Raw genomic sequence first — 55,019 nt, forward strand, 5'->3', positions numbered from 1 at the left:
CATGCGTATACAGCGCGCGGCGGTGCCACTTCTGGTGCTGCTGGTTATCATGAACATCGGCGGCATGATCTCGATGACGCAGATGTCGGACCTCGCCGGCACGCCGCTCTATCTCGCCGTCTCGCTGTTCCTGGCCTTAACCGCGGTTTTCTTCGCTTCGGTAACGGCCGTCCGGCCCAGTCTCTACCGGGTGATCTTCGTCGCCTATGTGGTGTCGGCGGTGCTGACGTCGCTGGTCGGCATAGCCGGCTATTTCCATGCCTTTCCGGGAGCCGAGATCTTCACCAAATACGACCGCGCCGCCGGCGCCTTCCAGGACCCGAACGTGTTCGGGCCTTTCCTGGTGCTGCCCGGCATCTACCTGCTCTACCTGCTGCTTACCGGCTCGGTCGCGCGCATGCCGCTATTGGCGGTGCCGTTGCTGATAATCACCGCCGGCATCTTCTTTTCCTTTTCGCGCGGCGCCTGGGGTATGTTCGCCGTTTCGGCGATCCTGCTGACCGGTGCCTTGTTCCTGCAGAGCGCCAGCGGCAAGTTCAAGCTGCGCGTCGTCGTCATGACCATCGCCGCCGTCGGACTGCTGGTCATCGCAATGATCGTCATCCTGCAGCTGCCAGGCGTCGCCGAGATGTTCTCGAACCGCGCACAGCTCGAACAAAGCTACGACACCGCCCGGCTCGGCCGCTTCGCCCGCTATACGATCGGCTTTCAGATGGCACTGGAGCATCCGTTCGGCATCGGCCCGCTCGTCTTCGGCAAGATGTTCGGCGAGGACACGCACGACATCTGGCTGAAGATGCTGATGGATTACGGCTGGCTCGGCTTCGTGTCGTTCCTGACGCTGACGTGCTGGACGATCGCCGCCGGCTTCCGCATTCTGCTGCGCGACCGGCCGTGGCAGCCTTATCTTCTATGCGCCTACGTCGCCTTCATCGGCAATATCGGGCTCGGCACCTTCATCGACATCGACCACTGGCGCCATGTCTACCTGCTGCTTGGCTTGATCTGGGGTGCCATCGCGCTCGAATACCGCCACCAGTGGCAGCTGCGGGCGGCGCAGCGACCGGCAATCCCCGTCGCGGTTGCTTCAGGCAGGACAGCAACCGAATTCGGTTGACCGGACCCGGTCTATCACGATACATCGCGACCGGTCCGGAGTGTAGCGCAGCCCGGTAGCGCACTTGACTGGGGGTCAAGGGGTCGTCGGTTCGAATCCGGCCACTCCGACCATTAAAATCCAAAGGCTTAGCCAGTTTTCCCCCAAACTGGCTGTACAGACAATAGCCGCACTGCAGCCAGCGCAACATACGCAGGCGCGTGATCTCATCGAGGAATCGATCACGCATCACTCGTGCGCGAGGCACGGAGGCTGGCGTCTAGCCAGAAGCCCACCGAGAAACCGCGCGGTAATGGCTAGGTAAGCTTTGCTGCGTACGCCAACCTTTATCGTGAGCCCGTATTCCAGCTTCAATAAGAAAAGGTCCCGCCGCACATGCCAGAACGGCGGGACTCGATCAGGCGCCTTGCATCAGGCAGGGGTGACTCGGGGGTTGGGCATGCCCGGTGCGCGCGGATCGTAGTGAACCCTAGGCGCATCAGCTGCAATGCGTCCACCAACCGTCGGTTGGAAAGAACTAATTCAATCCCGACGGCTGGCCTGGCCTGAACAGGCGCGCGCTCAAGGCTCAGTTTCTTCCCGGGGAGGAGCTTTTTGGTCAGGACAATCAGGATAGGGCAATTCTTCACACGGAGAGGGCCTGTCGCCAACGCTGCCATAATGTTCCGCGAGTTTTGCGAAACCGTAGGCGAAGACGAAAAGAAGCGCGAGGACAACCGCTATTCGGACGGCCATACCGTATTGTAGCAGGATCCTCCCATTGGAGCGCGCGGCGTTTTGGTACGTTTGAATGTTGAGTTCGAAAAAGGTTGGCTCTAGTTGAATTGCCGTCGTCCGCAGTTGTAAGGGCGAGCGGACGCTTCGAAGATGCCACGCGCTTTCGCCCTTTCCGGGAGAGATGCAATGTCGCTTCAAGGGGTTGCCTGTCGTGCCGATCTGACCATGTTGACCAAGGCACTTGATGCCCGATGCCGTGAACTAGGCCTCGCTGATGGAGATCCAGGCAGAGAACTGCTCGGCCGCAGGGTGATGGATTTATTTGAAAGTGGTCAGCTCAGCGCCGAAGATTTGAGACTGGCTCTGAGCGGCGAGATCTTTAACGCCAAAAATCCTCCGGCCGGAGCCAGTGGGCTTTGATACGGCAAGCGGCTATCCGCGCAACCATTTGAATTACTGGCCCAGCGTCGGCTTCCGTGTGCGCAAGAGCGCGTGTGAACAAATGTGATTTTGCGGTCGGTGCCAGACGGGCTAACTTTACCCATCGAACGAAAGAGGAGAATGATCATGAAGACATTCCTCGCAATAGCCGCGGCACTGACCATGTCCATATCAGCTGCCTCTGCGGATTGCCCCGCGCATTCCAAGGTCCAGGCATCGGTCGACACGCAGACGAAGACAGCAAGCGTCGAGAAGGCCGATATGTCGACTGTCACGGACGCTCAGACGATCAAGAAAGAAGAGCCACAGAAGACCGAGTAGCGGTAACGCTCAGCGGATCCCACGACCCGGATAAATGGCTACTGGCACACATCCACCCACTCGGCGTCGACGAGTTCGGCCAGGCGTTGCGGGCTGAGCCGCACGGCGGCATTCGTCGCGCCTGCCGCCGGGACGACCTCGTCAAAGGCGCGCAGCGAGATGTCGCAGTAGACCGGGAGCGGCGCCGGTAGGCCGAACGGGCACACCCCACCGACGGGATGATCGGTCGCGGCGAGCACCTGCTCGGCGTCCAGCATTCGCGCCTTGCCACCAAACCGGTCCTTGAATTTGCGATTGTCCAGCCTGGAGATCCCGCTGGCCACGATCAGCATCGTCTGGTCGCCGGCGCGCAAGCAGATCGTCTTGGCAATCTGCGCCGGCGCTACGCCATGCGCTTCGGCGGCCAGAGGCACCGTCGCCGAGCTTGCCTCCGTGACGATGACATCAATTTCGGGCGCGTGTGCGGCGAAAAAGGCGCGAACGGATTCGAGGCTCATCTCCGGCAATTTCCGTCTGGCGTCGCCGTGGCGGCCGGCAAGTCCACTACGTGGCCGAAAAAACGAAGCCCGCCAGGGCGACCCATGGCGAGCTCGTGGAATAAAAGCATGACACGTCGCTACGACACGGATCGCCTTTTGGCAGGCAACACGGCTTCGTCAAACAGAGCGCTTTCCGGAAGTTGAAGCGCGGAGGCAATACGCCGACGTTTCGAGGGATCGGCATCCTTGCCGCTTTCAATGTCGGCAATCTCATAGGCTGCCAGCCCGCACGCCAGGGACAGCTCTTCGATGCTGTATCCACGGGCTTCCCGGGCGGTTCGGACGGCACTGCGTTCAGGCGTAACCGCGCTCGCCGCCAGTTCGGAGTAAGGTTCGCGTTTTGCTATTTGGGGCATTGGCAACTCCGTGGGATGAAAGAGTTAGATCAAATCATGTTGTTGCCTGAGACGATCGGGAGAATGCCCGCTCGCCGGTGATTTGCCAAGCATCAAAGATAGCGTCACGGCATCGTGAACCGACGCCGGAATGGATGGCGGATGCCGGCGCGCCGACATCTGGCCGGATCGTCAGCAGACACAGTTCGGAAACAAAATTCTACAGGCCGGAAAAACTGCCGAAAAACTCCAAGCCGATAGTCCCAACCGCAGCGCTCGAGTCACCGACCTGAATCAGTGACGCTCAAATTCCGCCTGCGCAAAAAGGAAACGATGTCATGAAGAAGACTCTTCTCTCCGCCCTTGGACTTGCAATCGCACTTGCCCTCTCGATGCCGATCATCGGCGCAAGCAGCGCGAATGCAACGACGATGCACACCACCGTCAAGAAGCATCACCGCCATCACTACCATCACCGCGTCCACCACTACCGCCACCATCACAAGAAGGTCGTCGCGAAGAAGTACTGAAAACACCCTCGGGCGAACAACCCGCAATCAGGCGTTCTGGTGCTTGATCAAGGGCGGCGCGCTTGCCGGGCTTTCCGTGTCGGCGAAAAATGGCGGCGGTCCGCTGACCACCGCCATTTGCTTATCTCAACGTGCCGATCTTGAACGCGCTCGCGGTGCTTGTTGCTGCCGGCCGCCGAGGAACAGACTGGCGACGAGCCCGACCAGAACCAGCCCGACAGCGGCCGCCGTCGCCGGGTGATCTCGGGCGGTCTTCTCGATCGCCCGGCCTTGCCTTCTGATTGCCGGCAAGGCGTCGCCGAGGCGCTCAGTGATATCCGAATAATAATCCGACGCGGTATCGCGCCCGTCTTCGTAAAAGGCGCCGCCCCGCTTTAACACGGCTTTCTTCAAGGTGGCCAGTTCCCTGGTCAGGGCCGCGACCTGTTTGTCCAGATCGGTGTCGGAGATGCTCGAAAGCGATGCCATGACGTGCTTCCTTCATCTGTAGAAGGAAGCCTAACGCATGACCCTGAAGACCGTTCCGGTCAGCCCGGCGGGCTCTAGCGAACCTGATCGAGCAGGCGCTTGCATTCCAGGAGGTCGAACAGCGCCTCCTGCAGCAATGCGCGATTGTCACGGGAAAGTTTTGACGTGTCCGGCGGAACCGGACCTTCCTCGTCGGTCTTGCCTATACCGAAAAAACGACGGCTGGGTTTCACCCTCGGCTGGCCAACCAGCATTTCGTCGTCCGGGCCGCGCGGCTGCGCCGCTTGCGTCAGCGGTACCGTGTCGGCCTGTCGGCGCTGCGAGATCGCCTCGACCGCCGCCATGTCGCCACTGCCGACGGCGATCAGAAACTGGTTGCCGTTCTCGCGCAACAGCTTCTGCACGCCCTTGATCGTATAGCCCTGGTCGTAGAGCATATGACGAATACCCTTGATCAGTTCTACGTCCTGCGGACGGTAGTAGCGGCGGCCGCCGCCGCGCTTCATCGGCTTGATCTGGTTGAAACGCGTCTCCCAGAAGCGCAGCACGTGCTGCGGCAAATCCAGATCCTCCGCGACCTCGCTGATGGTGCGGAAAGCATCAGGGCTCTTGTCCATGGGCGAATCCTCACGCTAGAGCATGATCGCGAAAGGCGGGAACCGGGTTCGGGCGACATCACGCTTAACAAGGAGAGCAGCTTTCCGTCCCGCCGGAACGGATCACACCCAAATACCGATCCGGCCTACCGAATCGCATCTTATTTCAGCGGTTTATGAAACAATATTCAAGCCCGGCGCAAAAGCAGGGTTCGCTTTTCAACCGAAGCCTGGAGCAGGATTCTCGGCAAAGGGGGATTGGGCGGCTACTTGCTGCCCTTGGCTTTGCTGTTTTGATGGGAGCGCAGGATACGGTTCTTCAGCACGTTCGACGACTTGAAGGTCATCACCCGGCGCGGCAGGATCGGCACTTCCTCACCGGTCTTGGGATTGCGCCCGATGCGCTCGTTTTTGGAGCGCACGTGGAAGGTCGCGAAGGACGACAGCTTCACCGTCTCGCCGCGAACGATCGCCTCGCAGATCTCATTCAGCACCGCCTCGACAAGCTCGGCCGATTCAGTACGCGACAGCCCAACCTTGCGGTAAACGGCTTCGGCGAGGTCGGCGCGCGTAAGTGTCTTTCCCCCCATACGAACCGTCCCATCAGCTCAAAAACATAAATCGATACAAGCAACGGCAGAACCTAAGTAATTGATCCGTCAAGGTCAAGGGACCCGAACCCGATAGTTCGGCACTTACCAGCGGAGCAGGACGGCACCCCAGGTGAAGCCGCCGCCCATCGCCTCGAGCAGTACCAGGTCACCCTTTTTGATGCGACCGTCGGCGACGGCTGCGGACAGTGCCAGCGGCACGGAAGCCGCCGAGGTATTACCGTGCAAATCGACGGTCACCACCACCTTCCGCTCCTCTATCCCGAGCTTTTTGGCCGAAGCGTCAATAATTCGTTTATTGGCTTGATGGGGCACGAACCAGTCGAGATCGGCGGCGCCGATGCCGGCCTGTGCGAACGTCGCCTCGATGACGTCGGTGATCATGCCGACCGCATGCTTGAACACTTCGCGGCCTTCCATCCTGAGGTGCCCGACCGTTCCGGTGGTCGACGGCCCACCGTCGACGAAAAGCTTGTCCTTGTGGATGCCGTCGGAGCGCAGGCTGGCCGCCAGAACGCCTCGGTCGGCGATGCCGCCTGCCCCCGTGCCTGCTTCCAGCACCATCGCGCCGGCGCCGTCGCCGAACAAAACGCAGGTCGAGCGGTCGTTCCAGTCGAGAATACGCGAAAATGTTTCCGAGCCGATCACCAGTACCCGTCTGGCCAAGCCGCCGCGGATATAGAGGTCGGCGGTCGTCACTGCATAGACGAAGCCGGAGCAGACCGCCTGCAGGTCGAAGGCAAAACCGTGGTGCATGCCGAGCCGGTTCTGGATCTCGACCGCGGTCGCGGGAAAGGTGTTGTTGGGCGTCGAGGTCGCCAGCACGATCAGGTCGATGTCGTCAGCCGTCAGGCCGGCGCTGTCGAGGGCTGCGCGCGCTGCCGCCTCGCCCAGCGAGGCCGTCGTCTCGTCGTCGGCCGCAATGTGGCGCTGGCGAATGCCGGTGCGCTGGACGATCCACTCGTCCGACGTCTCGACCATGCCTTCGAAATCGGCATTCTTCATAATGCGGCGGGGCAGCGCGGCGCCCGTGCCGCGCACGACTGATCTGATCAATGCTCTTTCCTATTCCTTTGCGTCGATGACGACGTCGGATTTCCGGATTGTCTGGGCATTCGGATTGCGGGCATGGAACAGGTCGAGATCGGCTTCGATGCGGTCAAGCAGATTATTGCGCACCATGTCGTAGCCAAGCTCGATCGCCGCCGCAAAGCCATCCGAATCAGCCCCGCCATGGCTTTTCACCACGATGCCGTTCAATCCGAGGAAGACGCCGCCATTGGAGCGGCCGACATCCATCTTCTCGCGCAGGCGATCGAAGGCGGTCTTGGCGAAGATATAGCCGATCCTGGCCATCAGCGTCCGGTTCATCGCCGCGCGTAGATAGCCGGCGATCTGCCTGACGGTGCCTTCCGCCGTCTTCAGCGCGATGTTGCCGGCAAATCCTTCGGTAACGACGACGTCGACACTGCCCTTGCCGATGTCGTCACCCTCGACAAAGCCATGGTAGTTCATCGAGGCCATGTTGGCCTCGCGCAACATACGACCCGCCTCCTTGACCTCTTCCTGGCCCTTGATCTCTTCGACGCCGACATTGAGCAGTCCGACGCTCGGCCGTTCGATGCCGAAAACCGAGCGCGCCATGCCGGTGCCCAGAATGGCAAAATCAACCAGTTGATGCGCATCCGCGCCAATGGTGGCGCCGACGTCCAGCACCACGCTCTCACCGCGCAATGTCGGCCAGAGCGCCGCGATTGCCGGGCGATCGATGGTCGCCATGGTGCGAAGGCAGAATCTGGACATTGCCATCAGCGCGCCGGTATTGCCGGCCGAGATACAGGCGTCGGCAGTGCCTGCCTTGACCGCCTCGACGGCCTTCCACATCGATGACTTCCAGCGGCCATGGCGCAGCGCCTGGCTCGGCTTGTCGTCCATCCGCACTGCGATCTCGCAGTGCACGAACTCGCTCACTTCCGCCAGCTTGGGGAATTTGGCGAGTTCGGGCCGTACCACTTCTTCGCGCCCATAAATGACGAAGCGTATATCCGGACGGCGGGTGGCGACAGTCATGAGCGCCGGGATGACCACGCTTGGCCCGTGATCGCCGCCCATGGCATCGATGGAAATCCTGATCACGCGGTGTTCATCTCACGGTTGCTTGGCCAGCGGGCTTGCCAAGGTGCGGGGCTCGCGAAGGTTCGGCGAAAATAACGGTTTTGGGCTGCCGCACAACCAACTTTTCTCAAATTGGGTCAGCTATCAGGATTTTCCCAACAGTGATCTGAGCTTTTGCTGGAATTCATTCTCCACAGGCTCGGCATCGCCGGCGGCCTCCAGCGATACACCCGGCTTGCGCGGATATGGATCGATCGCCAAGCCAAAGAACTGCTCGGCAAGCGCCCCGACGTCGATCGCATCGCCGGAAAAGGTTTCCGGGCTGTCCGGGCCTTCGGCGTCGAGCAGGATCTCACCGCCGCCGTCGAAACCTTGCCGCCCGAGCTTGGATTGCTCCGGCAGGAACAGCGCTTCGACCGGCTCATCGATATGCGCCTCGACCGGGTCGAGAGTGACGATGCAGGCCTGCGTTATATCGGCCTCGACATGGCCGCTGACTTTCACCCCGTTGCGCTTCCAGGGCTCGACCAGGAGTTCGGCGCGATAGTTCTCGACCGAAAGCAGCTCGTGCTCGACGGCCAGCAGGGCGCGCTGCCCAGCGTCGGCATCGATGACCACCGGCAGCCCCTTTTGCGGCAGCCGGGCGACATTTGCCAGGAATGACACTGGGCTGTGGGTATCAGGGTGTTTCATCTTCGCCTCCACTTCGCCGCCTTCATCGGCCTGCCGTCGCTCAAGCGTTGGCCACGGGAAATGCCACCGTTCCGGAAACGATCGATTCGGTCGGCTGTTCCGCGAGTTGCCTTGATGCATCGGCGGCATAGAGTGCCAATTGCGACGCTTGCGGCCAGGCGCCGGCATCCGGCCTGACATTGCGGGCAAGGGCGGCGGCGAGTTCATCATGGTCATTTCGTTGCAGCGCATCATCATAGGCGGCGGTACGGCCATAGAACATCTTCGCCAGTTTCCGCATTCGCTTCGGCACGCCGACGTCGCCAATGCCCAATTCACGCAACGAATGTTCGACATCCATGAAGAACTCGTCGATCAGCACCTGCGCAACCTCTGCCGCAGCACCGCCCTCGCCGCGCAACCGGTGCTGGAACAGGAACATGTGCAACGACAGCATCTCGAAGCGGCCGAGCGGCGTGTCCGGCACGTCCCAGGCGGAATAAAACACCGTTTGCCGCGCCGCCGCCACGATTTGTGCGTAAAGCGCCTCGGTGATGGCGCGGTTGGCATGTCGTTCGTGGCCAAAGAGGCGCTGGAACATTTGAGGGTGGTCTCCCGGGACCGTTTGTTGAAGTGGCCTTGTTGCATCGGCAAGCAAGCTGGTTTACCGGTTTTGCGGCCCAGCGCAAGTTGCGGCCAGCTTATGGAGTTGTAGTTGCGCGCGCTGAAATTCAAGTCGACTTTCCTGCCCAGGCCCGGCGGTGCGGTTTCGCTGCTGGTGATCGCTGCGGCGCTTTCCGCCTGCAATTCGTCCAAGATGATCGGCGATCTCAATCCGAGCGAGACGCTGACGCAAGGCTACGTCATCGACCAGCAGGCGATCGACCTGGTGCCGGTCGGCTCAAGCCGCGAACAGGTGCTGCTGGCGCTCGGCACTCCCTCGACGAAGGCGACCTTCGATAACGAGGCCTTTTATTACATTTCTCAGACGCGCAAGCGCTATGTCGCCTTCGACAAGCCGCGGCTGGTCGACCAACATGTGCTGGCGGTCTATTTTGGCGATGACGGGCGCGTCACCCAGATCGCCAATTACGGCTTGAAGGAGGGCAAGGTGTTCGACTTCATCTCGCGCACCACGCCGACCGGCGGCAAGGACCAGAACTTCCTCAGCCAGATCATCAGTGGCGCCAGCAAACTGGCGCCTGGTGTTCCCGGCGCCAGCGGCGGCAGCACGCTCGGCGGCACCTGATCCACCCGAGGGTGTCGGCTTCCTTCCGTTCCTTTCGCTTCCCTGTAAGCGGCATATCTCAGGCAATGAAAAACCCGCGGGAGCGATCCCGCGGGTTTTTGTCTTAAGGCCATAGCGACCGAGCTTAGCCGTGCGCGAGAACGGCCAGCAACAGCAGCGCGACGATGTTGGTGATCTTGATCGCCGGGTTGACCGCTGGGCCGGCAGTATCCTTGTAGGGATCGCCGACCGTGTCGCCGGTCACCGAAGCCTTGTGCGCTTCGGAGCCCTTGAGGTGCTTGAGGCCGTCCTTGTCGACGAAACCATCTTCGAACGATTTCTTGGCGTTGTCCCAGGCGCCGCCGCCGGAAGTCATCGAGATGGCAACGAACAGGCCGTTGACGATGACGCCGAGCAGCGAGGCGCCGAGCGCGGCAAAGGCGGATGCCTTCGAACCGGAGATCAGGAGGACGCCGAAATAGACCACCAGCGGCGCCAGCACCGGCAGCAATGACGGAACGATCATCTCCCGGATCGCTGCCTTGGTCAGAAGGTCGACGGCGCGCGCATAGTTCGGCTTCGAGGTGCCGGCCATGATGCCCGGATCCTCGCGGAACTGCTTGCGCACCTCCTGGACGATAGCACCCGCGGCGCGGCCGACGGCGGTCATGGCGATGCCGCCGAACAGATACGGGATCAGGCCACCGAAGATCAGGCCGGCGACGACGTAAGGATTGGAGAGGTCGAAGGAGACGTCGCCCATGCCCTGGAAGTACGGGTATTTGTCGCCATTGGCGGCAAAGAACTTCAGGTCGTTAGAGTAGGCCGCGAACAGCACCAGCGCGCCGAGGCCGGCCGAACCGATGGCGTAGCCCTTGGTTACCGCCTTGGTGGTGTTGCCGACAGCGTCGAGCGCGTCTGTGGACTGGCGCACTTCCTTGGGCAGGCCGGCCATTTCGGCAATGCCGCCGGCATTGTCGGTGACCGGGCCGAAGGCATCGAGCGCGACGATCATGCCGGCGAGGCCAAGCATCGTCGTCACCGCGATCGCTGTGCCGTAGAGGCCGGCGAGCTGGTATGTCGAGATGATGCCGCCGACGATGACGATCGCCGGCAACGCCGTCGCTTCCAGCGAGACCGCGAGGCCCTGGATGACGTTGGTGCCGTGACCGGTGACCGAGGCCTGGGCGATGGAGTTCACCGGACGCTTGTTGGTGCCGGTATAATATTCGGTGATCACCACGATGAGCCCGGTCACCACAAGGCCGACCAGGCCGCAGATGAACAGGTTGGTGCCGGTGATGGCCATGCCGGCGACGGTGCCGATCTCACCCCAGCCGACGCATGCCGAAGTGGCGACGGCAAGGCCGACGACTGACAGCAGGCCGGTGACGATCAGGCCCTTGTAGAGCGCGCCCATGATCGAGCCGCTGGAACCGAGCTTGACGAAGAAGGTGCCGACGATCGAGGTGAGAATGCAGGCCCCGCAGATGGCCAGCGGATAGAGCATGGCCGCGCCGAGCACGGCGGTGCCACCGAAGAAGATGGCGGCAAGGACCATGGTGGCGACCACGGTCACCGCATAGGTCTCGAACAGGTCGGCGGCCATGCCGGCGCAATCGCCGACATTGTCGCCGACATTGTCGGCAATGGTGGCCGGATTGCGTGGATCGTCCTCGGGAATGCCGGCTTCAACCTTGCCGACGAGATCGCCGCCGACGTCGGCGCCCTTGGTGAAGATGCCGCCGCCGAGACGGGCGAAGATCGAGATCAGCGAGGCGCCGAAGCCGAGCGAAACAAGCGAGTCGATGACGACGCGATCGTCGGGCTGCAGACCCATGAACTGGGTCAGGATCAGGTAGTAGATCGAGACGCCGAGCAGGGCCAGGCCAGCAACCAGCATGCCAGTGATGGCGCCCGACTTGAAGGCGATCTCGAGGCCGGCAGCGAGGCTGTTGGAAGCCGCCTGCGCGGTGCGCACATTGGCGCGCACCGAGACGTGCATGCCGATGAAGCCAGCGGCGCCCGATAGAACGGCGCCGATCAGGAAGCCGATGGCGGCGGTGATCGAAAGCAGCCACCAGGCGAGCAGCAGGACCACGACGCCGACGATGGCGATAGTGGTGTACTGGCGCGCCAGATAGGCCTGCGCGCCTTCGCGGATGGCCGCGGAAATTTCCTGCATGCGTGCATTGCCCTGATCGGCCGCGAGGACCGAACGTGTCGCCCAGATGGCGTAAAGGACTGAAAGCAGACCGCAGGCGATGACAGCTGAAAGTATGGTCATTGCCGAATTTTCCTCGATTGGTGGCCCAAAAGAACCCCTCCCCGGGCCGTTGAGACAGGGGACGAATTTTCCGCAACCGGAATCCGTCCCTTCGCAGCGGCTTATGCGAAACAGGGCTCGGAACGTCAAGATATTGTTCCGTTCCTGTCCGGCTTTCGCCCAAAAGATCCCGGGTTTCGTCCAAAAGGCTGGACGGCAGTGTGCGCCTGTCGACAGTGCCATCCGGTTAGATCGGTTGAAATCGACGAACGGCGGTCAGGCTTTACGCGGGTCGCCGTCCGGCTGGACGACGAAGACCAGCACCACCAGCATGGTCATGTAGAATTTGAACGCCGCCTCCTGAACATTCCAAATCGAAGACTGCCACATGGCGAACCACTCGCCGCCAACGACCGTCAAGCCGAAATACCAAACGAGGAAGCCCATTGTGGCGGCAATGATGGCGAACTTCTTGGCATCGTTGAAAGCCTGTCCGCTGGCGTTGCGCGCCTGCCAGAGTTGCCAGGCGGTAAAGCAGGCAGGTCAGCGCCTCGCCAATGATGATCAGCCAGTAGCCAGCCGTCCACAGCGACGGGTTGGTGATCGAGCGGTACATCAGTGCATTGCCGGGAAAGGTCGTGTCCATGCTCAGCACATGCTGGACAAAGGCGAAGTTTGAGCCGTAATCGGTGATGTTGCCGAAGGCGACGAGGCAGGCGAAAGCCGCCAGACACAAACACATGACGATCTTGGAGAAACGCGCGGTCATGGCAAGAACTCCTGCTGAAAGATCGGGGCATCACACTCATCAATCGCCGAGTCCCGAAGATCGCGCAACGGGTGGGCCAGTGATCATCGTGCTCACAGCCATTGCGAGACATTATGCCGGCAAGCAAGACATTGCCGAGACTGTCGAAGCCCTCGATCTCGACAGTGATTGCGCGGTGGGCGACTTGGTCTCTGTGGTTAGAGCCGACACACAGCACGATTTCGCCATCATCCGCCGCCGCTGGATCACCGGCGAGACGGGCACAACGCTGGAACTGACGCTCGATCATCCGACGCGGTCGACCGGCCACTGAAAAAAGAGCGAACTTCGCCCCGAGACGCTACTCGGGCTCGCGTCCCATGCGCCGGGCGGTATAGCGCTCGACCGCCGACAGCCCGTCATAGATCAGCACGGCAAGGGCGGCGACGATCAGGCCACCCTGCAGGATGAAGGCGAGGTTGTTCGACAGCAGGCCTGCGATGATCACCTCGCCCAGTGTCCTCGCCGCTACCGTCGAGCCGATGGTCGCGGTGGCAAGGCTGATCACCACCGACAGCCGGATACCACCGAGAATGATCGGCGCGCTGAGCGGCAGCTCGACCTTGACCAGTCTTTGCCAGCCGGTCATGCCGGCGCCACGCGCCGCCTCGACTACGTTGGCCGGCAGCGTCGTCAGGCCGGTCAGCGCATTCTCAAAGATCGGCAGCAGTCCGTAGAGAAACAGCGCAATCAGCGTCGGCTTTTCGCCGAAGCCGACGGCCGGCACGGCAAGCGCCAGCACCGCCACCGGCGGAAACGTTTGGCCGATATTGACCAGGCTGCGCGACAGCGGCAGGAATTCGGCGCCGGCTGGCCTGGTGACCAGAATGGCGAGCGCGACCGCAACGATCGTCGCGGCAACCGTCGCGATCAGCACGGTCCGCAGATGCAGCAGCGTCAACGTCAAAAGGCTGCCCTGATTGTAGATTACCGGCGCGTTGTTCTCTGTCAGCGGCTTCAGCAGCGGTTCGAACCAGCCGGGATTGGTGACGAAGGCAATAAGCACTACCACCAAGGCCAGCCTGAGCAGCGACGGAAGCCAGGCTTTCATGCCGGCCTCGCCGCACGCTTAACCAGCCCGTCCACAGTGACGCGGCCAAGCGATTTGCCGTCAGAATCTTTCACCGGAAGTGCCGGGCGGCCCGACCACAGGAGTTCGGCCAACGCGTCGCGTTGGCTGGCGTCACCGGGGATCGCCTCGCCTTCGGCCGTGCCTTTTTCCACCGCGTCGCGCACCCGGCCAAGCGACAACAGCCGGAACGGTTTTTCACTGGCGCCAACCAGGGTCTCGACAAACGCGCTGGCCGGTTTCGCCAGTATCTCGGCCGGCGCGGCATATTGCACTACTTTGCCGCCATCCATCACCGCGATCTTGTCGCCCATGTGAACGGCCTCTTCCATGTCATGGGTGACGAGGATGATGGTGGTGCCGAAGCGTTTCTGGATCGCCAGCAGATCCTCCTGCGCCTTGTTGCGGATGATCGGGTCGAGCGCGCCGAACGGCTCATCCATCAACAGCACGTTGGGTTCCGCGGCAAGCGCCCGGGCGACGCCGACGCGCTGCTGCTGGCCGCCGGAAAGCTCATGCGGATAGCGTGGCCCGTAGGCTTGCGGGTCGAGCTGGTATAGCGTCATCAGCTCGTCGACGCGGGCCTTGATGCGGTTGGCGCCCCAGCCGAGCAATACCGGCACAGTGGCGATGTTCTGCGCCACCGTGCGATGCGGAAACAGGCCGTGGCCCTGGATGGCATAGCCGATGCTGCGACGCAGCTCATAATCCGGGACCGAGCGGTTATCGACGCCGTCGAGCTTGATCACGCCCGATGTCGGCTCGACCAGCCGGTTGATCATGCGAAGCAGCGTCGTCTTGCCGGAGCCGGAGGTGCCGACGATGACGGCGATGCTGCGCGGCTCGATTACTATCGACACGTCGTCGACGACTGTCGTCTCGCCGTAGCGCTTGGTAATGCCTTCGATCTCGATCATGCCGTTTCAACCCTGCGCTTGCTGGCGCTCATTTCGATCACTGCATCGAGGATGATGGCAGCGGCGAAGGCCAGCACCACCGTGGGAACAGCACCGAGCAGCACCAGGTCCATCGCCGTCTGGCCGACCCCCTGGAATACGAACACGCCAAAGCCGCCGCCGCCGATCAACGCGGCAATCGTGGCGAGGCCGATATTCTGCACCAGCACGATGCGGATGCCGGTGAGGATCACCGGGAAAGCCAGCGGAAACTCGACGCCGAACAGCCGCTGGCGATCGGTCATGCCCATGCCCCGCGCTGCGTCGTTGGCGGCACGCGGCACACCGGCGAGGCCGACCACGGTGTTGGCCACCACCGGCAGCAGCGAATAGAGGAACAAAGCGACGAAAGCCGGCGCCGTGCCGATGCCGCGAATGCCGAGCGCGGCAGCACCCGGCACATGCGAAGCGACCCAGCCGAGCGGTGCGATCAAGAGGCCGAACAGCGCGATCGAAGGAATGGTCTGGATGATATTCAGCACGTTGAGCACGCCGGCCCGCAATTTCTCGACGCGATGGCAGAGGATGCCGAGCGGCAGGCCGATGATCACCGCTGCCGCCAGCGAACCCAGCGCCAGCGTCACATGCTTGGAGCCTTCCGCCCAAAAACTATCGGAGCGATTGAAATATTCCTTGAGGATCGACAGGCTGTTCCAGCTTCCCGAGACGAGCAGCAGGCCGATCGCCGCGGCGGCGACAACAAGCACGCCGATCCGTGCCTGCGGCGACAGGTTCAGCCGCGTAAGCACGTCGGCGAGCAGAAGCGTGAAGGCGAAGATAAGCAGCCAAAAGCCCGAAGCCGGCGAGATACGGGCGAAGGTGTTGCCGGCAGGTGTCAGGAAACTGCCGGCGACGCCGATCAGCAGCGCCAGCGCTGCAAGCGCAACCACACTGGCGGCGAGGCGCAGAACAAGCGGCGTTTTCAGCAGCGCAATGAGCGCCGCTGCGACAACAATCGCCATCAACAGCGGACCGACCGTCGCAGGCACAGATTCGAGGATCGAGCGCGCCTCGCCGGGTACAATGCGATTGGCGCGGAAGGTGGCGAATGGTGCCGCAAAAGCCGCATAGGCTGATATCGCCGCGATGACCACGCCGAGCTTGTCGAACCGGATGCGCACGCCCTCCCCCATCGGCCGATCCGGCGCACCTCGAAAGCGGCGCGCCGGAATCGCCTTACTTGAGGAAGCCGTTCTTTTTCAAAAAGTCCTCGGCGACGCCCTTGACCGGTTCGCCGCCGACCTGCACTCGGCCGTTCAACTCCTGCAGCGTGACAAGGTCGAGCTTGGCGAACACCGGCTTCAGCAGTGTCTCGATCTCGGGATGCTCCTTCAGCACCGCCTCGCGGATGATCGGCGCCGGCTGGTAGACCGGCTGCACACCCTTGTCGTCTTCAAGCACGACGAGGCCGGAGGGCGCGATGCCGCCGTCGGTGCCGTAGACCATGGCGGCGTTGGCGCCGTTGGTCTGGTTGGCCGCAGCGGCAATGGTCGCCGCCGTGTCGCCGCCCGACAGCGTGATCAACTGGTCCGGCTTTAGCGTGAAGCCATAGGTCTTCTGGAAAGCGGGCAGCGCGGCCGCCGAATTGACGAACTCGGCGGAGGCCGCCAGCACCACCTTGCCGGCGCCCGAGACATATTTGCCGAAGTCGGAAAGGGTGACGAGCTTATTGGTATCGGCGACCTCCTTGCGCAGGGCGATCGCCCAGGTGTTGTTGGCCGGTGACGGTGACAGCCAGACGATCTTGTTGGAGTCGTAGTCGAGCTTCTTGGCAGTCTCATAGGCCTTGGCGGCGTCTTTCCACACCGGATCGTCGGCCTTCTCGAAGAAGAAGGCGGCGTTGCCGGTGTATTCCGGATAGATGTCGATCTCGCCGGCTGTAATCGCCTTGCGTACCACGGGCGTGCCGCCGAGCTGGACACGGTCGGTAGTCTGGATATTATTGGCGTTCAGCACCAGCTGGATGATATTGCCGAGCACACCGCCCTCGGTGTCGATCTTCGACGACACCACCACCTGGGCACTCGCCGAGGCCAACGCAATTCCGAGCGCCAGTACAGCGCCGGCCAGAATCTTGATTGAAAACATCTCACAAATCCCTTGCTGTGAACCGGAATACGGCTGCCGCATATGAGCATGGCTTCGATGCCCCGTCGGGGTACACGGTTTCATAAGAGGGGGGATGGGCGCAATAATTTTGTTCGGATGTGAGTGAATCCGCTGCCGCGACGTCCCGACAGGGTGACGTCAGTTGGCCGCGCGCAAGCCCGTCATCTTCAACACGCCCAGTGCCACGAAGCACAGCACGACGACCGGGAAAATCATCCAGTTCAACATCTCCCAGCCCCAGGCATTGTAGACTGCCCCCGACATCAGCGAGGCGAAGGCGACGGAGCCGAACAGGACGAAATCGTGGAACCCCTGGACCTTGCCTTTTTCGGATGACTGGTAGCTGTCGGCCACCATGGCGGTGGCACCGATGAAGCTGAAGTTCCAGCCAAGGCCGAGCAGGATCAGCGCCGTCCAGAACTGCCACAGTGCCAACCCTGACAGCGCCACTATGGCGCAGCCAATCAGCAGCACCAGGCCGATGGCCACGATCCGCTCAGCGCCGAAGCGATAGATCAGCGACCCCGTGAAGAAGCTCGGCGCGAACATCGCCATGACGTGCCAGGAAATGCCGAGCGTGGCGTCGTCGGTCGAAAGGCCGCAGCCGACCATGGCCAGAGGCGCGCCGGTCATCACGAAGCTCATCAGTGCGTAGCTGCCGATGGCGCAAAACAACGCCGCGACGAAGCGTGGCCTGGTGACGATTTCCGAGAGCGGCCGGGCGTCGCTGTCGGAAATTTCCACCTTCTCGGTTGCCTTGGCTGGGATACGCAACAAAGAGAGAATGGCGGCGCCGACCGCCGCCAGCACCAGGATGGACGCAAACGAGCCGGCAAACTTCACCGGCGAGAATAGATCGCCGGTGAAGATGACGATCTGCGGCCCGAGTATGGCGGTGACGATGCCGCCGGCCAGCACGAAGGAGATGGCACGCGCCTTGAATTCAGGCGGAGCATTGTCGGCGGCGGCAAAGCGGAATTGCTGGACGAAGGCGCCCCCGATGCCGATCACGGCCAAGCCGAAAGCGAACAGCCAGAAGCTGTCATGAAACAGCGCCAACGTGGCGATCAGGCCGCCAAGCGCTGTCACCCCCGTGCCGGTCATGAAGCCGTCGCGCTGGCCGAGCCGGCGGATGATCGCCGCGGCCGGCAGGGAACCGAGCGCCACGCCGACATTGAAGCCGGTGATCGGCGCGGTTGCCAGCGACTTGTCAGCGTCGAGCAGGTACTGCCCGGCCAATCCGCCCATGGAAATGGCGATGGGTGCGGCCGAGCCGATGATCGCCTGCGAGGCTGCGAGGATGAAGGCGGTGCGACGCGCTTCCTTGCCCGCCTCAACGGCGACGACAGCAGTCATGAGGCGTCCTTGCCCCGGCCCTCGCCACGCACCCGGCGCGACACGCGATCAAGCACCGCATTGACCAGTTTCGGCTCGTCTTCTTCGTAAAATGCCTTGGCGATGTCGACATATTCGGAGACGATGACCGCCACCGGCACGTCCTCGCGCTGCATCAGCTCGTAGACGCCGGCGCGCAATATGGCGCGCAACGTCGAATCGAGCCTCGACAGAGGCCAGTCCTCGGTCAGCGCCTGTCGGATGACTGGATCGATGGTCTTCTGGTGCTCGACAACGCCGGCAAGAATGGCGCGAAACCATTGCGCATCGGCTTCGCGATAGAGCGCGCCATCGACTTCCTTGCCGAGCCTGAACGCCTCGTATTCGGCGGTGATCTCAAACACACCGCTGCCGGCGACGTCCATCTGGTAGAGCGCCTGCACGGCGGCCAGACGGGCAGCACCGCGCTTGTTGGCATGGCGAACCGCAGGCTGGCCGGGCGAAGCGGGTTCGCTCACGTTCGCTCTCCCAGCTGTTCCTTTAGAGCGATCATGGTCAGCGCCGCACGCGCCGCAAAGCCGCCCTTGTCGCCTTCCGAACGTCTTGCTCGCGTCCATGCCTGTTCGTCGTTTTCGGTGGTCAGGATGCCGTTGCCGATGCAGACTGCATCCTGCACGGACAGGTCCATCAGGGCACGGCTGGATTCATTGGCGACGATATCGAAATGATAGGTGTCGCCGCGGACCACTGTGCCGAGGGCGACGAAGCCGTCATAGTTCGTCCCGCCTTCGGAGGCACCGTCGAGCGCGAAGGAAATCACCGCCGGGATTTCGAGCGAGCCCGGAACAGTGACGACATCGTATGTCGCGCCCGCTTCCTCGAGGGCCTTTGTCGCGCCTTCGAGCAACGCGTCGGCAAGGTCGTCGTGAAAGCGCGCCTCGATGACAAGAAGGTGGGCCTTCTTCTTCGGACGGATGAACGCTTTGCCGTGTTGGGATGTGCCTGCCATAGATGTCTCCGGGGATCGCCGGTGACTTAGGCCGAAGCCGGTTTGATCGCAAGCGGAAGATTGCCGAAGGAACTTTCAAGGCCAACTCGGCGGCGGTCGCATCAGGGAATGGGCTTTATGGACGAGCGCCTCAAAGCCCCTCTTTAGCCGCCTCCACCAGTCGCGCCGCGTAGCGGGCCATGGTGTCGATCTCGAGATTGACGCGATCGCCGACCTGGCGTTCGCCCCAGGTGGTGACCGTCAGCGAGTGGTGGATCAACAGCACGTCGAAGCGGCTGCCTTCGACCTTGTTGACGGTGAGCGAAGTGCCGTCGAGTGCGACGGAACCCTTGGGCGCGATGAATTTTGCCAGGTCGCGCGGTGCATCCAGGGTGAAGCGAACGGCGTCGCCTTCCTCCTTGCGCCCCACGATCTCGGCCATGCCGTCGACATGGCCTGAAACGATATGGCCGCCAAGCTCGTCGCCGATCTTCAGCGCCCGCTCCAGGTTGATGCGCGTGCCGGATTTCCAGCCCATCGCGGTCGTCAGCCTGAGTGCTTCTTCCCAGGCCTCGACCTCGAACCAGCGTGCGTTGGCGCCGTCTTCCGGCAATCCCGTCACCGTCAGGCAGACGCCGCCGCAGGAAATCGAGGCGCCGATGGCAATGGTCTGCGGATCGTAAGCGGTGTCGATACGCAAACCGACGCCTTCCCTGAGCGGCATCACGGCAGCGACGGTGCCGACATCGGTGACGATTCCAGTGAACATTAGTTTGGCCCCGTGAACATCAGTTCGGTCCTAGATGTCTCTTATCCATTCCGCATATGTATCTTCGCCGAAACGCATGTTGCGCAATTTGCGAAATCCCGGCGGGATATTGTTGGCATCGACCGGCGATGCAATGCCGTCCCCGCCGATCGCATCCGGCCCCTGAAACAGCACGATGCGGTCGACTAGGCCTTCCTCAAGGAACGCCTTGGCCACCTCGGCGCCGCCCTCGACCAGCACGCTGGCCATGCCGAGCGCCGCCAGATCCTCGAGCAGTTCCGGCAACGCAATATCGCCTTCATACGTCTCAGTGCCGATAAAGCGCACGCCGGTGCGTTCGAGCGCGGCGCGCCGGTGCGGATCGGCCTCGGCGCAGGCAGCGACATAGAGCGGCACACGGTTGACGCCGGCGACCAGTTTCGAAGTCTCGGGTAGCCTGATCTGACGGTCGAGTACGATGCGCGCCGGCGAACGGCTCTCCAGTCCCGGAAGCCGAACCGTCAGCGCCGGATCGTCCTCCAGTGCCGTGCCGATGCCGATCAATATGCCATCGGCTTCGGCGCGCATCAGATAGACTTCGCGCCGCGCAAGATCGCCGGTGATGGAGACCTGTCCCTCGCCTTTCACGCCGATCTTGTTGTCGCTCGAAAGCGCAAGTTTCAGGATCACTTCCGGGCGTTTTTTCAGAGATCGAATTAAATAGCCGGCCATCTGCTCCGCGGCCTCGGCCGCCAACACTTTTTCCACCACTTCGACGCCGGCGGCACGCAAGATTGCATAGCCCTTGCCGGAAACACGCGGGTCCGGATCGCTGGCAGCGCCGACCACACGCGCCACGCCGGCACTGACCAGCGCATTGGCGCAAGGCGGCGTGCGGCCGTGATGGGCGCAGGGCTCCAGCGTTACATAGGCGGTGGCGCCGCGCGCCAGTTCGCCGGCCTCTGCCAAAGCCTCGGTCTCGGCATGCGGCCGGCCGCCGACGGCGGTGACGCCGCTGCCGACGATCATCGGCCCGTCGCCGTCATCGCGCACGATCAGCGTGCCGACGGAAGGGTTGGTCGAGGTCCGCCCGGCATTCTTGCGCGACAGCCTGAGGGCTGCCGCCATATAGCGGCGATCGAGGACCTCTTGCTCAGCCGTGCTGCGTTCGGACCCTGCCATGCTCAGCTGGCGTCCTCTTCGCTCTTCAGCTCTTCGCCCCTGGGCTCGTCGGTTTTGAGCTCGTCGCCTTTGAGTTCGCCCAACACGTCGTGGAAATCCTTGGCCTCGCGGAAATTGCGGTAGACGGAGGCAAAGCGCACATAGGCGACATCATCGAGCGACTTAAGTGCTTCCATGACCAGCCGGCCGACTTCCCCCGAGGCCACCTCGGTCTCGCCCGAGCTTTCGAGCTGGCGCACGATGCCGGTCACCGCCCGATCGATACGTTCCGGGTCGACATTGCGCTTGCGTACCGCGATCTCGACAGAGCGCAGCAACTTGTCGCGGTCGAACGGCACCTTGCGTCCAGACTTCTTCACCACGACGAGATCGCGCAGTTGTACCCGCTCGAAAGTGGTGAAGCGGCCGCCGCAATCCGGGCAGACGCGCCGCCTGCGGATCGCCGCGCCGTCTTCGGCGGGGCGAGAATCCTTCACCTGCGTATCTTCGGACTGGCAATAAGGGCAGCGCATGGAGAGCCTTCGGTTCGCGATTCTCGTGGAGCGAAAGGCTTAGAGGTTTTTGCCGCCGTGGCAAAGTATGGCCGATGACCGATCGCGTCTCAGAGATAGCGAGGCGCGAGGAAAATTGCGAGAGCGGCAATCAGTTGACAGCGGTCCGCCAATCAGGGCGCGACGTCGCCGGTCGGGAAGCCGCAAGACGTGCCGAGATAGCGATAGGCCTTGGTGAAGCCGTCCATCGATATGGTCGCGACCGGCTTGTCGGCGAAGCTGACATCGAGGGCGCTGGTGCGGCGCATGGCGCGCAGTACCGCGAGCGTGGTCTCGGACTTGTTGTCTATCATCCACTGTCCGTCGGCGATAAGACGAAAACCGGCCTTGATCTTGTCGTTGACGTCCCGGAACACCACCGGGATGTTATCGCCCTTGGGCAAGTCACTGTTTCTCACGGCGATGATGAGGCTCGGATAACCATCGGGTGGCAATACGTCGCCATTCGAGATGGCCAGTGTAAGGGTGCCGCTGGTGCCGTTTGCGTCGAAAAAGACCGTCGACGCGGCGCAGGTCTTGCGCACATCCTCACCGGTGTTGACCTCGTCCATCGTGGTGGACCACCTGCCGAAGGTCTCTGTCTTGGGTGTTGCCGGGGTTGGCTCGGTCTGCGCCAAGGCGCGGCCGGACAGCTGCAGAATAGCCGATGCCAGCAAGGCACCAAAGCCGGCGAAACGGAAAGTTTGCATCATTAAGCTTCTCCGCAGTTGCCTTGCTGTCGCACCGGAGTTGTCACGGGCGACACTCCGCGTCGGTCAACCAAGATACGGGTAAAGCGGAAAACGATCGGTCAATGCCGCCACCTTGGCCTTCACGGTCGCCTCGACGGCCGCATTGCCCTCGTCGGAATTGGCGACCTTCAGCCCATCCAGCACTTCGGCGATCAGCTTGCCGATCTCGCGGAACTCGGCCTGACCGAAGCCGCGCGTGGTGCCGGCCGGCGTGCCGAGCCGAACGCCCGATGTCACGAAAGGCTTTTCCGGATCGAAGGGGATGCCGTTCTTGTTGCAGGTGATGTTGGCGCGGCCAAGGGCAGCCTCGGCGCGCTTGCCGGTGGCGTTCTTGGGACGCAGGTCGACCAACATCAGATGGTTGTCGGTGCCGCCGGAGACGATGTCGAGACCGGTTTCCTGCAGACTGGAGGCCAGCGCCTTGGCATTGGCGACGACGCTCTCCGCATAGATCTTGAAGCTCGGCTTCAGCGCCTCGCCCAGAGCCACCGCCTTTGCGGCGATCACATGCATCAGCGGTCCACCCTGCAGGCCGGGGAAGACGGCCGAATTCATCTTCTTGGCAATATCCTCGTCATTGCAAAGGATCATGCCGCCGCGCGGCCCGCGCAGCGATTTGTGCGTCGTGGTGGTGACCACATGGGCATGCGGCAGCGGCGACGGATGCATGCCGCCGGCGACCAGGCCGGCGATGTGAGCCATGTCGACCATCAGATAGGCACCGATCGAATCGGCGATCTCGCGAAAACGCTTCCAGTCCCAGACACGTGAATAGGCTGTGCCGCCGGCCAGGATCAATTTCGGCCTGGTCTCATGGGCGGTCTTCTCGATCGCATCCATGTCGAGCAGATGATCGTCCCGGCGCACGCCATAGGAGACGACCTTGAACCATTTGCCGCTCATATTGACCGGCGAGCCATGTGTCAGGTGTCCGCCGGAATTGAGGTCGAGGCCCATGAAGGTGTCGCCGGGCTGCAGCAACGCCAGGAACACCGCCTGGTTCATCTGGCTGCCGGAATTCGGCTGGACGTTGGCGAAGTTGCAGCCGAACAGCTTTTTCGCGCGTTCGATGGCCAGTTCCTCGGCGACATCGACGAATTGGCAGCCGCCATAGTAGCGCTTGCCCGGATAGCCCTCGGCATATTTGTTGGTCATGATCGACCCCTGTGCCTCGAGCACGGCACGCGAGACGATATTTTCCGAGGCAATCAGCTCGATCTCGTGGCGCTGGCGGCCGAGTTCGTTGCGGATTGCGCCGAAAATCTCGGGGTCGGCATCGGCAAGCGTGGTTTCGAAAAAGGATTCGAATTTGTTCGACACTGCCGCTGCTGTTGCCATGGGTTGAAATCCTCAAGGTTCGGGGTCTGTCGCGCCATTAACACAGTTGCTTTCGGCCCGCCACGTTTGCAGCGCGAAATTTGCTGGCCGGATTGCGCCAGAGAGACTGGCAGCCTCTATTTCCTTGCCTGCCGGCCCTTCAGCAGGGCCTCGGTGAGCGTGATCTCGGTGAACAGCGCCTGCATCGTATGGTCGTTAATCTGGCCGCTGCGAAACATTGCGCGAACCGCTGCGCGTTCGGCCTCAATGCCCGCCAGCCTCAATTCGAGTTCCAGCCGTCCGGCCTCGCGGGCCTCGGCGCGCGCCTCGTCGGCTTCGTCGGAGGCAGCGATGCGGCGACGGTAGCCGGCGACGATGCTGTCGGCGGTGGCAAGCCGGGCGCCGGGTGTTTCCCCTTCATCGCCGTCGGTCGCGCCGGCCATGCTCTCGATGCGGGCGATGGCGGCCTTGGCCGCGCCCACGCGCGCAAGACGCTCCTCGGCAGCGCCAGGATCCTCGCCCGGCTCGACCAGCCCTCGTGCCACCTTGGGTAAGGCAAGGCTGGCAATGAGCAATGAGCAGATGATGACGCCTGCGGCGAGGAAGATCACCACGTCGCGCGCCGGAAAGGGCGAACCATTCGGCATGGCGAGCGGCAGCGACAGGATGCCGGCCAGCGTGATGGCGCCGCGCACGCCGGCAACAGAGCCGGCGATCCGAACGCGCAGCCCGAACGGCTCGGCCTTCTGCTCGCGTAATCGCGCTGAGACGCGCGTCGCAATGTCGCCGACCCAGATCCACAGGAAGCGCAGCCCGATCAGGCATAGTGTCAGCGCGACCACCGTGGCGATTGGCTGGATGACCGGATAGCGGCTGCCGAGCTCAGGCGGCACGTTGCCGATGATTTCGGGAAGCTGCAACCCGAGCAGGATGAACAGCGCGCCGTTGAAGACGAAGGATAGCGTCGTCCACAGCGATACGGTCTGTATGCGTGCCGAGACGCCGAGAAAGCGGAAAATCCCGGAGCCGCCGGTGAGCACTCCGGCCGTGACCGCCGCCAGAATGCCCGAGGCGCCGACATTCTCGGCGCCGAGATAGGCGATGAACGGCAGCAGGACCATGACCAGCACCTGCACCTCGGCCGGCACGCCGCCGATACGGTTCAGCAATTGCAGCGCCTTGGCGGCGACGAACAAGGCAGCCACGCCGGCCAGGATGCCGGCAGCGACGGCATAGAGGAAAGTCACGGACGCCGCGACGAAGGAGAAGCTGCCGGTCAAGGCAGCTGCCACCGCAAAGCGGAACATCACGAGGCCCGACGCATCGTTGAGCAGCGCCTCGCCCTCCAGGATGTGCATCAGCCGAGCCGGGACCAGGCTCTTGTCGACGATCGAGGAGACGGCCACCGCATCCGTCGGGGACAGCACCGCAGCAAGTGCGAAAGCGACGACGAGCGGGATGCTCGGGACAAGCCAGTGCAAAGCGTAGCCGAAGCCGACAATGGTGAAGAAGACCAGCCCGATGGCGAGGTCGAGGATCGGCCCGCGCAGCGCGATCAGTTCGCGCTTGGGCGCACCATAGGCGTCGCTGAACAGCAGCGGTGGGATGAACACCAGCAGAAACAGCTCGGGATCGATCTCGACATGCATTCCGCGCACCGGCCAAGCCAGTGCCGCGCCGATGGCGATCTGCAGCACAGGTAGCGGAACCCGCACCGGCCGGACCAGCGCGCCCGAAACGGCGACGAAGATAAGCACGACCAGAATGAACATTGCGACATGCATGATGCGATTTCCGAATACGGCGCCGCGCGTTCTTTTGCCGGCGATCAGTCCAGCAAAGCTTGCCGCGAAAGACTCGGCAACGAAAAAGGCCGCCCTTCCGGCGGCCTTTTGCAAATGAACTCAGCTGCTTAGAGCGCGGATGTGATCTGCAGCTCGTTGGCTCCGTCGAGGCCGTAAATGTCGTCACGGAACTGGACCACGCCCGGCCCTGTCGACCAGGCCGAGACGTAGAGAAAATAAACCGGCACCGGATTGGTGACCTGCACCGGCGTGTTCTCCCCGGTCTTGATCGCCGCCTCGAAATGCTGGCGATCCCAGCCCGGTGTGTCGCGCAGAATCCAGGTGACGAGGTCGCGCACGTTCTGGACCCGCACGCAGCCAGAGGAATCGAAGCGCATCAGCTTGCCGAACAGGCTCTGCTGCGGCGTGTCGTGCATGTAGACGCCGTCCGGGCTGGGGAAATTGATCTTGACCGAGGCCATCGCGTTGCCGGAACCGGGATCCTGGCGGAAGCGGTATTTGGCGGCATCGTCGGTCGACCAGTCGACCGTCATTGGGTCGACCTCGCTGCCGTCCGGCGCAAACAGGCGGATATGGCTATCCTTGAGATAGTTGGGGTCCTTCCGCATCAGCGGAATGATGTCCTTGCGCACGATCGAGACCGGCGCGTTCCAGTACGGATTGACGATGATTTCGTTGATCTTGGAATTGACGATCGGCGTCTGGCGATCGATCTTGCCGACGATTGCGGTGTGGCGCAGCACAACGCGGTCGTTCTCGACTGCCTCGATCTGCGCCGCCGGGATGTCGACCAGAACATAGCGGTTGCCAAGCGTGCCGGCCCGCTCACGCAGCCGTTGCAGATTGGTCTGCAGCTGACCAAGCCGAACCGGCGCCGACACGTTCATTGCCGCGAAAGTATATTTGCCCGTGGTTCCGTCGGCCGGCAAGCCGTGACGCAACTGGAAGCGCTTGAGCGCCGAGTCGACGTAAGAATCGAACGCTTCCGAGAGCCCGGCGCTCTGCGCCAGATCGCCCGATATCATCAAGCGCCTGCGCAGCGGCACCACATCGGGATCCTCGACGCCAAGCTGCAGCTTCTTGGTGTCTGGAACCTGCTCCCAGCCGCCTTGCGCGACGATATTCTGATACTGCATGATCGCCTGCTCGGTGAAGGACACCGTCTGCAGGCTGAAGATCGGCAGCGTCGAGGCAACCTTGCCGCCTTCGCTGGCACGCGCATCGAATTGGTCGTCCCAATTGCCGCGCGCCGAGGATTTCAGGATATCCCCGATCACATCCTGCGCACTGGCGCGGCCGGCGACCATTGCGGCTGCGAGCGCGGAGGCTCCTGAAAGGAAGAAACGGCGGCTGGTTCTCATGGACGTTCCAGACATTCTTGCTACAATTCAACCCACCGGGCGGTCTCGCCCGCACTCTAGAGTTGGCTTCTTAACAATTAGCCAACCATGGCCCGCATCACTTCGGTGTAAAACCACATGGGAAGTGACTTGAGCACAGGACAAATGCACGGCTTTGGCCCCAGCATCACCCGCATCTTCGGTTCCATTGGAATATGGCGGCAACGTGGCTGTTGCTCGAATTTGGATCGGCCGGCCTGACGAAACGGCAAGACCGGTGCTTTTCGGCACCGGCCTTTGGTCCACTCCGCGGCAGCATTTCCGTAGTCCAGCTTCAGATCTTGATGCGGCGGATGCGATTACATCCGGTAGGCGATGGTATCGTTCCAGAACCGATCCAGGCGCTGCAGGGCGCGGTTCATCTGCTTGAACTCTTCCGTGTTGATGCCGCCAACCTGCTCGATCGAACCGACATGGCGCTCGTAGAGGCCGGCGACGACTTCCGCCACCTCATTGCCCTTCGGCGTCAGCGAAACCCGCACCGAACGGCGGTCGATGCGCGAGCGCTGGTGGTTGATGAAGCCGAGATCGACCAGCTTCTTCAGATTGTAGGAGACATTCGAGCCGAGATAATAGCCGCGCGAGCGCAGTTCGCCGGCGGTCAGCTCCGAATTGCCGATGTTGAACAGGAGCAGCGCCTGGATGGCGTTGATGTCGGAGCGACCGTTGCGGTCGAATTCGTCCTTGATCACGTCAAGCAGACGGCGATGCAGCCGCTCGACCAGCTGCAGCGATTCCATGTACAGCGAACGGATCGCCTCGCGGCGGTCATCGGATACGTTGGCGGTCTTCGCCGCCGGACGCGAATTGATCATTGTCTTTGCCTCTCGTTTGTCGCCCGGTGATTTTTTGTTCTTCACCTTGATCGCGACACTATCGAATACTCATAAAATTCGACTTAAACGCCAAGGCTAACAAGAGCTTACCGGTAAGGGGTTTCGAAAGAGGCTTAACGGACGGTCACCCGAGCAAGGATAATTAACCTAAAGATTTAGCCAACGATCCTGGCCGGAATTGCTATCGCCGGGTTGCCGCTTCTGGATCCAGATCACCACGCGGAACACTATGTAGAGCAGCGCCACCGCAAGGTGCGAGGCGACGATCAGCGGCCGGTGGCCGAACAGCTCGGGGAAGCCGGCATACATGACGCACTCGGTCACCGCGCAGATGAACCAGATCACCGGCCCCCAGGACGCCAGCATCCAGAGGCCGGCGGCAGCGAACGGAAAAAACACCGCCAGCACCACCGCCGCCACCTGCCAGTGCACCGGCATCAGGTCGAAGCGCCACAACGGGCCGGGGTAAAAGCCGATCAGCCGGATCCAGTACAAGATGCCGAACAGCAGACAGTAGCCGGCGATGACGCGCTGGAACCAGGCGAAGATGACCTCGATCGTCGAGGGCTGCAGCACCACGCGTCTCGAGGCGACCTCGCTCACAGCTTCAGTTCCCGTTCGCCGAGCGGTGCGAAATAGGCGTCGACGTTGGCGGCGCTGACGTCATCGATGCCTGCCGGCCGCCATTGCGGCGTCGAGCCTTTATCGATGATGGCGGCGCGGATACCTTCATAGAAGTCGTGCCCGGCAAGCATGCGGTTGAGGATACGGAACTCCATTTTCATGCACTCGTCCATCGACAACGTCTGCCCGGCGCTGATCTGGCGCCATGCAACATGCAAGCTGGTCGGTGAACGTGTGCGGATGGTGGCCAGCGTCTTTGCCGCGAACTCGTCGGCAGCGGCTGCCCGCTCCAGGCTAGCGACGATATCGGCCAGCGACGGCTGCGCGAAATGCCGGGCGATGGCTTCCAGCGTCGGCCTGTCGGTCTCGCGCCTGGCCGGGACGAAGCAGCCGCGCAGCACCGATTCCGGGTCGCCGCTTTCCGCCAGACGGTCGAGGAAGCCGGCCTGGCCCTCCGCCTTGATCGTATGGGTGGCGAGGCCCGACCACAAAGCATCGCCATAGCGGATGCGGTTGCCGGTCAGCGCCAGATACATGCCGAAGCTGCCGCCGAGATCCGGCAACAGATGGCTGGCGCCGACATCCGGGAAAAAGCCGATGCCGACCTCGGGCATGGCAAACTGGGCGTTCTCGGTCAGCACTCGCTGCGAGCCATGGAAGGAGATACCTACGCCGCCGCCCATGACGATGCCGTCGATCACCGCGACATAGGGTTTCTTGAAGCGGGCGATGCGGGCATTCAGCCGGTATTCATCGGCGAAGAAATCGACCGGAGGCCTTCCTGCGCGGCCGGCTTCGTAGATGTGGAGGATGTCGCCGCCCGCCGAAAATGCCCTGCCCTCGGCCTTGACGACGACAACGTCGACGCCGTCGTCGCGCTCCCAACTGCGCAGCGCCTTGTCCAGGGCCTTGACCATGCGGTGGGTTACGGCATTGAGCGCCTGCGGCCGCGTCAGCGTGACGACGCCGGCCCTGCCCAATCTTTCGAAGCGAATCTCGTCGCCTCCGCCAAAATCCATCGCCAGAGAATCCCTCCCCGCGCCCGCCGGGAGTGAAGTGCTAAAGCGTGGCGCATGGCCGCGTCAATGGCGGCGCCCAATCCGCTGCATGGTCGTCGGCGTCACCCAGTGCTAATGCTGGCGCTTTGAACCGGAAGGTTGAACCATGCCTTGGTTGCCGCGCCTTGCTGTTGTGGTGGTCGGCCTGATCGCTGCGAACGCTCCTCCCGTATCGGCCGGAACCGTCGACGAGCTCTATCAATCGCAGACCATCGTCACCGGCCAGGGCGAGGTCAACAGGCAGATCGGTTTCAAGGCCTGCCTCGATGCGGTGCTGGTTCGTGTGTCCGGCGATCAGCGGCTGCCGAAGAGAACTGAGATGGCGGCGCTGCGCGACAAGGCCGGCAGCTTCGTTGCCGAATTCCGCTATCGCGACCGTCTCGAAGGCATTCCGGTCCATGACGAACAGGGCACCCATGACCGGCCGCACGATCTCACTTGTCTGTACAGGCCTGACGTTATCGATCCGGTGCTTGCCACGCTCGGCAGCAAACCATGGCTTGGCGAGCGGCCACGCCTGGTAATTTTCCTGGCGGCGGAGCAAGGCACAAGGCAGTTCGTGCTGACCGCCGACGATGAGCGCGGGGCGGCGATGCGCGAATCGTTCGTCAACGCCACCGGTCCGCTGGTCATGCGGATTGTGTTTCCCGAAGCGTCGCTGCTATCGGCCTCAAAGCTTAACGACCAGGCCCTGCGCCATGCCGATATCACGACGCTGGACCAGCTTGCCAGGAAGGCCGGAGCCGACCAGGCGCTCGCCGGCAGTATCGTCTGGAGCGACAAGGAACTGGGCTGGATAGCCGACTGGCGGCTTGCCTTGAATGGCAAGAGCTACAATTGGCAAGTGCGCGGCGTCAGCTTCGACGAGGCATTCCGCGTCGCCATGCGGGGTGCTGCGCAGATCCTATCGGGCAATGGGCAACCAGAATAGCGCCCGACAGGACCGCTGGCACAATCGTGTCGCATTGGTCAGCAGCGAAAGCTCGTGGTAAAAGCCGCCCGATCCGGAGTTTTTGCGATGAACAAATTCACCCCTGCAAAGCCTGCCGGCGCGCGCAGCGTCGACGAGATCACCGGCAGCCGGCGGCTGCGGCGCATGCGCAAGGCCGATTGGTCGCGCCGCCTTGTCCAGGAGAACCGGCTGTCGGTCGACGATCTGATCTGGCCGATCTTCGTCGTCGACGGCAGACAAGTGCGCGAACCGATTGCCGCCATGCCCGGCGTGTTCCGCCTGTCGCTCGACCTCGCCGTCAAGGAGGCTGAGCGAGCGGCCAAACTTGGCATTCCGGCGATCGCCACTTTCCCCAATGTCGAGCTCGGCCTGCGCGATCAGACCGGTTCGCATATCCTCGATCCGGAAAACATCATCAACCGTGCCACCCGCGCCATCAAGCACGCGGTGCCGGAGATCGGCATCATCACCGACGCCGCGCTTGACCCTTTCACCTCGCATGGCCATGACGGCATCTTGCGCGAGGGCATTATCGTCAATGATGAAACGGTGGAGCAGGTGACGGCGGCGGCAGTCATCCAGGCGGCGGCGGGGGCCGACATCATTGCCCCCTCGGACATGATGGACGGCCGGATCGGTGCCATCCGCGATGCGCTCGACGCCAATGGATTTCAGGATGTGGCGATCATGTCCTATGCGACCAAGTTCGCATCCGCCTTTTACGGCCCCTATCGTGAGGCGGTCGGCACCGCCGGCCTGCTCAAGGGCGACAAGAAGACCTATTACATCGACCACGCCAATTCCGACGAAGCGGTGCGCGAGGCCGAGCAGGATCTCGCCGAGGGCGCCGACATGCTGATGGTCAAGCCCGGCCTGCCCTATCTCGACATCATCCGGCGGCTCAAGGACGAGTTGCAGATGCCGACCTTCGCCTATCAGGTCTCGGGCGAATATTCGATGATCAAGGCCGCCGCCGCCAATGGCTGGATCGATGGCGAAAAGGCGATGCTGGAATCGCTGCTCGCCTTCAAGCGCGCCGGCTGCGACGGGATTCTCACCTACTTTGCGCCCGAAGTGGCGGCGATGCTCAAGGGGTGATGCGCCTTTGTAGCGTCTACATCGAGTAGTGTTCGTTCGTCCAAAGCGCGACATGGAACGCCGCAGGACATCGCTTCAAGTTTACGCTGCCCCTCGTTGCCCTGCCGGGCATTTCTCGCCGTAAAGTGGCAGGGAGAAAGACGCGTTCGTAAAAGATTTCACCAATCTCCAGCGTTGCAAAAATATCGACGTTGCGGCCAGCCCCTTCTCCCCGTCACTATACAGGGAGAAGCTGCCGGCAGGCGGATGACGGGCGGCGCCGACATTGAGATTAGTTATTCCAACATGATTTGGAAGCGATTGCCCCGCCGGCGATTCAAAATACCGCTTGCAAAATGCAATCAGTTAAGCTACCCCGATAACTGCTTGCATCTCACAATTGGTTATCGAGGAGGCTCTCATGTCCAAACTTCGCGTCAGCGCTTTCACCTTGTCGATCGACGGCTTCGGCGCCGGTCCCGACCAAGACCTGAAGAACCCGCTGGGTGTTGGCGGGGAAGCCCTGCACGAATGGATGTTCGGCACCCGCACCTTCCGCAAGATGGTCCTCGGCAAGGATGGCGGGACCACGGACACTGACGAGGCGTTCGCCGCGCGCAGCTTCAAAAACATCGGCGCGTGGATCCTGGGCCGCAACATGTTTGGGCCGATCCGCGGCGAATGGCCGGATGACAGCTGGAAAGGCTGGTGGGGTGACAACCCGCCCTACCATGTGCCGGTCTTCGTGCTCACGCACCATCCACGTGATCCCATTGTCATGGAGGGCGGCACGACCTTCTATTTCGTGACCGACGGCATCCACTCAGCGCTGGAGAAGGCGAAAGCAGTGGTTGACGGCAAGGATGTACGGCTGGGCGGTGGCGTTTCTACGATCCGGCAATATCTCAAGGAAAAGCTCATCGACGAAATGCATCTGGCGATCTCACCGGTCCTGCTAGGCGCCGGCGAGAGCCTTTTTGCCGGCATCGACATGCCCAAGCTCGGCTATCGCTGCAGCGAGCAGGTCGCGACGCCGAAGGCCACGCATGTCATCATCGAGCGCACCTAGCTTGTTGCAGGGCGCCGCCATGGAGGCGCCGCCTTCCTCGCCGCTTTAGTCAGTACTTCTCCGGCACATACAGTTCGCGCGGCAGTACCTGGCGCTCGTATTCGGGATTGAAGACGCGCTCCGGCAGTGTGATCTCTTCGTGCGGCACCTCCTCATAGGGCATCTGCTTGAGCAGATGGTCGATGCAGTTCAGCCGTGCCCGCTTCTTGTCGTTGCCCTCGACGATGAACCACGGGGCTTCCGGAATATTGGTGCGGGCGAACGTTTCTTCCTTGGCCTTGGTGTACTGCTCCCAGCGCACGCGCGACTGGAGATCCATCGGCGACAGTTTCCATTGCTTCATCGGGTCATGGATGCGCATCAAAAAGCGCATCTGCTGCTCCTCGTCGGTGATCGAAAACCAGTATTTGACAAGCGTAATGCCTGAGCGGACCAGCATGCGTTCGAATTCCGGAACGTCGCGGAAGAACTCCTCGACCTGATCCGGCTGGGCAAAGCCCATTACCCGCTCGACGCCGGAGCGGTTGTACCAGGAGCGGTCGAACAGCACGATCTCGCCGCCGGCCGGCAGATGCGGAACGTAGCGCTGGAAATACCATTGCGACTTCTCGCGCTCGGTCGGCGCCGGAAGTGCTGCGACGCGGCAGATGCGCGGATTAAGCCTCTGGGTGATGCGCTTGATAACACCACCCTTGCCCGCCGAGTCGCGGCCCTCGAAGACCACGACGAGCTTCTTCTTGTGATAGGCGACCCAGGATTGTAGCTTGATCAATTCGGATTGCAGCGTGATGAGATTGCGAAAATACTGCAGGCGGTCGATCGATGGCGGATGCGCATTCTTGTAGATCTTGGCGATCTCCATCGACAGCGCCGGCTCCGAGATTTCCAGCTCATAATCTTCGTCGAGCGTGTCGGCGAGTTCCGCTTCCAGCCAGTCCCTGGCCGGGGAATTCTGTTTTATCTCGGTCATTTGCGCTGCTCCGCTTACAGGCCTTGTCGGCCGCTGTCAGGCGCTCTGCCGCCCGGCCCGGCGGCCGGAAATCGAAGCGCTGGACCGATGTTAGTATAGGTCGGCAATGACGGTTTTATTGCAGCCACTACTGCGCTGGCTGTGCGTTCAATCCGCAAGATGTGATCGAGCTTGCCCTGCGGGGCGGGCGACAAGCGGAACGAATTATCCTACAAATGCCCGGTTCACTGAGGGGCTGTCGTTTGCAACGCCCTTTCCCGATAAATCGTGAGGATACGACATGGAATACCGCACTCTCGGCCGTTCCGGGCTGAAGGTTTCGACCCTGACCATGGGCACCATGACATTCGGCGGCGGCGGCGCGTTTTCGGCGGTTGGCAAGACCGACCTCGACGAGGCGCGTCGGATGATCGACCTTTGCATCGATGCCGGCGTCAATGTCATCGACACCGCCAACGTCTATTCGAACGGGGTGTCGGAAGAGATCATCGGCGAGGCGCTCGGCGGCAAGCGCAAGGGCGACGTGTTGATCGCCTCCAAGGCGCGCATGCGGATCGGCAAAGGCCCCAATGATGAAGGCCTGTCGCGCTACCATCTGATCCGCGAATGCGAGAGGAGCCTGAAGCGCCTCAGGACCGATGTCATCGACATCTATTTCCTGCACGAGTGGGATGGCCTGACACCGCTTGAGGAAACCATCGCCGCGCTCGACACGCTGGTCGCGCAGGGCAAGGTCCGTTATGTCGGCTGCTCCAATTATTCCGGCTGGCAAGTTATGAAGGGGCTTGGCATCAGCGACCGTCAGCACCAGCCGCGCTTCGTCACCCAGCAGATCCATTACACGCTGGAAGCGCGCGAGGCCGAGTATGAATTGTTGCCGATCTCGGTCGACCAGGGGCTCGGCGTGCTGGTCTGGAGCCCGCTTGCCGGCGGGTTGCTGTCCGGCAAATACCACCGTGACCAGCCGACCGCCCGCCAGCTCAGCGGCTGGTCGGAACCGCCGATCCGCGACGAGGACCGGCTGTGGCGGATCGTCGACACGCTGATCGATATCGGCAATAACCACGGCGTGTCGCCGGCGCAGGTGGCGCTTGCCTGGCTGCTCGGCCGGCCCGCCGTCAGCTCGCTGGTGATCGGCGGACGAACCGAAGCGCATTTCAAAGACAATATCGCCGCTACAAGCCTGGTGCTTGGCGATGAGGAGCGCACACGCCTCGACGTGGTCAGCAGGCCGCCCGTGCTCTATCCCTACTGGCACCAGCAATTCACGGCAAAGGACCGGTTCGGGCCGGCCGATCTCGTCCTCGACCGCGACGGCGCCTGAAAAGCCGGGCTCTCCGGACTGCGCCGAGATATGGAGCCCGATCGTGCCTTGCGGTGTTGTGTTTGCGGTCCAATGCTCCTAGGCAAAGGCCAAGCACAATGAAAGGAAACGATATGGCACGAGCACCGAACTACGGTCAGGAACGCAAGGAACGCGACCGGCAGAAGGCTGCCAAGAAGGCGGAAAAGCAGGCTGCCAAGGTCGCAGCCAAGGAGCGATCGAAGCCCGAGGGCGAGAGCGAGTCCCAAACCAAAACCGAAACGACCGAGTGATGACGCCCGGCCTGTCAGGCGGTCCGGGCCTCGGTCAAATCCCGCTATGCCTCAGGCGGGCGCCTTGTCGCTGACGAAGACGTTCACTTCACGCGCGGCGGCAATAAAGGCCCGTCTTGCGTTCATGGCCGGCTTGTCGCCGGCCAGCGCATCATGACAGGCTTGCAACGCTTCGCGGTGCTTGGGGCTGCGCTTGCCGGGCCAATTGTTGAGGAGGTAGTCGGAAGCCTCGCGGGCCGTACGCAAGAGCTGATTGCTTCCCGCCGCGCCCTTGACGGTCACGGGTGTGTCAAATCGGTTGTTTTCCATCGCTGCTCTTACGCCATCGGCATTTGCGAAGCGAGACCGAAAGTAGCATTCTTCGCTCATCTGCTCTTTTCGTGATCAATGGCAGCCGATCCTCACTCAAGCGACGACGGCAAATCCCCGGGCGCGCAGGCCGCGCCGGTCGTTGCGCAGCGAGGTCACCAGCCGGTCGCGGCTGCCGATGATATGGGCCGAAAGCAGGCGGGCGGCGCTATCGGCATCGCCGGCCCGCACCGCCGACAGAATGGCATGGTGTTCGGCCCAGGCACGGCCGAGCGCTGCCTCGTCGCGAACCTCGAGCCAGCGGGCGCGCGACAGGCGTGTCATCACGTCGCGAACCGCTCTGAACAGGAACTCGTTGCCGGATAGACGCGCCAACTCGATATGAAAATCCCTGCCGACGCGATGCCATTCCTCGCGCGGCGTCTTGTCGTCGCAAGAATCGAGCATCGCCTCGATGATTTCGACGGCACTTCTGTCCTGCAAGGTGCAAGTTAGTCTGAGTGCCGCGACCTCGACCGCCTCGCGATAGACGGCGATCTGCTCGAGTTCAGCAAGATTGATGGGCGAGACCGTCCAGCCGCGGCCGTCGCGGCAGATCAGGCCTTCAGTCTCGAGCCGCAGCAATGCCGCCCTGACCGGCGTGCGCGATGCACCGAAGCGGCTTTCGACCCAGCGCTCCGTCAGCCGCTCGCCGGGACCGATCTCGAGCCCGAGGATCATCTCGCGAAGCTGCTTTTCGACGTTCTGCATCTGCGACATTGGCGTTCCGTTCAGGTCATTTGTTCCGGCAATCGGGTCACTGGCCGGCGTTGGCCGATCACGCCGGCCTTTGTCGATCATATTTGAGAGGCCCGCATTGACAGCGACGGGGCTTGCGTTCATGACAGATACCAGTTTGGTATCCCAAATTGGTATCCGTAGCAAGTTTCATGCAAGCTGGCCGGACAGGACATGACATGCCGCAAGACGCCGCCCTCGCCATGCAAGGCACGCACAACGTCCACTGGCGCCGCAATCTCGCCGTGTGTTTTGCCGGCTCGTTCAGCACGCTTGTAGCGATGACGCTGCTGTTGCCCTTCCTGCCGCTTTACGTCGAGCAGCTGGGCGCCGAGGGCCATGCGGCGATCGTGCAGTGGTCGGGCATCGCCTACGGCGCCACCTTCCTTGCTGCCGCGCTGGTCGCGCCCCTGTGGGGGCGGCTAGGCGACCGCTACGGCCGCAAACTGATGCTGGTGCGAGCCAGTTTCGGCATGGCGCTGTGTATGTCGCTGACCGGCATGGTGCAGACCGTCTGGCAATTGGTGCTCTTGCGCCTGCTGATCGGCTTTGCCGGCGGCTATTCTTCGGGCTCGACCATCCTGGTTGCCATGCAGACGCCGAAGGATCGCTCCGGCTGGGCGCTGGGCGTGCTGTCGGCCGGAATCACGGCCGGTGCCCTGGTCGGTCCGCTGCTTGGCGGCGCGCTGCCGCCGCTGATTGGCATCCGCGCCACATTCCTGCTCGCCGGCGGCGTCATTTTCCTGGCTTTTCTGGCAACCACCTTGCTGATCAAGGAGGCCCCTCGCCCGGTTGCCGCCAAGGCCGCGTCAGAAGAAAAAGTGAAAGACGGCTGGTCGCAGATTCCCGACAAGCGCCCCGTCGTCGCCATGCTGGCGACCGGCATGCTGTTGAGTTTCGCCACCATGTCGATCGAGCCGATCATCACCGTCTATGTCCAGCAGCTCATCGAAGATCAGAGCCAGGTCACGCTGGTCTCCGGCATCGTCATGTCCGCGGCAGCGCTAGGCGCCATCCTGTCGGCGTCGCGGCTCGGCAAGCTCGCCGACCGTATCGGCCACTGGAACGTCATCGTTGCCGCACTCGCCGTCTCGGCGCTGCTGCTGATCCCGCAGGCCTTCGTTACCCAGGGCTGGCAGCTCGTCGGCCTGCGTTTCCTGATGGGCCTGGCGCTTGGCGGTCTTTTGCCCTGCATCACCAGCGTCATCCGCCACAATGTGCCCGACGGGGTCGGCGGCAACGTGCTGGGCTTGTCGATCTCGGCGCAATATGTCGGGCAGGTCGCCGGACCGTTGCTCGGCGGCTTCGCCGGCGGCCATTTCGGTATGCGCTCGGTGTTTCTCGGCACATCCATTCTGATGGCGGGCGGAGCGGCCTATAACTGGCTGGTCCAGTCGCGCCGCGAACGCGACATGCTGGCGGAAGCCGGCAAATCCTGACACGGTTCGCGGCACTATCTCAGGCGGTCGCCAGGAATCACGGAGGCGTGGAAATGAGCACGGATGAACACGCGGCAGGCGGCCGCATTCTGGTTCTTGCCGGCGGCCTATGCGGCGCAACCGGCGTGGCGCTTTCGGCGGCGGCGGCACATCTCGGCGGCGCTTTCGTCGGTACGGCCGCATCCTTCCTGCTCTTGCATGCGCCGGTCTTCCTTACCGTCGGGCTGCTCGGTGGCAATAGCATCCTGCGAACCGGAAGCCTCATCCTTCTCGTCGGGCTTCTGCTATTCTCGGGAGATCTTTTGGCCCGCGACTTCCTTGGCTCGCGGCTGTTCCCGATGTCGGCGCCGATCGGCGGCACGTTGCTCATCGGCGGCTGGCTGATGATGGCCGCCTCGGCGCTGGTGCGCCCGCGCCGCCATTGATGCGGCAACCAATGGCCGCCGCTGCTCCTTCGCCAGCCGCCCTCGATCCACGAGCTCTGTCTTGCCAGCTCAGTCTCGCGGACGTTCGGGCCGGACTTGGCCATCGCTGTTGGTCGTCTTGACTACACGCCGCCGCTCCGGCCGTTCGGTGGCCGGCGAGATGCCCCAATAATTGCGATAGATGTCTTCGAACAGATGCTTGATCGGGTGCATGGTTTAATCTCCTCTAGTTTTTTGACTCGATCCAATCAGCGGGCACAAAAATAGGCCACCGATCAGCTCCGCTTGCGTCCTACGAGGAAACCCAGGTCGCGAATCCACGGACCGGTCCTGTCTCGCCGCTTCCGGGCCTCCGCGCTCGAACGGATGCTCCAGTCGTTCCGGTAAATGTCCTCGAACAGATAATTGACGGGGTGCATGGCGCTCTCCTATTGTATCGATCCAATCTGGGGGCGAAAAACGCTCTTGGATCGATTCAAAAAATACGCATCGCACCACAAATGTCAAGCAAAAATTTGAATCGATCCAACGAAGGTGTTAGGTAGTCGGGGATACTGTTGGACCGGAGTCCCGGAGACAAACAAATGGCATCACTCACCGAAGGCAGGAGGCCCATCCGGCTGGCGGACATCGCCAAAGCCGCGGGCGTATCACACGGAACTGCCTCCAATGTCTTCAGCCGTCCCGAAATCGTACGCGAGGAAGTCCGCGAGCGGGTCAAGGCGGCGGCCGACGCGCTGGGCTACGCCGGCCCCGATCCAAAGGGCCGCCTGCTGCGCGCCGGCAAGGTCAATGCGATCGGCGTCGCCACAACCGAGCCGCTGTCCTATTTCTTCGACGACCCCTTTGCGCGCGTGATGATGGCCGGCATCTCGGAGGCATGCGACGCCACCGGCGCGGGAATAGCCCTCGTGTCGGCCGGCAACGAGGAAAAACTTGCCTGGAATATCCAGAGCGCCCTGGTCGACGGCTTCATCCTGTTCTGCATCGAGGGCGGTCCGCGCCTCGTCGAGCTGACGCGCGAACGCAAGCTCCCCTTCGTCGCGCTCGAGCTCGGCTCGCAGGACGCCACGGTCTCCGCGATCGGCGTCGACAATGTTGCCGGCGGCCGGCTCGCGGCGCGCCATCTGGCGGAACTTGGACATCGCCGCTTCGCCGTGCTGTCGCTGGCCTTCGCCGACGACAGCACCGGACTTGTCTCGCCCGAGCAGGTCCGGACCGCAGTCTATACAGGAACCCGTGACCGCCTCCTCGGCTATCTCGAAGAGCTTTCCCGGTTCGGCGTCGATACCGCCAAGGTGCCGGTCTACGAGACTGAAAACGATGAGGCCAGCACAAAGGCCGGCCTCGAAACCCTCTTCGCCTCGGCAGAACCGCCGACCGCCATCCTGGCGATGTCGGACCGGGTCGCGATGGAAGCATTGGAATGGCTCAGCGCGCGGGGCATCGCGGTTCCTCGCGATGTTTCCGTCGTCGGCTTCGACGGCGTGCCTGAAGCCGCAATTTGCGAGCCTCCGCTCACCACCATCGCCCAGCCGATCGCCGAGATCGGCCGCCGGGCAGCGCGAAGAATCCTCGACTTCGACGGCACGGTGCGGCGAGAAACGCTCGGCGTCGAACTTGTCGTCAGGGCGTCGTCCGGGCCGCCGCCAGGCACAGGTTGACTGGGCAGATCGGCTCCAAATCTTATCGATTGGCCGCCATCGGACCGATGCCAAAGGATGGACGGACCGGCGGCGCCTCGTTGCGGACCGGCTTGCCCTTGCCGGACCAGCCGATAGCGGACAGCCATTCCAGATAGAAGGCGAGCGCGAACTGCATGGCGATGCCGGCGGCGAGCAGCAGACTGTCATAGGCAAAGCCGCCCGGGTTGACCAGCTTCATCACCTGCGCCGCCATGGCAATCACCGTGCCGGCAATGAAAACCGGCAGCGAGCGTTTGCCCAATATGGCGAGCGGATTGTCGCGGCCGGTGCGGAACAGGTTCGAGACGAAAGGCAAGGCGACGACTAGGTAGCTCATCGCCAGGATGTGCAGCAGCCGCGGCAACGACAGGAACGTCTTGTCGAAACCGGTCAGCACCACCGGCAGGTCGAGCCACGACACATGCCCCCACAGCGGGCTGTGCACCCAGACGAGCGCCGTCAGCACATAGGCGGCGGCCGCGCCGACCAGCCAGCGATTGACAGGGATGGTGCCGCCGCGCCGCACATGCAACACGCTGGCCATGCCGATATTGAACAGCAATTGCCATGACAGCGGATTGAGGAACCAGAAGCCGGGCTCCGGGTAGTTCGGCGGCGCGATCTGGTAGATTCCGGCAATCAGCCAAAGGGCTGCGGATACTGCGAGCGCCGCCAGTGGCCGGTAGCTGATGAACAGCAGGAAGACCGGAGCCATCAACAGCAGCGCCGCATAGACCGGCAGTATGTTGTTGTAACCGAGCTGATGGCCGAGCGTGACGATGCCGACCAGGACTTGTGGCGGGTTCCTGACGAGCGGCTCGATGTTGATCAGCGTCAGAAGATCCGGCCGTTTCGCAAACACCGCCGCCGCGCAGAAGATAGCCATGACCACCATCGTCGTGACGATGTGGGTGACATAGAGCACACCGGCGCGGCGCCACATTTTCAGTGTTGCAATCAGCCGGTTTCCCGGCTGGAACTTAGTGCCGTAGGCGAGAGCGACGGACATGCCGGAGATCAGCACGAAGGCCTCGGCCGCATCCGAAAACCCGAAATTCTTGTAGGTCAGGGTTTCGAAAACGGTGCCAGGCACGTGGTCGACGAATATGGTCAGGAGGGCGAGAGCCCGGAACACATCAATACGCGTATCGCGTTCCGGCGAAACTGGCATGGTCATCGATAAAAGGCCTTAAAGCTGGTTGTTCATGCCCGGCATGCGATCCCTCGGGCGACCACCCGGCGCACACTGCTTCGATCCCCCCGCGGGGATTATATCGGCAAAGAAACGGACTGAAATGCGCCCGGTTCAATCAACTTTCGCGGAGCTTGAAAATATTCCGTTTTGAAGCCGGCAAATTAACGAAAGTAACGCGGAATCAAAAGGATGTGACTATGGCCGAGCAAAGCCTCGAAGACGGTATTTTGCAGGAGAATTCAGGCTTTTCCTACCGGCTCCATCGATCCGCCAATTTACCCGGTGACTGGCTGTTCCTGTTGCATGGATCGGGTGTCGACGAGACGACCTTGCTGCCGCTTGGTCGGCAAATCGCGCCGCATGCGGCGCTGGTTACGGTCCGTGGCCGCATCCCTCAGGAGGACGGTTTCCGCTGGTTCACGCGAATCACCCCGACGCGATTCGAGCAGGCAAGTATCCGCGCGGAGGCAGATGCGTTTGCAAGCTTCGTCGCCGGCGTCGCGAAGCGCCACAGCCTCGATCTCCGCCGCGCGACCTTTCTCGGCTATTCGAACGGCGCCAATCTGGTTTCAAGCGTCATGCCGCTGCATCCGGGCCTCATCGAGCGCGCTGCATTGCTGCGCCCCATGCCGGTGCTCGACGAGGTGCCGCCGGCCGACCTGTCGAAGGCGCGGGCTCTGATCGTCGCCGGCGCCGCCGACCTGACCTACGCGCCTTTCGCCCCCGTGTTGGCCGCTCTACTGAGCTCGCATGGCGCCAAGGTCGAGACCCACACCATTGCCTCCGGCCATGAAATCGGCGACGCGGATGCTGAAATCGTCAGGCAGTGGCTGGCGGGGTCAGGCAACCGCTGAACGAGCGGATTGAGCGCACGCACAACGCGGGCCCGACCATCGAATGTCAGTGTGCGGCGGGCTGGAATAGCTCGATCGCATTGCCGGACGGGTCTTCGAGCAGGGTCTGCGAGCCGCCGACGCCGTTGATGATATCGTTGCGGAAGGCGAGCCCGGCGCCCTTCAGGCGCGCAACCTCTTGCTTCAGATCCGGCACCACCAGCAGGATGCGGTTCCACCCTCCCGGCACCGGCCGGCGGCCATCCGGCATCGCCCGTGCGCCCGAGCTCTCCGGCCCGCTCAGCAGAAGCCGCAGATCGCCGCGCGTGACCGAGCAGAAAGCCGGCCGCGCATCCCGTTCAATGGCAAAGCCCAGATGCTTCACGTAGAAATCGATGGAAGCGGCGACATCGTCGACAATATAGCGAACACTGACGGGCGTCATGACCGGGGACCTTTCAGTTTGAGTAGAACGTTTTATTAAAGGCTGCTCATCATCGGCAACGCCCCGGCAGCACTACGACGCCGCCGACACACTATGACCGTCGGTTCGCCAGGGGATCAGGGCAAGCAGACCAGCACTGCCGACCACGGCGAAGACAGCGCCGTAGATGAACACCGCCTCATGGCTTACACGATCCCAGAGCTGTCCGGCGACAACGCTTGCCGCGAGTTCCAGCAGGCCGACCGTGGTGCTGTACCAGCCGATGCCGCTGGCACGCAGCTCTTGCGGCACGAAGTCCGAGGCGAATGCCTTGCCGACTGAGCGGAAGATGCCTTGATAGAACCCGTAGAAGGCAAAAAGCAGCCCGATCAGATAGATGTTCCGGGTCAAGACGAAGCCGAGATAGGCGATCAGGAAGATGACGAAGGACGACAGTAACACGCCCTTGCGGCCGAAGCGGTCCGATAGAAAGCCGGCCGGGTAGGAAATCAGCGCCGCAACGAGATTGAAGCCTGCATAGATAAGAATGGTTGCCTCCAAAGAGGCACCGATATCCTGTGTTTGCAGAATCAGAAACGCATTGCTCGAATTGCCGATGCCGAAGAGAGCTGTCACCAAGAGATAGGTCCAATAGGCTTTGGGAAACTGCCGCAGATTGATGTCGATCTTGGCCTTTGCGGCTACGGCCAGTGGCTGCTCGTGCACCAACACCACCATGAGGAAGGCGAGGAGACCGGGAATGAGCGCGAGATAGAAGATCCAGCGGATATCGACTTTGAGCGCGATGAGAAGCAGCACCGCGAGCAGTGGCCCCAGAAACGCTCCCAGATTGTCGCCAATGCCTTCTAGGCCGAATGCTTTGCCTCGGTGCTCGTCGGCCACGGACGAAGCAAGGAGCGCGTCGCGCGGAGCGGACCGGAAACCTGCACCGAGCCGATCCACAAACCGCGCGCCCAGGACCATCGGCCACACTGTGGCCACGCCGATCAGCGGTTTGGCGAAAGAGGCCAGAAAATAGCCAATGAGGGCTATCGGTTTCCGCTTCTGAAGCCTGTCCGAGAGCCAGCCCGAAAAACCTTGCACGATGTTCTGCGTCGCCTGGGCGATTCCGTCGACCAGACCGACGACGCTCCCGCTTGCGTGCAGGGTCTGGGTTAGGAAGATCGGCAGGATCGGATAAAGCATCTCGGTCGAAATGTCGGCAAACAGGCTCGCCAGCGCCAGAAGCACCGTATTTCGGGAAATCCAGGCGAAGGTTTTCCTTGGCGCTGGCCCAGTCATTGCTTTGCCCTGTTCGGCAATCCGTTTGGCTGAAACGCAACGGCTACCATGTCGGTTGCAATGCGCCACTGCTGAGTGTCCTGCCCCCATCCCGAAGGTCCGCGCAGCAAAACCGATGCCCAAGCGGTCCTTCGATTCGGGATCATGGTCTACCCTCGCCCCATGCGGTTCCAGGCGTCCAGCCCGGCGATCTTGTAGGCTTCGGCCAGCGTCGGATAGTTGAAGGTGTTGTTGACGAAGAAGTCGACGGTGCCGCCGAGATTGATGACCGCCTGGCCAATGTGGATGAGTTCGGTCGCGCCCTCGCCGACAATATGGGCGCCGAGCAGACGGCGTGTTTCGATCGAGAACAGAAGCTTCAGGAAGCCGGTGTTGACGCCCATGATGTGGCCGCGCGATGTCTCGCGAAACCGCGCCACGCCGACCTCGTAGGCAGCACCGCTCTCGCGCACCTGCTCCTCGGATTGCCCGACGGTGGAGATTTCCGGCACGGCGTAGATGCCGTAGGGAAAGGTTTCGGGCGGCGGCGGCAAGGGCACGCCGAAGGCATGGCAGGCGGCCACCCTGCCCTGCTCCATCGAGGTCGAGGCCAGGCTCGGAAAACCGATGACGTCGCCGGCGGCATAGATGTTGGACGCGCTGGTCTGGAAGGTCTGCGGATCGACCTTGATGCGGCCCCTGGGATCGGCATCAATGCCGACCGTTTCCAAGCCCAGGCTGCCGACATTGCCGGTACGCCCTGCAGCATAAAGCACGATCTCGGAACGTATGGTGCGGCCGTCGGCCAGCATCACCTCGGCGTAATCGGGTTTCGAGGCGATCTCCTTGACGGCACTGCCCAAGCGGATGGTCATGCCGCGGTCGCGCATCTGATGGATGAAGTCGTCGACGATCTCGCGGTCGACAAAATCCAACATCGTATTGCGTGGCTCGACCAGCGTCACCGGCACGTCGAGCGCCGAAAAGATCGTCGCATACTCGACACCGATAACACCGGCGCCGATCACCGTCAGCGTGCGCGGCAGGCGATCGAGCTCCAGCATCTCATCACTGTCGAAAATCCGTGTTTTGTCGAACGGCACGTCGTGCGGCCGGTGCGGCCGGGTGCCGACCGCGATCAGCGCATGGGCGAAGCCAACCTCGCTGTAGTCGCCGGTGTCGGTGGTCAGGCTGACCTTGTTGGCGCCGAGGAATTTTGCCGCGGCGCGCGCGCTCTTGACCGTGTTGCGCATGAACTGATGCTGCAGCACCTCGACCTCATGGTCGAGCGTCTTGTGCAGGCGCTCGACCAGATCGCCGACCGAAATGTCCTGCTTGACGCGGTAGCCGCGTCCATAAAAGCCGCGCTCACGCCAGCCGGAGAGGTTGAGCACCGTCTCGCGCAAAGTCTTCGACGGTATGGTGCCGGTATGCACCGACACGCCGCCGAGACGCCGGCCTCTGTCGACCACCAGCACCGACTTGCCGAGCTTGGCCGACTGCACCGCGGCGCGGCGCCCGGATGGGCCGCTGCCGATGACCAGCATGTCGTAGTCCATGTCGCCCCGTCCCCTCGGCTCGGCGCGCTTTGTTGCGCCGCAGCAAACTAACGCCATCCGCGCCGTGAATTCAACAAGTCAGACGGCCCCAGGCACTCCGTCACCATCTACACGGCGGCGAAAGGCTCGATCTTGATTCCGCCGCGAACCTTCACCATTTCACCAAGAAGCGGCCCCGTGCATTAACCCGGGTTCGATTACGAGGAAATGACATGAACGCTCGCGTTCTCGACGGCGAAATCATCACCAGCAGGCTCGAAGATGTCCGCGCCTATGAGGGCGTGCGCACGCGGCGCATTCTCGCCTTTGTCATCGATTATTTCATCGTCGCGCTGCTCACCATACCATTCGCGATCCTGGTGTTCCTGTTCGGGCTGTTGACGCTCGGCCTCGGCTGGATGCTGTTTTCCATTCTCGTGCCGGCCGTCGCCATCCTCTACATCTGGAACACGCTCGGCAGTAAAGACCAGGCCACCACCGGCATGAAGATGATGGGCATCCGGCTCGACCGGCTCGACGGCAGCCGCATCGACGGGCTGACCGCCGTCGTGCATTCGGTGCTGTTTTGGGCCGGCAATGTCATCCTTTCGCCGCTGGTCCTGCTGGTGAGCCTGTTTTCCGACCGCAAGCGCACGCTGCACGACCTGCTGCTCGGCACCGTCGTCAGCCGCAGCGGCCGCTGAGCAGACTTTTGAAGCGCGGCCGCAGCCTTTGCGCACAAATGTGAAGACGTCCAATCAACCAGGCTTTCACAATCCTGTTGAATTTTTCGGCGTCCGCGCCAAAGGTAGAGCGATTCGCAGGAGTGTTTCCAAGGCTCGATGACGCAGCACCCGACCCAGTCGCCGCAGTTCTTTCTGACCGCGCCCTCGCCATGTCCCTATCTCGAGGGCCAGTTCGAGCGCAAGGTGTTCACACACCTGGTCGGCGACAAGGCCCCCGAGATGAACGATCTGTTGACGCAGGGCGGTTTCAGGCGGTCGCAGAACATCGCCTACAGGCCGGCCTGCGAGACCTGCCGCGCCTGTGTGTCGGTGCGCATCCTGGCGCAGGAATTCACCGCCAGCCGCAACTTGAAACGGGTCATACAGCATAATTCGGATCTGGTCGGCGCCATGCACGACGCCGAACCCTCCACCGAACAGTATTCGCTGTTCCGCAGCTATCTCGACGCCCGCCACCGCCGTGGCGGCATGTCAGACATGACCGTGCTCGACTACGCCATGATGGTCGAGGATACCCATGTCGACACCAAGGTCATCGAATACCGTCGCCGCGGACCTGACAGCTTCATCACCGGCAAGGGCCAGGGCGAGCTGATCGCCGTGGCGCTCACAGACAAGATGGCCGATGGCCTGTCGATGGTCTATTCCTACTTCAACCCGGACTTCGAGGACCGTTCGCTCGGCACCTTCATGATCCTCGACCACATCGCCCGCGCCAGGGCGATGGGCCTGCCCCATGTCTACCTGGGTTACTGGGTCAACGGCTCGCGCAAGATGAATTATAAGATGCGCTTCCAGCCGCAGGAGCATCTCGGCCCGAAAGGCTGGGAACGCTACAATCACGAAGCGGTTTCGCGCTGATCTTCGCTTTCGGTATTCACTCTTAAGTTGTTTCGAGGAGGATGCCGCTGGGCTTCCGGCCGATCGGCTGGAAAACCGGGCGGTCAATTTTGCGCCTCCAAGCCTACGCGAGAATTGCCGCATGTCTTCCCACAACGACCACCAGAGAGGCCTTCTGATCACCGCCATCGGCGGGCTGACGCTGACCGTCGACATTCCGCTGATCCGGCTCGCCGACGGCGAGGCGTGGACGATCCTGCTGTTGCGCACCGGCACGACCTTCGTCGCCACGCTTATCATCTGGGCCGCCTGGCGCTCGCTGAGCGCAAAGGCACCGCAGCTTGTGCCGGGCTGGTCAGGGCTCATCGTTGCCGGCCTCTACGGGCTCGGCTCGATCGCCTTCATCACCGGTGTCTACAATACCTCGACAGCCAACCTCGTTTTCATCCTGGCGTTCACAACCATGTTCGCGGCCCTTTTGTCATGGCTGTTCCTGAAGGAGAGGCCACGGCCCCTGACGCTTGCAGCGCTGGCACTGATGATCGTCGGGGTGACGATCATTGTCGGCGATTCCGTTGGAACCGGACATCTCTTCGGCGACCTGATGGCGCTTTGCTCGGCTTTCATGATCGCCGCGGCCATCACCATCTCGCGCGCCAGCGGCAAGGATATGGGCTTCACGGCGCTGATCGGAGTGGTCCTGCCGCTGGCCGTCGCCACCCTGATGGTTTCCAAGGTGGGTTTTCACGTCAACGCGCCATGGTGGATCGTCTTCAACGGTGCCGTCATCATGCCGATCTCGTTCTTCTGCCTCGCCAACGGCCCGAAATACATCTCCGGGCCGTAGGTGGCGATGTTCTACCTGCTTGAAACCGTGCTGGCGCCGGTCTGGGTGTGGATGATCTTCGCCGAAACACCGTCGCGCAACAGCCTGATCGGCGGCGCGATCCTCATCATGACCTTGATCGGCCATTCGCTCTGGCAGTTGCACGAGGGGCGCAAGCGCCGCGCCACGTTCGCCGTCAGTCACCCGGCCTGATTCTTTTTCGCGGCGGCGCGTCCGGCGACAATTTCGATCTGCGGCGGTGCGTCATCGTGCTCCGCCGGTTCGGCGGCAGCGAGCTCATCGGTCAGTTCCACTTCGCGCAGCCATTCGCGCCAGATTGCGACCAGCAGGGCCATCAGCACCGGGCCGATGAACAGGCCGAGAAAGCCCATTGTCTTGACGCCGCCAATCAGGCCGAAAAAGGTTGGCAGGAAGGGCAGCTTTATCGGCCCGCCGACCAGCTTCGGGCGCAATGTCTTGTCGACGATGAAGAGTTCGACCGCGCCCCAGATGAACAGCGCCAGCCCCGCCATCGGCGAGCCGCTGGCGGCGAGATAGATCGACACCAGCGTGAAGGACAGCGGTGCGCCGCCGGGAATCAGCGCCATGATGCCGGTCAGCGCGCCGAGCGTCACCGGCGACGGCACGCCGGCCAACCAGTAAGCGATACCCAGCACCAGCCCTTCGCCGATGGCGATAACGGTCATGCCGGTCACCGTCGAGGAGATTGTCGCAGGCACCACGCGTGAGATCCGTTCCCATCTGGCCGGCAGGATGCGTTCGCCGAGGCGATCGACCTGTCCGGCGAAATGCTCGCCGTCGCGATAGGCGAAGAACAGCGCGATCATCATGAATAGCAGCGTCAGCAAAAGGCCGAAGGCGCTGCCGCCGGCGGCAAGCACGCCGCGATAGATGCTGCCGATATTGGCGCCACTGATCAGCTGGATCAGTTCGCCGATACCGCCGGGGTGGCCAACGTTGACCGTCCATTGTTCATTGAGCCATTCGCCCACCACGGGCATGGTGGCGATCCAGTGCGGCGTCGGCGCACCGTAGCGGTTGGTCTCTATCGCCCAGTTGACCCACTCGCGCACCTCATTGATGGCGTAGGTGCCGGCAAGCGCGATCGGCACCACCAGGAAGGTCAGGATGAACAAGATCGCAAGCGTCGCAGCGATGGTGCGGTTGCCGCCGACGCCGGCGAGCAGCCGCCGATAGAGCGGCCAACTGGCGAAGGCGATCACCAGGGCGGCAAGGACCGGAAACAGGAAGCCGTGGAAGAAATAAACGCCGGCGGCAACGATCAGCACCAGGAGCCAGCGCGCCGCCGACAGCGGCGGAATGACAGCGGCCCTGAGCGGCGTCGACAGGCCAAACAGACGCTGCTGCCGCTCCGGCTTCTGGATCCTGACTTCCTTCAAGCGGCTACCTCTCCCTGGCCCATCGTATCGCTTATGCCCTGATATAGTGCAGCAATCGTGACGACATTCCAAATGTTTGGGTGGAGCTGCTAATCTCCCCCCTTGAGGGGGAGATGGCCGGCAGGCCAGAGGGGGTCGCCGCGCGTGAGACGCCAGTCTCCTCTGTCTGCGATAAGGGTCGCGTCTGGACGTTCCGACCCCCTCTGTCGCCTTCGGCGACATCTCCCCCTCAAGGGGGGAGATTACCGCTTCACCCGAACTTGCCCGTGCGCGGAAAGCCCTTCGGCACCATGCGACCGGCCGAGGCACGGGCGCCGATCCATTCGGCAAGCTCGTCACGCGATTTGGTGAAGGTGCGGTCTGCCGAATCCTGCCAGGACAGGCCGCTTGCGAGCGTGAAGGTCTTGAGGTCGAGGACGCCGCCATCCTTGTATTTCTGCAGGCGCACGCCCTTGCCGCGCCCCATCTCCGGGATCTCGGCCAGCGGGAATACCAGCATCTTGCGGTTCTCGCCGACAATGGCGAGATGGTCGCCGGCGACGCTCACGCAGCGTTGGGCTTCGTCGGGCGCCTTGACGTTCATCACCTGCTTGCCCTTGCGGGTGTTGGCGACGACTTCTTCTTCCGGCACGACGAACCCGTTGCCGTCATGCGAAACCAGCAGCAGCTTGCGCTTGGGATCGTGGATGAAGGCGGTGACGATGTCCTGGTCGTTGTCCATGTCGACGATGATGCGGATCGGCTCGCCATGGCCGCGCCCACCCGGCAGCCGGTCGGCGCCGATCGTGTAGAACTTGCCGCCGGTGGTGAAGACCAACACCTTGTCGGTCGTCTGGGCATGGAAGGCGAGCTTGAGGCTGTCGCCTTCCTTGAAAGTCAGGGTCGAATAATCGGTCAGATGACCTTTCATGGCCCTCAGCCAGCCCTTTTCCGAAACGACGACAGTGACCGGCTCGCGCTCGATCATGGCATGGGCGATATCGGTCAGGTCATGTTCGGGCGCATCGGCGAACTCGGTCCGGCGCTTGCCGATCTCGGTCTCCGGTCCGAATTTCTCACGGATGCTGGCGACTTCCCACTTGATCGTCGCCCACTGTTTGGCGTCGGATGCGAGCAATGCCTCGATCTGCTTCTTCTCGCCGCTCAGGCCGTTGAATTCCTCACGGATCTCGAATTCCTCGAGCTTGCGCAGCGCCCTCAGCCGCATGTTGAGGATGGCTTCGGCCTGGGTGTCGGTGAGTGACCAGCGCGCCATCATCACCTGCTTGGGCTCGTCCTCCTCGCGGATGATCCTGATCACCTCGTCGATGTTGAGGTAGGCGATCAGATAGCCGGCGAGGATCTCCAGCCGCCTCTCGATCTCGCCGAGACGGTGCTTGGAGCGGCGGATCAAGACGTCGCGGCGGTGCTCAAGCCACTCCTTGAGCACGCCTTTCAGCGACAGCACGTTCGGCACCTTGCCGCGCGACAACACGTTCATGTTGAGCGGAAAGCGGCTTTCGAGCTCGGTCAGCTTGAACAGCGATTCCATCATGATGCCGGGATCGACCGAGCGGCTCTTCGGCACCAGCACGACGCGGATGTCCTCGGCGCTCTCGTCGCGGATATCCTCGAGCAGCGGCAGCTTGCGCGCCATCAAGAGCTCGGCGATCTTTTCGATCAGCCTGGCCTTCTGGACGCCGTAAGGGATTTCGGTGACGACTATGTTCCAGGTGCCCCTGCCCTGGTCCTCCTGGCTCCATTTCGCCCTGACGCGAAAGCCGCCGCGACCCGTTTCGTAGGCTTCGAGGATCGAGGCTCGGCTGTCGACGATGATGCCGCCGGTCGGGAAATCCGGACCTTGCACGAAATCCATCAGCTTGGTGACGGGCGCATCCGGATGATCGATCAGGTGAAGCGCGGCATCGCAAAGCTCGGCCGCATTGTGCGGCGGGATCGAGGTCGCCATGCCGACGGCGATGCCGGACGAGCCGTTGGCGAGCAGGTTCGGGAAGGCGCCGGGCAACACGGCCGGCTCCTCGTCTTCCTCGTTGTAGGTCGGGCGGAAATCGACGGCGTCCTCGGTGATGCCTTCCAAAAGCAGCGTCGACACTTCGGTCATGCGCGCTTCGGTGTAGCGCATGGCGGCGGCGTTATCGCCGTCGATATTGCCGAAATTGCCCTGCCCGTCGACCAGCGGGTAGCGCATCGAAAAATCCTGCGCCAACCGCACCAACGCGTCGTAGATCGACTGGTCACCGTGCGGATGGAATTTGCCCATCACCTCGCCGACAATGCGGGCGCATTTGGCAAAGCCCTGGTCGGGGTTAAGCCGCAACAGGCGCATGGCATGCATGATGCGACGATGCACCGGCTTCAGCCCGTCGCGCACGTCTGGCAGTGCCCGGTGCATGATGGTCGACAGCGCGTAGGCGAGATAGCGCTCTTCCAGCGCCTTCTTCAGATCGACCGGCTCAATATTGTCGCCGCCGCCACTCTCGGGCGGCAAAAGCCTTTTTCCCATGGGCTGGCACTAGCCGAGCGGGTGATTCGCGGCAAGAGGCACCGGTATGCATCCTCCTAAAGCGAGTCGCATTCGACCGGCCCCATGCGACGCTTTAGGTCCTTGTTTTGATACATGCCGTTATCGCAAAACCCGCTGCACACTTTTGCGCGACATCCATTATGCAACAGGAATTGGAAGCGTCACGACGCCGGCCAACATCAACCCGTTACATCCTGCTTCTATCGCAAGGCTGATGGATCGGGTTTGCCTTTGGCCGCGATTTTCGACCATTGTGCCGAGGCCCGCCTTTTTCCGGTCCAGTTCGTCACCGAATGGTGACGACGCGACGATTTGAAAAGAATTTCAGGACACTCTCAGGGGAGCTCTCGATGACGATCAGACACTCGACACTTATTAAAAGACTGGCTTTTTCGACCTTTTTGCTGACGCTGCCGCTGAATGCGGCATTCGCGCAGGATACCGCGGTTGCCGACCGGCTGAAGGCTGCCCTCGCCGCCCAGGGCGTCGACCTCTCCTGGACCGGAGTAACCGGCGACACCTCCAGCATGGTTCTGCAAGGCGTAGCTGTCAAACCGGCGGCCGAAAAGGAGGCGCTCAAGATCGGCGACGTCAAGCTCGAAGGCGTGACCGAAGCCAATGGCGGCTATCAAATCGCGACGGTATCGACTTCGCCGTTCGAACACAGCGAAGATGGCGTCACGCTCAATCTCAGCCCTTTCGTCATCCACGACATGACGGTTCCGGCCGAAGGCGCAACCGGTCCGCTGGGCTCGCTGATGATGTACAAATCGGCCGAGCTCGACAACATGACAGTCAAAGTGGCTGACAAAACTGCTTTCTCGATGGACGGGCTTGCCATCGCAATCACGCCGCCGGCCGACGGCAAGGCCATGGCGTTTTCCGGCACTACGGAAAAATTCGCTGCCGACCTGACCCTGGTCGAAGATCCGAAGTCCAAGGAAGTCATCAACGCGCTCGGCTACCAGAACATAACAGGCAATCTTGAGATGGAAGGCACCTGGCAGCCTACCGACGGCAGGATGGACTTGTCGAAATACGAAATATCGGTCGACAATGCCGGCACGCTCGGCATGACCTTCGAACTCGGCGGCTACACGCTGGACGTCATCAAATCACTGCAGGAGATGCAGAAGAAGATGGCGGCGCAGGCCGAAGGCGCCAACAATTCGGCGCAAGGCATGGCCATGCTCGGGCTGCTGCAGCAGCTTTCGTTCAACAGCGCCTCGATCCGCTTCGATGACGATTCCCTGACCAAAAAGGTGCTCGATTATGCCGGCAAGCAGCAAGGCATGTCCGGCAAGGACATCGCCAACCAGGCCAAGGCGATCGTGCCCTTCGGCATGGCGCAGCTCAACAATCCGGAACTGACCGCGCAGGTTTCGGCCGCGGTCAACAAATTCCTCGACGACCCGCAAAGCATCGAGGTCTCGGCCGAGCCGCCGGCAGCGGTGCCGTTCGCGCTGATCATGGCGGGCGCCATGTCCAACCCGCTCGACCTGCCGAAAACGCTCGGCGTGACGGTTACGGCGAACGAAAACTGACCGAGCTTTCAAGCAAAAGCCCGGCAGCGATGCCGGGCTTTTTTATGAATCCACAGGACCGGTTCGGAGCGTTTCCTAAACCTCTTTCTTCGTCGCCACGACGCGCAGCGACAATTCGCGAAGCTGCTGCGGGCTGGCTTCCGACGGCGCGTTCATCAACAGGTCGTAGGCCTGCTGGTTCATCGGGAACATGGTCACTTCGCGCAGGTTCCTGGCGCCGACCAGAAGCATGACGACACGGTCGATGCCGGCCGCCATGCCGCCATGCGGCGGCGCGCCATACTGGAAGGCGCGATAAAGGCCGCCGAAGCGCTCTTCGACGGTCGCGCGGTCCAGCCCGACGGTTTCGAACGCCTTGACCATGGTTTCGGGCAGATGGTTGCGGATGCCGCCGGAGGCGATCTCGAAACCGTTACAGACCATGTCGTACTGGAATGCCTTGATGCCGAGCAGATCCTCGCCGTTAAGCGCATCGATGCCGCCTTGCGGCATCGAGAAAGGATTGTGCGCGAAATCGATCTTCTTCTCCTCCTCGTTCCATTCGAAGAACGGGAAGTCGACGATCCAGCACAATTCGAAGCGGTCGCGGTCGACAAGATTGAGCTCCTCGCCGGCGCGGATGCGCGCCGCTCCCGCGAAGGAGACGAATTTCTTCGGATCGCCGGCGACGAAGAAGGCGGCATCGCCATCGGCAAGGCCGAGTTGTTGTCGGATCGCGTCGGTGCGCTCCTCGCCGATGTTCTTGGCCAGCGGCCCGGCGCCTTCGAGCTTCTCGCCCTCCTTGCGCCAGAAGATGTAGCCGAGGCCGGGCTGGCCCTCGCCTTGCGCCCATGAGTTCATGCGGTCGCAGAAGGCGCGCGACCCGCCGGTCTTGGCCGGAATGGCCCAGACCTCGGCCTTCGGATCGTGGGCAAGGATGTTGGCAAATACCTTGAAGCCAGAGTCGCGAAAATGATCCGAGACGGCCTGCATCTCGATCGGGTTGCGCAGGTCCGGCTTGTCGGTGCCGTATTTGCGCATGGCGACATCATAGGCGATGCGCGGAAACTTCTCCGTCACCGGCTTGCCGGCGGCAAAGGTCTCGAACACCCCCCGCATCACCGGCTCCATGGTGGTGAACACATCCTCCTGCTCGACGAAGCTCATCTCCACGTCGAGCTGGTAGAATTCACCCGGCAGACGGTCGGCGCGCGGGTCCTCGTCGCGGAAGCAGGGCGCAATCTGGAAGTAGCGGTCGAAGCCGGACACCATGATCAGCTGCTTATATATCTGCGGTGCCTGCGGCAGCGCGTAGAAAGTGCCGGGGTGGATGCGCGACGGCACCAGGAAGTCGCGCGCCCCTTCCGGCGACGAGGCGGTCAGGATCGGCGTCGAGAATTCGGTGAAGCCCACGTCGCCCATCAGCTTGCGCATCTCGGCGATGATTTTCGTCCGCGCGACGATGTTCTTGTGCAGCGTGTCGCGGCGCAGGTCGAGAAAGCGGTATTTGAGGCGGATGTCCTCCGGATAATCCGGCTCGCCGAAGACCGGCAGCGGCAATTCCTTGGCCGCCGACAGCACCTCGATCTCGCGGGCGAAGATTTCGATCTCGCCGGTCGGCAAATTGGGATTCACGGTGTCGGCGAGGCGCGCCTTGACCTCGCCGTCGACGCGGACGACCCATTCGCCGCGCAGGGTCTCGGCGATCTTGAAGGCCGGCGAATCCGGGTCGGCAACGATCTGGGTCAGGCCGTAATGGTCGCGCAAATCGATGAACAGCAGGCCGCCATGGTCGCGCACGCGATGCACCCAACCCGACAGGCGAACGGCGAAGCCGACGTCGCTTTTCCTCAACTGGGCACAGGTGTGGCTGCGGTAACGATGCATTGTCATTCTTAAAGTCCGGATGTTGGGTTGCGGCCGAGGCATGATGGCCCAGCCTGAAAATTTGCGCGAAAAGCACATGAGAGGGTGCATTTGTCAAGGCAAGCGGCAGCCGGGTCGAGTTCGCGTTCTTCCCGCCCCTATCCCACCGGCATCAATTTGTGCTCGAGGCGTCAATCTGAGTTCGCTGCTCTGTGCCGGCAGTTCAACTA

At 62.3% G+C, this 55,019-nt stretch carries 57 protein-coding genes, 1 tRNA gene and 2 pseudogenes (1 of these 60 only partly in view); 21 read left to right on the forward strand and 39 right to left on the reverse strand.

Features of this window, described 5'->3' with window-relative positions; genetic code table 11:
- From NKJ32_RS14020 to NKJ32_RS14035, 4 genes are all read left to right on the forward strand, one after another.
- Positions 1-1,117, forward strand: the 3' portion of a protein-coding gene (locus tag NKJ32_RS14020) for an O-antigen ligase family protein (RefSeq protein WP_352827873.1). Its footprint begins 173 nt before the window's first position; only the last 1,117 of its 1,290 coding nucleotides appear in the window; its start codon lies off the left edge, out of view; the stop codon is at positions 1,115-1,117.
- A 36-nt stretch (positions 1,118-1,153) separates the two neighbouring features.
- Positions 1,154-1,230, forward strand: a tRNA-Pro gene (locus NKJ32_RS14025).
- Between the two features lie 790 nt (positions 1,231-2,020).
- A complete protein-coding gene (locus NKJ32_RS14030) occupies positions 2,021-2,254 on the forward strand; it encodes a hypothetical protein (RefSeq protein ID WP_352786414.1) in 234 nt (77 codons plus the stop codon).
- 147 nt (positions 2,255-2,401) lie between these two features.
- Positions 2,402-2,596 carry a hypothetical protein gene (locus NKJ32_RS14035; protein WP_023674517.1) on the forward strand — a complete coding sequence of 65 codons (195 nt, stop codon included), beginning with the start codon at positions 2,402-2,404 and terminating at the stop codon, positions 2,594-2,596.
- A gap of 38 nt (positions 2,597-2,634) precedes the next feature.
- Here the strand turns inward: NKJ32_RS14035 and NKJ32_RS14040 are convergent, their stop codons facing one another.
- Together NKJ32_RS14040 and NKJ32_RS14045 are read right to left on the reverse strand one after the other, a co-directional pair.
- Positions 2,635-3,093 (reverse strand): YbaK/EbsC family protein, encoded by a 459-nt coding sequence (locus NKJ32_RS14040; RefSeq protein WP_352456594.1) that lies wholly within the window; start codon positions 3,091-3,093, stop codon positions 2,635-2,637.
- A 119-nt stretch (positions 3,094-3,212) separates the two neighbouring features.
- Entirely contained in the window at positions 3,213-3,491 is a 279-nt protein-coding gene (locus NKJ32_RS14045; protein WP_023674515.1) for a helix-turn-helix domain-containing protein, read from the reverse strand.
- A gap of 317 nt (positions 3,492-3,808) precedes the next feature.
- Here NKJ32_RS14045 and NKJ32_RS14050 point away from each other — a divergent pair, with 317 nt between their 5' ends.
- Complete coding sequence (locus NKJ32_RS14050) at positions 3,809-4,000, forward strand: hypothetical protein (protein ID WP_352590567.1); 192 nt, start codon at positions 3,809-3,811, stop codon at positions 3,998-4,000.
- Positions 4,001-4,126: 126 nt separating this feature from the next.
- On the opposite strand, the gene NKJ32_RS14055 is transcribed toward NKJ32_RS14050, so the two are convergent.
- The 7 genes from NKJ32_RS14055 to NKJ32_RS14085 form a co-directional block, all read right to left on the reverse strand.
- Complete coding sequence (locus NKJ32_RS14055) at positions 4,127-4,468, reverse strand: hypothetical protein (protein WP_023674512.1); 342 nt, start codon at positions 4,466-4,468, stop codon at positions 4,127-4,129.
- 74 nt (positions 4,469-4,542) lie between these two features.
- Complete coding sequence (locus NKJ32_RS14060; protein ID WP_023674511.1) at positions 4,543-5,085, reverse strand: MerR family transcriptional regulator; 543 nt, start codon at positions 5,083-5,085, stop codon at positions 4,543-4,545.
- Positions 5,086-5,330: 245 nt separating this feature from the next.
- Entirely contained in the window at positions 5,331-5,654 is a 324-nt protein-coding gene (locus tag NKJ32_RS14065) for an integration host factor subunit alpha (protein ID WP_023717292.1), read from the reverse strand.
- 105 nt (positions 5,655-5,759) lie between these two features.
- On the reverse strand, positions 5,760-6,731 hold the full coding sequence (locus NKJ32_RS14070; RefSeq protein ID WP_023674509.1) for a beta-ketoacyl-ACP synthase III: 972 nt from the start codon (positions 6,729-6,731) through the stop codon (positions 5,760-5,762).
- 9 nt (positions 6,732-6,740) lie between these two features.
- A complete protein-coding gene (gene plsX / locus NKJ32_RS14075; RefSeq protein WP_352472001.1) occupies positions 6,741-7,811 on the reverse strand; it encodes a phosphate acyltransferase PlsX in 1,071 nt (356 codons plus the stop codon).
- A gap of 123 nt (positions 7,812-7,934) precedes the next feature.
- A complete protein-coding gene (locus tag NKJ32_RS14080; protein WP_352456592.1) occupies positions 7,935-8,483 on the reverse strand; it encodes a YceD family protein in 549 nt (182 codons plus the stop codon).
- Between the two features lie 40 nt (positions 8,484-8,523).
- The gene (locus tag NKJ32_RS14085) at positions 8,524-9,063 is read right to left on the reverse strand and encodes a ubiquinol-cytochrome C chaperone family protein (protein WP_352590561.1); all 540 of its coding nucleotides are present in this window, start codon (positions 9,061-9,063) and stop codon (positions 8,524-8,526) included.
- Positions 9,064-9,177: 114 nt separating this feature from the next.
- Between NKJ32_RS14085 and NKJ32_RS14090 the strand changes: the two genes are divergently transcribed.
- On the forward strand, positions 9,178-9,711 hold the full coding sequence (locus NKJ32_RS14090; protein WP_352590558.1) for an outer membrane protein assembly factor BamE: 534 nt from the start codon (positions 9,178-9,180) through the stop codon (positions 9,709-9,711).
- A 124-nt stretch (positions 9,712-9,835) separates the two neighbouring features.
- On the opposite strand, the gene NKJ32_RS14095 is transcribed toward NKJ32_RS14090, so the two are convergent.
- Together NKJ32_RS14095 and NKJ32_RS14100 are read right to left on the reverse strand one after the other, a co-directional pair.
- Positions 9,836-11,977, reverse strand: a complete 2,142-nt coding sequence (locus NKJ32_RS14095; RefSeq protein WP_352590555.1) for a sodium-translocating pyrophosphatase — start codon at positions 11,975-11,977, stop codon at positions 9,836-9,838.
- A gap of 255 nt (positions 11,978-12,232) precedes the next feature.
- A pseudogene (locus NKJ32_RS14100) lies at positions 12,233-12,725 on the reverse strand (DUF2165 family protein).
- Between the two features lie 79 nt (positions 12,726-12,804).
- On the opposite strand from NKJ32_RS14100, the gene NKJ32_RS14105 reads away from it, so the two are divergent.
- Positions 12,805-13,038 carry a hypothetical protein gene (locus NKJ32_RS14105; protein WP_023674502.1) on the forward strand — a complete coding sequence of 78 codons (234 nt, stop codon included), beginning with the start codon at positions 12,805-12,807 and terminating at the stop codon, positions 13,036-13,038.
- A 27-nt stretch (positions 13,039-13,065) separates the two neighbouring features.
- Here the strand turns inward: NKJ32_RS14105 and NKJ32_RS14110 are convergent, their stop codons facing one another.
- The 13 genes from NKJ32_RS14110 to NKJ32_RS14170 form a co-directional block, all read right to left on the reverse strand.
- A complete protein-coding gene (locus NKJ32_RS14110; RefSeq protein WP_352746346.1) occupies positions 13,066-13,815 on the reverse strand; it encodes an ABC transporter permease in 750 nt (249 codons plus the stop codon).
- Positions 13,812-14,750: an ABC transporter ATP-binding protein gene (locus tag NKJ32_RS14115; protein ID WP_023674500.1), complete on the reverse strand. Its 939-nt coding sequence runs from the start codon at positions 14,748-14,750 to the stop codon at positions 13,812-13,814. The genes NKJ32_RS14110 and NKJ32_RS14115 overlap by 4 nt, the downstream gene beginning before the upstream one ends.
- The gene (locus NKJ32_RS14120) at positions 14,747-15,922 is read right to left on the reverse strand and encodes an ABC transporter permease (RefSeq protein ID WP_352590549.1); all 1,176 of its coding nucleotides are present in this window, start codon (positions 15,920-15,922) and stop codon (positions 14,747-14,749) included. The genes NKJ32_RS14115 and NKJ32_RS14120 overlap by 4 nt, the downstream gene beginning before the upstream one ends.
- A gap of 43 nt (positions 15,923-15,965) precedes the next feature.
- Positions 15,966-16,877, reverse strand: coding sequence for a glycine betaine ABC transporter substrate-binding protein OsmF (osmF, locus tag NKJ32_RS14125; RefSeq protein WP_352827876.1), 912 nt, complete (start codon positions 16,875-16,877; stop codon positions 15,966-15,968).
- A 159-nt stretch (positions 16,878-17,036) separates the two neighbouring features.
- Complete coding sequence (locus tag NKJ32_RS14130) at positions 17,037-18,254, reverse strand: MFS transporter (protein WP_352590543.1); 1,218 nt, start codon at positions 18,252-18,254, stop codon at positions 17,037-17,039.
- Complete coding sequence (nusB, locus tag NKJ32_RS14135; RefSeq protein ID WP_352449306.1) at positions 18,251-18,751, reverse strand: transcription antitermination factor NusB; 501 nt, start codon at positions 18,749-18,751, stop codon at positions 18,251-18,253. The genes NKJ32_RS14130 and nusB overlap by 4 nt, the downstream gene beginning before the upstream one ends.
- Positions 18,748-19,242, reverse strand: a complete 495-nt coding sequence (gene ribH, locus NKJ32_RS14140) for a 6,7-dimethyl-8-ribityllumazine synthase (RefSeq protein WP_352449305.1) — start codon at positions 19,240-19,242, stop codon at positions 18,748-18,750. The genes nusB and ribH overlap by 4 nt, the downstream gene beginning before the upstream one ends.
- A 130-nt stretch (positions 19,243-19,372) precedes the next feature.
- On the reverse strand, positions 19,373-19,990 hold the full coding sequence (locus tag NKJ32_RS14145) for a riboflavin synthase (RefSeq protein WP_352590538.1): 618 nt from the start codon (positions 19,988-19,990) through the stop codon (positions 19,373-19,375).
- Positions 19,991-20,020: 30 nt separating this feature from the next.
- Positions 20,021-21,151: a bifunctional diaminohydroxyphosphoribosylaminopyrimidine deaminase/5-amino-6-(5-phosphoribosylamino)uracil reductase RibD gene (gene ribD, locus NKJ32_RS14150; RefSeq protein WP_352827879.1), complete on the reverse strand. Its 1,131-nt coding sequence runs from the start codon at positions 21,149-21,151 to the stop codon at positions 20,021-20,023.
- Between the two features lie 2 nt (positions 21,152-21,153).
- Positions 21,154-21,663, reverse strand: a complete 510-nt coding sequence (nrdR, locus tag NKJ32_RS14155) for a transcriptional regulator NrdR (RefSeq protein ID WP_023674492.1) — start codon at positions 21,661-21,663, stop codon at positions 21,154-21,156.
- Positions 21,664-21,815: 152 nt separating this feature from the next.
- The gene (locus NKJ32_RS14160; protein ID WP_036238056.1) at positions 21,816-22,394 is read right to left on the reverse strand and encodes an invasion associated locus B family protein; all 579 of its coding nucleotides are present in this window, start codon (positions 22,392-22,394) and stop codon (positions 21,816-21,818) included.
- Between the two features lie 63 nt (positions 22,395-22,457).
- A complete protein-coding gene (glyA, locus tag NKJ32_RS14165) occupies positions 22,458-23,771 on the reverse strand; it encodes a serine hydroxymethyltransferase (RefSeq protein WP_352449301.1) in 1,314 nt (437 codons plus the stop codon).
- A gap of 116 nt (positions 23,772-23,887) precedes the next feature.
- The gene (locus NKJ32_RS14170) at positions 23,888-25,534 is read right to left on the reverse strand and encodes a Na+/H+ antiporter (RefSeq protein ID WP_023674489.1); all 1,647 of its coding nucleotides are present in this window, start codon (positions 25,532-25,534) and stop codon (positions 23,888-23,890) included.
- Here NKJ32_RS14170 and NKJ32_RS14175 point away from each other — a divergent pair.
- The gene (locus NKJ32_RS14175; protein ID WP_156937265.1) at positions 25,529-25,666 is read left to right on the forward strand and encodes a hypothetical protein; all 138 of its coding nucleotides are present in this window, start codon (positions 25,529-25,531) and stop codon (positions 25,664-25,666) included. The genes NKJ32_RS14170 and NKJ32_RS14175 overlap by 6 nt on opposite strands.
- Here the strand turns inward: NKJ32_RS14175 and NKJ32_RS14180 are convergent.
- The 4 genes from NKJ32_RS14180 to NKJ32_RS14195 form a co-directional block, all read right to left on the reverse strand.
- A complete protein-coding gene (locus NKJ32_RS14180; protein ID WP_023674488.1) occupies positions 25,663-26,916 on the reverse strand; it encodes a L,D-transpeptidase family protein in 1,254 nt (417 codons plus the stop codon). The two genes, NKJ32_RS14175 and NKJ32_RS14180, sit on opposite strands and share 4 nt — an antisense overlap.
- A gap of 338 nt (positions 26,917-27,254) precedes the next feature.
- Positions 27,255-27,770: a transcriptional regulator LdtR gene (gene ldtR, locus NKJ32_RS14185; protein WP_023674486.1), complete on the reverse strand. Its 516-nt coding sequence runs from the start codon at positions 27,768-27,770 to the stop codon at positions 27,255-27,257.
- Positions 27,771-27,938: 168 nt separating this feature from the next.
- Positions 27,939-28,394: a DUF6163 family protein gene (locus NKJ32_RS14190; RefSeq protein ID WP_352827883.1), complete on the reverse strand. Its 456-nt coding sequence runs from the start codon at positions 28,392-28,394 to the stop codon at positions 27,939-27,941.
- Positions 28,391-29,434: an enoyl-CoA hydratase/isomerase family protein gene (locus tag NKJ32_RS14195; protein WP_023674484.1), complete on the reverse strand. Its 1,044-nt coding sequence runs from the start codon at positions 29,432-29,434 to the stop codon at positions 28,391-28,393. Before NKJ32_RS14195 ends, NKJ32_RS14190 begins: the two co-directional genes overlap by 4 nt.
- Before the next feature lie 145 nt (positions 29,435-29,579).
- On the opposite strand from NKJ32_RS14195, the gene NKJ32_RS14200 reads away from it, so the two are divergent.
- The 3 genes from NKJ32_RS14200 (at position 29,580) to NKJ32_RS14210 (ending at position 32,571) form a co-directional block, all read left to right on the forward strand.
- Positions 29,580-30,404 carry a DUF8605 domain-containing protein gene (locus tag NKJ32_RS14200; protein ID WP_023674483.1) on the forward strand — a complete coding sequence of 275 codons (825 nt, stop codon included), beginning with the start codon at positions 29,580-29,582 and terminating at the stop codon, positions 30,402-30,404.
- A gap of 87 nt (positions 30,405-30,491) precedes the next feature.
- The gene (hemB, locus tag NKJ32_RS14205; RefSeq protein WP_352571471.1) at positions 30,492-31,523 is read left to right on the forward strand and encodes a porphobilinogen synthase; all 1,032 of its coding nucleotides are present in this window, start codon (positions 30,492-30,494) and stop codon (positions 31,521-31,523) included.
- Between the two features lie 400 nt (positions 31,524-31,923).
- On the forward strand, positions 31,924-32,571 hold the full coding sequence (locus NKJ32_RS14210; protein WP_352571472.1) for a dihydrofolate reductase family protein: 648 nt from the start codon (positions 31,924-31,926) through the stop codon (positions 32,569-32,571).
- Positions 32,572-32,620: 49 nt separating this feature from the next.
- Here the strand turns inward: NKJ32_RS14210 and ppk2 are convergent, their stop codons facing one another.
- Positions 32,621-33,541: a polyphosphate kinase 2 gene (gene ppk2, locus NKJ32_RS14215; protein ID WP_352571473.1), complete on the reverse strand. Its 921-nt coding sequence runs from the start codon at positions 33,539-33,541 to the stop codon at positions 32,621-32,623.
- Between the two features lie 280 nt (positions 33,542-33,821).
- On the opposite strand from ppk2, the gene NKJ32_RS14220 reads away from it, so the two are divergent.
- The gene (locus NKJ32_RS14220) at positions 33,822-34,865 is read left to right on the forward strand and encodes an aldo/keto reductase (protein WP_352755193.1); all 1,044 of its coding nucleotides are present in this window, start codon (positions 33,822-33,824) and stop codon (positions 34,863-34,865) included.
- Between the two features lie 113 nt (positions 34,866-34,978).
- On the forward strand, positions 34,979-35,137 hold the full coding sequence (locus NKJ32_RS14225; RefSeq protein ID WP_352449291.1) for a hypothetical protein: 159 nt from the start codon (positions 34,979-34,981) through the stop codon (positions 35,135-35,137).
- A 51-nt stretch (positions 35,138-35,188) separates the two neighbouring features.
- On the opposite strand, the gene NKJ32_RS14230 is transcribed toward NKJ32_RS14225, so the two are convergent.
- The gene (locus NKJ32_RS14230; RefSeq protein WP_023674477.1) at positions 35,189-35,446 is read right to left on the reverse strand and encodes a DUF982 domain-containing protein; all 258 of its coding nucleotides are present in this window, start codon (positions 35,444-35,446) and stop codon (positions 35,189-35,191) included.
- A gap of 96 nt (positions 35,447-35,542) precedes the next feature.
- Positions 35,543-36,205, reverse strand: a complete 663-nt coding sequence (locus tag NKJ32_RS14235) for a GntR family transcriptional regulator (RefSeq protein ID WP_352571474.1) — start codon at positions 36,203-36,205, stop codon at positions 35,543-35,545.
- 197 nt (positions 36,206-36,402) lie between these two features.
- Here NKJ32_RS14235 and NKJ32_RS14240 point away from each other — a divergent pair, with 197 nt between their 5' ends.
- Positions 36,403-37,662, forward strand: coding sequence for a multidrug efflux MFS transporter (locus NKJ32_RS14240; RefSeq protein ID WP_023674475.1), 1,260 nt, complete (start codon positions 36,403-36,405; stop codon positions 37,660-37,662).
- 53 nt (positions 37,663-37,715) lie between these two features.
- Positions 37,716-38,087 carry a DUF423 domain-containing protein gene (locus tag NKJ32_RS14245; protein ID WP_023674474.1) on the forward strand — a complete coding sequence of 124 codons (372 nt, stop codon included), beginning with the start codon at positions 37,716-37,718 and terminating at the stop codon, positions 38,085-38,087.
- Positions 38,088-38,156: 69 nt separating this feature from the next.
- Here the strand turns inward: NKJ32_RS14245 and NKJ32_RS14250 are convergent, their stop codons facing one another.
- Complete coding sequence (locus NKJ32_RS14250; protein WP_023674473.1) at positions 38,157-38,300, reverse strand: hypothetical protein; 144 nt, start codon at positions 38,298-38,300, stop codon at positions 38,157-38,159.
- A 371-nt stretch (positions 38,301-38,671) separates the two neighbouring features.
- Between NKJ32_RS14250 and NKJ32_RS14255 the strand changes: the two genes are divergently transcribed.
- Entirely contained in the window at positions 38,672-39,751 is a 1,080-nt protein-coding gene (locus NKJ32_RS14255) for a LacI family DNA-binding transcriptional regulator (protein WP_352755189.1), read from the forward strand.
- Between the two features lie 22 nt (positions 39,752-39,773).
- Here NKJ32_RS14255 and NKJ32_RS14260 read toward each other — a convergent pair whose 3' ends face one another.
- Positions 39,774-40,949 (reverse strand): OpgC family protein, encoded by a 1,176-nt coding sequence (locus NKJ32_RS14260; protein ID WP_023674470.1) that lies wholly within the window; start codon positions 40,947-40,949, stop codon positions 39,774-39,776.
- A gap of 215 nt (positions 40,950-41,164) precedes the next feature.
- Here NKJ32_RS14260 and NKJ32_RS14265 point away from each other — a divergent pair, with 215 nt between their 5' ends.
- Entirely contained in the window at positions 41,165-41,821 is a 657-nt protein-coding gene (locus NKJ32_RS14265; protein ID WP_352755187.1) for an alpha/beta hydrolase, read from the forward strand.
- Between the two features lie 46 nt (positions 41,822-41,867).
- On the opposite strand, the gene NKJ32_RS14270 is transcribed toward NKJ32_RS14265, so the two are convergent.
- From NKJ32_RS14270 to sthA, 3 genes are all read right to left on the reverse strand, one after another.
- Positions 41,868-42,245 (reverse strand): VOC family protein, encoded by a 378-nt coding sequence (locus tag NKJ32_RS14270; RefSeq protein WP_352636849.1) that lies wholly within the window; start codon positions 42,243-42,245, stop codon positions 41,868-41,870.
- A gap of 72 nt (positions 42,246-42,317) precedes the next feature.
- Positions 42,318-43,526 carry an MFS transporter gene (locus tag NKJ32_RS14275; RefSeq protein ID WP_352827887.1) on the reverse strand — a complete coding sequence of 403 codons (1,209 nt, stop codon included), beginning with the start codon at positions 43,524-43,526 and terminating at the stop codon, positions 42,318-42,320.
- Positions 43,527-43,675: 149 nt separating this feature from the next.
- Positions 43,676-45,064, reverse strand: coding sequence for a Si-specific NAD(P)(+) transhydrogenase (gene sthA, locus NKJ32_RS14280; protein WP_352827888.1), 1,389 nt, complete (start codon positions 45,062-45,064; stop codon positions 43,676-43,678).
- A gap of 212 nt (positions 45,065-45,276) precedes the next feature.
- Between sthA and NKJ32_RS14285 the strand changes: the two genes are divergently transcribed.
- The 3 genes and pseudogenes from NKJ32_RS14285 to NKJ32_RS14295 all read left to right on the forward strand — a co-directional run bounded on the left by NKJ32_RS14285 (position 45,277) and on the right by NKJ32_RS14295 (position 47,668).
- Positions 45,277-45,747: an RDD family protein gene (locus tag NKJ32_RS14285; protein WP_023674465.1), complete on the forward strand. Its 471-nt coding sequence runs from the start codon at positions 45,277-45,279 to the stop codon at positions 45,745-45,747.
- A gap of 138 nt (positions 45,748-45,885) precedes the next feature.
- A complete protein-coding gene (locus NKJ32_RS14290) occupies positions 45,886-46,650 on the forward strand; it encodes an arginyltransferase (RefSeq protein WP_352456566.1) in 765 nt (254 codons plus the stop codon).
- 121 nt (positions 46,651-46,771) lie between these two features.
- Positions 46,772-47,668 (forward strand): annotated as a pseudogene (locus NKJ32_RS14295) (DMT family transporter).
- Here NKJ32_RS14295 and NKJ32_RS14300 read toward each other — a convergent pair.
- Both NKJ32_RS14300 and parC read right to left on the reverse strand, forming a co-directional pair.
- Positions 47,656-48,876: an AI-2E family transporter gene (locus tag NKJ32_RS14300; protein WP_352621043.1), complete on the reverse strand. Its 1,221-nt coding sequence runs from the start codon at positions 48,874-48,876 to the stop codon at positions 47,656-47,658. The pseudogene NKJ32_RS14295 and the gene NKJ32_RS14300 overlap by 13 nt on opposite strands.
- Before the next feature lie 250 nt (positions 48,877-49,126).
- Positions 49,127-51,379 (reverse strand): DNA topoisomerase IV subunit A, encoded by a 2,253-nt coding sequence (parC, locus tag NKJ32_RS14305; protein ID WP_352755183.1) that lies wholly within the window; start codon positions 51,377-51,379, stop codon positions 49,127-49,129.
- Between the two features lie 371 nt (positions 51,380-51,750).
- Between parC and NKJ32_RS14310 the strand changes: the two genes are divergently transcribed.
- Positions 51,751-52,944: an aq_1923 C-terminal domain gene (locus NKJ32_RS14310; protein ID WP_352755181.1), complete on the forward strand. Its 1,194-nt coding sequence runs from the start codon at positions 51,751-51,753 to the stop codon at positions 52,942-52,944.
- Between the two features lie 75 nt (positions 52,945-53,019).
- On the opposite strand, the gene aspS is transcribed toward NKJ32_RS14310, so the two are convergent.
- The gene (gene aspS, locus NKJ32_RS14315) at positions 53,020-54,810 is read right to left on the reverse strand and encodes an aspartate--tRNA ligase (protein WP_352827924.1); all 1,791 of its coding nucleotides are present in this window, start codon (positions 54,808-54,810) and stop codon (positions 53,020-53,022) included.
- Between the last annotated feature and the right edge of the window lie 209 nt (positions 54,811-55,019).

This window comes from Mesorhizobium sp. M0159 (genome assembly GCF_040322295.1).
Classification (GTDB): Bacteria; Pseudomonadota; Alphaproteobacteria; order Rhizobiales; family Rhizobiaceae; genus Mesorhizobium.

What these genes read in the sequence shown, in the direction of transcription:
- NKJ32_RS14120 (WP_352590549.1), bottom strand. Translation starts at nt 15,922, where the DNA reads ATGGGGGAGGGCGTGCGCATCCGGTTCGACAAGCTCGGCGTGGTCATC.
- NKJ32_RS14310 (WP_352755181.1), top strand. Translation starts at nt 51,751, where the DNA reads ATGACGATCAGACACTCGACACTTATTAAAAGACTGGCTTTTTCGACC.
- osmF (WP_352827876.1), bottom strand. Translation starts at nt 16,877, where the DNA reads ATGTTTTCAATCAAGATTCTGGCCGGCGCTGTACTGGCGCTCGGAATT.
- NKJ32_RS14160 (WP_036238056.1), bottom strand. Translation starts at nt 22,394, where the DNA reads ATGATGCAAACTTTCCGTTTCGCCGGCTTTGGTGCCTTGCTGGCATCG.
- NKJ32_RS14210 (WP_352571472.1), top strand. Translation starts at nt 31,924, where the DNA reads ATGTCCAAACTTCGCGTCAGCGCTTTCACCTTGTCGATCGACGGCTTC.
- NKJ32_RS14035 (WP_023674517.1), top strand. Translation starts at nt 2,402, where the DNA reads ATGAAGACATTCCTCGCAATAGCCGCGGCACTGACCATGTCCATATCA.
- parC (WP_352755183.1), bottom strand. Translation starts at nt 51,379, where the DNA reads ATGGGAAAAAGGCTTTTGCCGCCCGAGAGTGGCGGCGGCGACAATATT.
- NKJ32_RS14270 (WP_352636849.1), bottom strand. Translation starts at nt 42,245, where the DNA reads ATGACGCCCGTCAGTGTTCGCTATATTGTCGACGATGTCGCCGCTTCC.
- NKJ32_RS14235 (WP_352571474.1), bottom strand. Translation starts at nt 36,205, where the DNA reads ATGTCGCAGATGCAGAACGTCGAAAAGCAGCTTCGCGAGATGATCCTC.
- NKJ32_RS14225 (WP_352449291.1), top strand. Translation starts at nt 34,979, where the DNA reads ATGGCACGAGCACCGAACTACGGTCAGGAACGCAAGGAACGCGACCGG.
- NKJ32_RS14030 (WP_352786414.1), top strand. Translation starts at nt 2,021, where the DNA reads ATGTCGCTTCAAGGGGTTGCCTGTCGTGCCGATCTGACCATGTTGACC.
- ldtR (WP_023674486.1), bottom strand. Translation starts at nt 27,770, where the DNA reads ATGATCAATTCGCGTCCGGCGGCGAAGACCGCCAACGTATCCGATGAC.
- NKJ32_RS14115 (WP_023674500.1), bottom strand. Translation starts at nt 14,750, where the DNA reads ATGATCGAGATCGAAGGCATTACCAAGCGCTACGGCGAGACGACAGTC.
- NKJ32_RS14045 (WP_023674515.1), bottom strand. Translation starts at nt 3,491, where the DNA reads ATGCCCCAAATAGCAAAACGCGAACCTTACTCCGAACTGGCGGCGAGC.
- NKJ32_RS14285 (WP_023674465.1), top strand. Translation starts at nt 45,277, where the DNA reads ATGAACGCTCGCGTTCTCGACGGCGAAATCATCACCAGCAGGCTCGAA.
- NKJ32_RS14175 (WP_156937265.1), top strand. Translation starts at nt 25,529, where the DNA reads ATGCATGATGCGATTTCCGAATACGGCGCCGCGCGTTCTTTTGCCGGC.
- NKJ32_RS14080 (WP_352456592.1), bottom strand. Translation starts at nt 8,483, where the DNA reads ATGAAACACCCTGATACCCACAGCCCAGTGTCATTCCTGGCAAATGTC.
- NKJ32_RS14180 (WP_023674488.1), bottom strand. Translation starts at nt 26,916, where the DNA reads ATGAGAACCAGCCGCCGTTTCTTCCTTTCAGGAGCCTCCGCGCTCGCA.
- ribD (WP_352827879.1), bottom strand. Translation starts at nt 21,151, where the DNA reads ATGGCAGGGTCCGAACGCAGCACGGCTGAGCAAGAGGTCCTCGATCGC.
- NKJ32_RS14245 (WP_023674474.1), top strand. Translation starts at nt 37,716, where the DNA reads ATGAGCACGGATGAACACGCGGCAGGCGGCCGCATTCTGGTTCTTGCC.
- NKJ32_RS14130 (WP_352590543.1), bottom strand. Translation starts at nt 18,254, where the DNA reads ATGACTGCTGTCGTCGCCGTTGAGGCGGGCAAGGAAGCGCGTCGCACC.
- aspS (WP_352827924.1), bottom strand. Translation starts at nt 54,810, where the DNA reads ATGCATCGTTACCGCAGCCACACCTGTGCCCAGTTGAGGAAAAGCGAC.
- glyA (WP_352449301.1), bottom strand. Translation starts at nt 23,771, where the DNA reads ATGGCAACAGCAGCGGCAGTGTCGAACAAATTCGAATCCTTTTTCGAA.
- NKJ32_RS14240 (WP_023674475.1), top strand. Translation starts at nt 36,403, where the DNA reads ATGCCGCAAGACGCCGCCCTCGCCATGCAAGGCACGCACAACGTCCAC.
- NKJ32_RS14055 (WP_023674512.1), bottom strand. Translation starts at nt 4,468, where the DNA reads ATGGCATCGCTTTCGAGCATCTCCGACACCGATCTGGACAAACAGGTC.
- NKJ32_RS14220 (WP_352755193.1), top strand. Translation starts at nt 33,822, where the DNA reads ATGGAATACCGCACTCTCGGCCGTTCCGGGCTGAAGGTTTCGACCCTG.
- NKJ32_RS14145 (WP_352590538.1), bottom strand. Translation starts at nt 19,990, where the DNA reads ATGTTCACTGGAATCGTCACCGATGTCGGCACCGTCGCTGCCGTGATG.
- NKJ32_RS14170 (WP_023674489.1), bottom strand. Translation starts at nt 25,534, where the DNA reads ATGCATGTCGCAATGTTCATTCTGGTCGTGCTTATCTTCGTCGCCGTT.
- NKJ32_RS14290 (WP_352456566.1), top strand. Translation starts at nt 45,886, where the DNA reads ATGACGCAGCACCCGACCCAGTCGCCGCAGTTCTTTCTGACCGCGCCC.
- NKJ32_RS14095 (WP_352590555.1), bottom strand. Translation starts at nt 11,977, where the DNA reads ATGACCATACTTTCAGCTGTCATCGCCTGCGGTCTGCTTTCAGTCCTT.
- NKJ32_RS14250 (WP_023674473.1), bottom strand. Translation starts at nt 38,300, where the DNA reads ATGCACCCGATCAAGCATCTGTTCGAAGACATCTATCGCAATTATTGG.
- hemB (WP_352571471.1), top strand. Translation starts at nt 30,492, where the DNA reads ATGAACAAATTCACCCCTGCAAAGCCTGCCGGCGCGCGCAGCGTCGAC.
- NKJ32_RS14265 (WP_352755187.1), top strand. Translation starts at nt 41,165, where the DNA reads ATGGCCGAGCAAAGCCTCGAAGACGGTATTTTGCAGGAGAATTCAGGC.
- NKJ32_RS14260 (WP_023674470.1), bottom strand. Translation starts at nt 40,949, where the DNA reads ATGACCATGCCAGTTTCGCCGGAACGCGATACGCGTATTGATGTGTTC.
- NKJ32_RS14050 (WP_352590567.1), top strand. Translation starts at nt 3,809, where the DNA reads ATGAAGAAGACTCTTCTCTCCGCCCTTGGACTTGCAATCGCACTTGCC.
- sthA (WP_352827888.1), bottom strand. Translation starts at nt 45,064, where the DNA reads ATGGACTACGACATGCTGGTCATCGGCAGCGGCCCATCCGGGCGCCGC.
- nrdR (WP_023674492.1), bottom strand. Translation starts at nt 21,663, where the DNA reads ATGCGCTGCCCTTATTGCCAGTCCGAAGATACGCAGGTGAAGGATTCT.
- NKJ32_RS14065 (WP_023717292.1), bottom strand. Translation starts at nt 5,654, where the DNA reads ATGGGGGGAAAGACACTTACGCGCGCCGACCTCGCCGAAGCCGTTTAC.
- NKJ32_RS14085 (WP_352590561.1), bottom strand. Translation starts at nt 9,063, where the DNA reads ATGTTCCAGCGCCTCTTTGGCCACGAACGACATGCCAACCGCGCCATC.
- NKJ32_RS14275 (WP_352827887.1), bottom strand. Translation starts at nt 43,526, where the DNA reads ATGACTGGGCCAGCGCCAAGGAAAACCTTCGCCTGGATTTCCCGAAAT.
- NKJ32_RS14230 (WP_023674477.1), bottom strand. Translation starts at nt 35,446, where the DNA reads ATGGAAAACAACCGATTTGACACACCCGTGACCGTCAAGGGCGCGGCG.
- NKJ32_RS14040 (WP_352456594.1), bottom strand. Translation starts at nt 3,093, where the DNA reads ATGAGCCTCGAATCCGTTCGCGCCTTTTTCGCCGCACACGCGCCCGAA.
- NKJ32_RS14060 (WP_023674511.1), bottom strand. Translation starts at nt 5,085, where the DNA reads ATGGACAAGAGCCCTGATGCTTTCCGCACCATCAGCGAGGTCGCGGAG.
- NKJ32_RS14195 (WP_023674484.1), bottom strand. Translation starts at nt 29,434, where the DNA reads ATGGATTTTGGCGGAGGCGACGAGATTCGCTTCGAAAGATTGGGCAGG.
- NKJ32_RS14200 (WP_023674483.1), top strand. Translation starts at nt 29,580, where the DNA reads ATGCCTTGGTTGCCGCGCCTTGCTGTTGTGGTGGTCGGCCTGATCGCT.
- ppk2 (WP_352571473.1), bottom strand. Translation starts at nt 33,541, where the DNA reads ATGACCGAGATAAAACAGAATTCCCCGGCCAGGGACTGGCTGGAAGCG.
- NKJ32_RS14110 (WP_352746346.1), bottom strand. Translation starts at nt 13,815, where the DNA reads ATGAAAGCCTGGCTTCCGTCGCTGCTCAGGCTGGCCTTGGTGGTAGTG.
- ribH (WP_352449305.1), bottom strand. Translation starts at nt 19,242, where the DNA reads ATGGCAGGCACATCCCAACACGGCAAAGCGTTCATCCGTCCGAAGAAG.
- NKJ32_RS14255 (WP_352755189.1), top strand. Translation starts at nt 38,672, where the DNA reads ATGGCATCACTCACCGAAGGCAGGAGGCCCATCCGGCTGGCGGACATC.